Source organism: Modestobacter sp. KNN46-3, from assembly GCF_011039295.1.
Genome location: NZ_JAAKGN010000018.1, coordinates 1 through 47,548, shown reverse-complemented (window position 1 = coordinate 47,548; position 47,548 = coordinate 1). Strand labels below are relative to the sequence as shown.

General features: G+C 74.2%; 46 protein-coding genes and 1 pseudogene. 5 read left to right on the top strand and 42 right to left on the bottom strand.

The window, feature by feature from the left end:
- From G5C62_RS06780 to pyrR, 14 genes and pseudogenes are all read right to left on the bottom strand, one after another.
- A pseudogene (locus tag G5C62_RS06780) lies at nt 1–396 on the bottom strand (primosome assembly protein PriA); the annotation flags it as partial.
- Nucleotides 397–464: 68 nt separating this feature from the next.
- Entirely contained in the window at nt 465–1,691 is a 1,227-nt protein-coding gene (gene metK, locus G5C62_RS06775) for a methionine adenosyltransferase (RefSeq protein WP_164700409.1), read from the bottom strand.
- 127 nt (nt 1,692–1,818) lie between these two features.
- Nucleotides 1,819–3,057 carry a bifunctional phosphopantothenoylcysteine decarboxylase/phosphopantothenate--cysteine ligase CoaBC gene (gene coaBC / locus G5C62_RS06770; RefSeq protein WP_164700408.1) on the bottom strand — a complete coding sequence of 413 codons (1,239 nt, stop codon included), beginning with the start codon at nt 3,055–3,057 and terminating at the stop codon, nt 1,819–1,821.
- Between the two features lie 122 nt (nt 3,058–3,179).
- On the bottom strand, nt 3,180–3,443 hold the full coding sequence (gene rpoZ / locus G5C62_RS06765) for a DNA-directed RNA polymerase subunit omega (protein ID WP_036335031.1): 264 nt from the start codon (nt 3,441–3,443) through the stop codon (nt 3,180–3,182).
- A gap of 83 nt (nt 3,444–3,526) precedes the next feature.
- A complete protein-coding gene (gene gmk, locus G5C62_RS06760) occupies nt 3,527–4,102 on the bottom strand; it encodes a guanylate kinase (RefSeq protein WP_036335032.1) in 576 nt (191 codons plus the stop codon).
- A 50-nt stretch (nt 4,103–4,152) separates the two neighbouring features.
- Nucleotides 4,153–4,482 carry an integration host factor, actinobacterial type gene (gene mihF / locus G5C62_RS06755; RefSeq protein ID WP_036335033.1) on the bottom strand — a complete coding sequence of 110 codons (330 nt, stop codon included), beginning with the start codon at nt 4,480–4,482 and terminating at the stop codon, nt 4,153–4,155.
- 207 nt (nt 4,483–4,689) lie between these two features.
- Entirely contained in the window at nt 4,690–5,010 is a 321-nt protein-coding gene (locus G5C62_RS06750; RefSeq protein ID WP_164700407.1) for a hypothetical protein, read from the bottom strand.
- Nucleotides 5,007–5,885, bottom strand: coding sequence for an orotidine-5'-phosphate decarboxylase (gene pyrF / locus G5C62_RS06745; protein ID WP_164700406.1), 879 nt, complete (start codon nt 5,883–5,885; stop codon nt 5,007–5,009). The genes G5C62_RS06750 and pyrF overlap by 4 nt, the downstream gene beginning before the upstream one ends.
- Nucleotides 5,882–7,246, bottom strand: coding sequence for a dihydroorotate oxidase (locus tag G5C62_RS06740; RefSeq protein WP_241175743.1), 1,365 nt, complete (start codon nt 7,244–7,246; stop codon nt 5,882–5,884). The genes pyrF and G5C62_RS06740 overlap by 4 nt, the downstream gene beginning before the upstream one ends.
- Nucleotides 7,243–10,557, bottom strand: a complete 3,315-nt coding sequence (gene carB / locus G5C62_RS06735; protein ID WP_164700405.1) for a carbamoyl-phosphate synthase large subunit — start codon at nt 10,555–10,557, stop codon at nt 7,243–7,245. The genes G5C62_RS06740 and carB overlap by 4 nt, the downstream gene beginning before the upstream one ends.
- A complete protein-coding gene (gene carA, locus G5C62_RS06730) occupies nt 10,557–11,717 on the bottom strand; it encodes a glutamine-hydrolyzing carbamoyl-phosphate synthase small subunit (RefSeq protein WP_164700404.1) in 1,161 nt (386 codons plus the stop codon). The genes carB and carA overlap by 1 nt, the downstream gene beginning before the upstream one ends.
- Complete coding sequence (locus tag G5C62_RS06725) at nt 11,714–12,997, bottom strand: dihydroorotase (protein WP_164700403.1); 1,284 nt, start codon at nt 12,995–12,997, stop codon at nt 11,714–11,716. The genes carA and G5C62_RS06725 overlap by 4 nt, the downstream gene beginning before the upstream one ends.
- A 71-nt stretch (nt 12,998–13,068) precedes the next feature.
- Nucleotides 13,069–13,989: an aspartate carbamoyltransferase catalytic subunit gene (locus G5C62_RS06720; protein ID WP_164700402.1), complete on the bottom strand. Its 921-nt coding sequence runs from the start codon at nt 13,987–13,989 to the stop codon at nt 13,069–13,071.
- Entirely contained in the window at nt 13,986–14,603 is a 618-nt protein-coding gene (gene pyrR / locus G5C62_RS06715; protein WP_063124216.1) for a bifunctional pyr operon transcriptional regulator/uracil phosphoribosyltransferase PyrR, read from the bottom strand. Before pyrR ends, G5C62_RS06720 begins: the two co-directional genes overlap by 4 nt.
- Before the next feature lie 259 nt (nt 14,604–14,862).
- On the opposite strand from pyrR, the gene G5C62_RS06710 reads away from it, so the two are divergent.
- Entirely contained in the window at nt 14,863–15,405 is a 543-nt protein-coding gene (locus G5C62_RS06710; protein ID WP_052091032.1) for a transcriptional regulator, read from the top strand.
- Between the two features lie 116 nt (nt 15,406–15,521).
- Here the strand turns inward: G5C62_RS06710 and nusB are convergent, their stop codons facing one another.
- The 16 genes from nusB to G5C62_RS06630 form a co-directional block, all read right to left on the bottom strand.
- Nucleotides 15,522–15,926 (bottom strand): transcription antitermination factor NusB, encoded by a 405-nt coding sequence (nusB, locus tag G5C62_RS06705; RefSeq protein WP_036335044.1) that lies wholly within the window; start codon nt 15,924–15,926, stop codon nt 15,522–15,524.
- A gap of 4 nt (nt 15,927–15,930) precedes the next feature.
- Nucleotides 15,931–16,491 (bottom strand): elongation factor P, encoded by a 561-nt coding sequence (gene efp / locus G5C62_RS06700; protein ID WP_036335045.1) that lies wholly within the window; start codon nt 16,489–16,491, stop codon nt 15,931–15,933.
- The gene (locus G5C62_RS06695) at nt 16,492–17,589 is read right to left on the bottom strand and encodes a Xaa-Pro peptidase family protein (RefSeq protein ID WP_164700401.1); all 1,098 of its coding nucleotides are present in this window, start codon (nt 17,587–17,589) and stop codon (nt 16,492–16,494) included.
- A complete protein-coding gene (gene aroQ / locus G5C62_RS06690) occupies nt 17,586–18,020 on the bottom strand; it encodes a type II 3-dehydroquinate dehydratase (protein ID WP_036335050.1) in 435 nt (144 codons plus the stop codon). Before aroQ ends, G5C62_RS06695 begins: the two co-directional genes overlap by 4 nt.
- Complete coding sequence (aroB, locus tag G5C62_RS06685) at nt 18,017–19,081, bottom strand: 3-dehydroquinate synthase (protein ID WP_164700400.1); 1,065 nt, start codon at nt 19,079–19,081, stop codon at nt 18,017–18,019. Before aroB ends, aroQ begins: the two co-directional genes overlap by 4 nt.
- The gene (locus G5C62_RS06680; protein ID WP_164700399.1) at nt 19,078–19,608 is read right to left on the bottom strand and encodes a shikimate kinase; all 531 of its coding nucleotides are present in this window, start codon (nt 19,606–19,608) and stop codon (nt 19,078–19,080) included. The genes aroB and G5C62_RS06680 overlap by 4 nt, the downstream gene beginning before the upstream one ends.
- Nucleotides 19,605–20,783 (bottom strand): chorismate synthase, encoded by a 1,179-nt coding sequence (aroC, locus tag G5C62_RS06675; RefSeq protein ID WP_036335055.1) that lies wholly within the window; start codon nt 20,781–20,783, stop codon nt 19,605–19,607. The genes G5C62_RS06680 and aroC overlap by 4 nt, the downstream gene beginning before the upstream one ends.
- 72 nt (nt 20,784–20,855) lie before the next feature.
- Nucleotides 20,856–21,497: a prepilin peptidase gene (locus G5C62_RS06670; protein ID WP_241175742.1), complete on the bottom strand. Its 642-nt coding sequence runs from the start codon at nt 21,495–21,497 to the stop codon at nt 20,856–20,858.
- 19 nt (nt 21,498–21,516) lie between these two features.
- Complete coding sequence (locus G5C62_RS06665) at nt 21,517–22,308, bottom strand: shikimate dehydrogenase (protein ID WP_164700397.1); 792 nt, start codon at nt 22,306–22,308, stop codon at nt 21,517–21,519.
- 28 nt (nt 22,309–22,336) lie between these two features.
- Nucleotides 22,337–24,373, bottom strand: coding sequence for an endolytic transglycosylase MltG (mltG, locus tag G5C62_RS06660; protein ID WP_164700396.1), 2,037 nt, complete (start codon nt 24,371–24,373; stop codon nt 22,337–22,339).
- Complete coding sequence (ruvX, locus tag G5C62_RS06655) at nt 24,370–24,852, bottom strand: Holliday junction resolvase RuvX (RefSeq protein ID WP_164700395.1); 483 nt, start codon at nt 24,850–24,852, stop codon at nt 24,370–24,372. Before ruvX ends, mltG begins: the two co-directional genes overlap by 4 nt.
- Entirely contained in the window at nt 24,842–25,066 is a 225-nt protein-coding gene (locus G5C62_RS06650) for a hypothetical protein (protein ID WP_164700394.1), read from the bottom strand. Before G5C62_RS06650 ends, ruvX begins: the two co-directional genes overlap by 11 nt.
- Complete coding sequence (gene alaS / locus G5C62_RS06645; RefSeq protein ID WP_164700393.1) at nt 25,063–27,732, bottom strand: alanine--tRNA ligase; 2,670 nt, start codon at nt 27,730–27,732, stop codon at nt 25,063–25,065. Before alaS ends, G5C62_RS06650 begins: the two co-directional genes overlap by 4 nt.
- 63 nt (nt 27,733–27,795) lie before the next feature.
- Complete coding sequence (locus G5C62_RS06640; RefSeq protein WP_036334195.1) at nt 27,796–28,092, bottom strand: hypothetical protein; 297 nt, start codon at nt 28,090–28,092, stop codon at nt 27,796–27,798.
- Nucleotides 28,092–28,517 carry a DUF948 domain-containing protein gene (locus tag G5C62_RS06635; RefSeq protein ID WP_036334197.1) on the bottom strand — a complete coding sequence of 142 codons (426 nt, stop codon included), beginning with the start codon at nt 28,515–28,517 and terminating at the stop codon, nt 28,092–28,094. Before G5C62_RS06635 ends, G5C62_RS06640 begins: the two co-directional genes overlap by 1 nt.
- 97 nt (nt 28,518–28,614) lie before the next feature.
- Nucleotides 28,615–29,949: a replication-associated recombination protein A gene (locus tag G5C62_RS06630; protein ID WP_164700392.1), complete on the bottom strand. Its 1,335-nt coding sequence runs from the start codon at nt 29,947–29,949 to the stop codon at nt 28,615–28,617.
- Between the two features lie 34 nt (nt 29,950–29,983).
- Here G5C62_RS06630 and G5C62_RS06625 point away from each other — a divergent pair, with 34 nt between their 5' ends.
- Nucleotides 29,984–30,841 (top strand): aldo/keto reductase, encoded by an 858-nt coding sequence (locus G5C62_RS06625; RefSeq protein ID WP_164700391.1) that lies wholly within the window; start codon nt 29,984–29,986, stop codon nt 30,839–30,841.
- A 211-nt stretch (nt 30,842–31,052) separates the two neighbouring features.
- Entirely contained in the window at nt 31,053–31,922 is an 870-nt protein-coding gene (locus tag G5C62_RS06620; RefSeq protein WP_241175741.1) for a DUF559 domain-containing protein, read from the top strand.
- A gap of 73 nt (nt 31,923–31,995) precedes the next feature.
- On the opposite strand, the gene aspS is transcribed toward G5C62_RS06620, so the two are convergent.
- The 4 genes from aspS to G5C62_RS06600 form a co-directional block, all read right to left on the bottom strand.
- The gene (gene aspS / locus G5C62_RS06615) at nt 31,996–33,777 is read right to left on the bottom strand and encodes an aspartate--tRNA ligase (protein ID WP_164700390.1); all 1,782 of its coding nucleotides are present in this window, start codon (nt 33,775–33,777) and stop codon (nt 31,996–31,998) included.
- A gap of 69 nt (nt 33,778–33,846) precedes the next feature.
- On the bottom strand, nt 33,847–34,872 hold the full coding sequence (locus G5C62_RS06610) for an aldo/keto reductase (protein WP_241175740.1): 1,026 nt from the start codon (nt 34,870–34,872) through the stop codon (nt 33,847–33,849).
- On the bottom strand, nt 34,869–36,134 hold the full coding sequence (gene hisS, locus G5C62_RS06605) for a histidine--tRNA ligase (protein WP_164700389.1): 1,266 nt from the start codon (nt 36,132–36,134) through the stop codon (nt 34,869–34,871). Before hisS ends, G5C62_RS06610 begins: the two co-directional genes overlap by 4 nt.
- A complete protein-coding gene (locus G5C62_RS06600; RefSeq protein ID WP_036334204.1) occupies nt 36,134–36,817 on the bottom strand; it encodes an MBL fold metallo-hydrolase in 684 nt (227 codons plus the stop codon). The genes hisS and G5C62_RS06600 overlap by 1 nt, the downstream gene beginning before the upstream one ends.
- 159 nt (nt 36,818–36,976) lie before the next feature.
- On the opposite strand from G5C62_RS06600, the gene G5C62_RS06595 reads away from it, so the two are divergent.
- Nucleotides 36,977–37,774: a peptidylprolyl isomerase gene (locus G5C62_RS06595; RefSeq protein WP_164700388.1), complete on the top strand. Its 798-nt coding sequence runs from the start codon at nt 36,977–36,979 to the stop codon at nt 37,772–37,774.
- 73 nt (nt 37,775–37,847) lie between these two features.
- Nucleotides 37,848–38,489 carry a class I SAM-dependent methyltransferase gene (locus G5C62_RS06590; RefSeq protein WP_164700387.1) on the top strand — a complete coding sequence of 214 codons (642 nt, stop codon included), beginning with the start codon at nt 37,848–37,850 and terminating at the stop codon, nt 38,487–38,489.
- Between the two features lie 27 nt (nt 38,490–38,516).
- Here G5C62_RS06590 and G5C62_RS06585 read toward each other — a convergent pair whose 3' ends face one another.
- The 8 genes from G5C62_RS06585 to G5C62_RS06550 all read right to left on the bottom strand — a co-directional run.
- Nucleotides 38,517–40,922, bottom strand: coding sequence for a bifunctional (p)ppGpp synthetase/guanosine-3',5'-bis(diphosphate) 3'-pyrophosphohydrolase (locus G5C62_RS06585; protein ID WP_206330502.1), 2,406 nt, complete (start codon nt 40,920–40,922; stop codon nt 38,517–38,519).
- A 99-nt stretch (nt 40,923–41,021) separates the two neighbouring features.
- On the bottom strand, nt 41,022–41,609 hold the full coding sequence (locus G5C62_RS06580; RefSeq protein WP_036334209.1) for an adenine phosphoribosyltransferase: 588 nt from the start codon (nt 41,607–41,609) through the stop codon (nt 41,022–41,024).
- Nucleotides 41,606–43,129 (bottom strand): protein translocase subunit SecF, encoded by a 1,524-nt coding sequence (gene secF, locus G5C62_RS06575; RefSeq protein ID WP_241175739.1) that lies wholly within the window; start codon nt 43,127–43,129, stop codon nt 41,606–41,608. Before secF ends, G5C62_RS06580 begins: the two co-directional genes overlap by 4 nt.
- A complete protein-coding gene (secD, locus tag G5C62_RS06570) occupies nt 43,126–44,754 on the bottom strand; it encodes a protein translocase subunit SecD (RefSeq protein WP_164700385.1) in 1,629 nt (542 codons plus the stop codon). The genes secF and secD overlap by 4 nt, the downstream gene beginning before the upstream one ends.
- A gap of 13 nt (nt 44,755–44,767) precedes the next feature.
- On the bottom strand, nt 44,768–45,103 hold the full coding sequence (gene yajC / locus G5C62_RS06565; protein ID WP_164700384.1) for a preprotein translocase subunit YajC: 336 nt from the start codon (nt 45,101–45,103) through the stop codon (nt 44,768–44,770).
- Between the two features lie 160 nt (nt 45,104–45,263).
- Nucleotides 45,264–46,391 (bottom strand): Holliday junction branch migration DNA helicase RuvB, encoded by a 1,128-nt coding sequence (gene ruvB / locus G5C62_RS06560; protein ID WP_164700383.1) that lies wholly within the window; start codon nt 46,389–46,391, stop codon nt 45,264–45,266.
- Nucleotides 46,388–47,023, bottom strand: coding sequence for a Holliday junction branch migration protein RuvA (gene ruvA / locus G5C62_RS06555; RefSeq protein WP_164700382.1), 636 nt, complete (start codon nt 47,021–47,023; stop codon nt 46,388–46,390). Before ruvA ends, ruvB begins: the two co-directional genes overlap by 4 nt.
- On the bottom strand, nt 47,020–47,548 hold a 529-nt coding region (locus G5C62_RS06550), incomplete at its 5' end, for a crossover junction endodeoxyribonuclease RuvC (RefSeq protein WP_164700381.1). The genes ruvA and G5C62_RS06550, both read right to left, overlap by 4 nt.

Below are 47,548 nucleotides of genomic sequence, written 5' to 3'. Positions count from 1 at the left end.
TTCCTCGCCGCCTCCCGCGGCACCGCCCAGGTCGTGCTCGGGACCCGCGGTTCGGTCTTCGCGCCGGTGCGCGAGCTGGGCCTGGTGGCGATCTGGGACGACGGCGACGACCTGCACGCCGAGCCGCAGCACGTCGGTGAGCGACCCGGCGTAGCGGTCGGCGACCGAGCGGGCCAGCTCGGCGACCTCGGGGGTGAGCACCGGCTCGGCGGAGACCACCTTGGCCAGCGGGGCCAGCTTCCCGGTGTGGTCGGTGTCGCCGGCCAGCTCCAGGACGACGCCGTCCACCAGCTTGCCGGCGAACCGCACCCGGACCCGGCAGCCGGCCACCACCTGCTCGGCGAGCTCGTCGGGGACGGCGTAGTCGAAGGGCCGGTCCAGGTGCGCCAACGGCACATCGACGACGACCCGGGCGACCCGCTGTGTGCGGGTGCCCGGGTCGTCGTCGATCGGCCGTGCCGTGCTCAGGAGACGCCCACCGCCGACTTCAGCGCGTCGACGCGGTCCAGCCGCTCCCAGGGCAGCTCGACGTCGGTGCGCCCGAAGTGGCCGTAGGCCGCCGTCGGGGCGTAGATCGGCCGCAGCAGGTCCAGGTCCCGCACGATCGCACCGGGCCGCAGGTCGAACACCGAGGTGATCGCCTTCTCCAGCGCCTCCTCCGGCACCGTGTTGGTGCCGAAGGTCTCGACGAAGAGGCCGACCGGGTGCGCGGCACCGATCGCGTAGGCGACCTGCACCTCGCAGCGGCGGGCCAGCCCGGCGGCGACGACGTTCTTGGCCACCCAGCGCATCGCGTAGGCGCCGGACCGGTCGACCTTCGAGGGGTCCTTGCCGGAGAAGGCGCCGCCGCCGTGCCGGGCCATGCCGCCGTAGGTGTCGACGATGATCTTGCGGCCGGTCAGCCCGGCGTCGCCCATCGGGCCACCGATGACGAACTTGCCGGTCGGGTTCACCAGCAGCCGGTAGCCGGTGGTCGGCAGGCCCAGCTCGCGCAGCGCGGGCTCGACCACCAGCTCCTGGACGTCGGGGGCCAGCAGCGTGTCGATGGAGATGTCCTCGGCGTGCTGGGAGGAGACCACCACGGTGTCCACGGCGACCGGGCGGTCGTCCTCGTAGACCACGGTGACCTGGGTCTTGCCGTCGGGACGCAGGTAAGGCACCGACCCGTCCTTGCGGACGGCCGACAGCCGCCGGGACAGCCGGTGCGCCAGCGCGATCGGCAGCGGCATCAGCTCGGGCGTCTCGTCGGTGGCGAACCCGAACATCAGCCCCTGGTCGCCGGCCCCCTGCCGCTCGATCAGGTCGTCGGCCACCGCGGCCCGGTGCTCGGCCGCGCTCAGCTCGGCCTTGCGCGCCTCGTAGCCGGTGTCCACGCCCTGGGCGATGTCCGGGGACTGGGCGCCGATGGAGACGCTGACGCCGCAGGAGGCGCCGTCGAAGCCCTTGCGGGAGGAGTCGTAGCCGATGCCGAGGATCGTCTTGCGCACGATGTCGGCGATGTCGACGTAGCCGGAGGTGGTGACCTCACCGGCGATGTGCACCTGGCCGGTGGTGATGAGGGTCTCGACGGCGACGCGGCTGCGCGGGTCCTGCGCGAGCATCGCGTCCAGGATCGAGTCGCTGATCTGGTCGGCGATCTTGTCGGGGTGGCCCTCGGTCACCGACTCGGACGTGAAGAGACGGCGTGGCACTCGGTTCTCCCTGCAGTCGGCTGCCGAGCGCGTTGTTCGCGGTCGGCGGGGCTGCACCACAACAGTGGTCGGCCCGACGGCTGAGGCTACCGGCGGGAGCCGACGGCCGTTCGGTGAGGCGGTGGCGTCAGGGCTGCCGGGCGACCCGGTCGGCCACCACGTCCCAGATCGCGGCGGCGACCGCGTCCTTGCGACCGGCCGGCACGGCGGTCGTCGTCCCGTCGGCGGCCAGCACCGTCACCTCGTTCTCCGACCGGCCGAAGACCCGCCCGGCGGAGACGTCGTTGACCACCAGCAGGTCGACGCCCTTGCGGGCCAGCTTGGCGCGGGCGTGGGTCAGCACGTCGCCCTCCGCGTCGCCGGTCTCCGCGGCGAAGCCGACGACGAGCTGCCCGGCCGGCCGCGCGCCCACGAGCTCGACCAGGACGTCGGGGTTGCGGACCAGCTCCAGCGAGCTGGGCTCGGTGGTCCCGCCCTTCTTGAGCTTGCTGCCGGCGACCGTGGTGGGCCGGAAGTCGGCGACGGCGGCTGCCATGACGACGACGTCGGCCGGGCGCCCCGTCTCCCCACCGGACGACTCACTGTGCATCCCGAGGCGCAGCTCCTCGGCGCTCTCGACAGCGACCACCCGCACCCCGAACGGGGCCGGCAGCTCGACGTTGGCCGCGACCAGCACCACCTCGGCGCCCCGGGCGGCGGCGACCCGGGCCAGCGCCCAGCCCTGCAGCCCGGACGATCGGTTGCCCAGGAACCGCACCGGGTCCAGCGGTTCCCGGGTGCCACCGGCGCTGATCACGACCCGGCGGCCGCTGAGGTCGTGGGCGAGCGCGCCGGCACCGGCGGACAGCACCAGCTCGGCCAACGCGGCGACGTCGGCCGGCTCGGGCAGCCGTCCGGGGCCGGAGTCCGGGCCGGTGAGCCGTCCCACCGCGGGGGGCAGCACGACGGCTCCACGGCGGCGCAGCGTCGCGACGTTGTCCTGGGTGGCCGGGTGCTGCCACATCTCGGTGTGCATGGCCGGCACGAAGACGACCGGGCAGTGCGCGGTGAGCAACGTCGCGGTGAGCAGGTCGTCGGCCCGGCCGGCCGCTGCCCGGGCCAGCAGGTCCGCGGTGGCCGGGTTGACCAGGACCAGGTCGGCGGTCTGCCCGATCCGGACGTGGGCGACCTCGGGCACGTCGTCCCAGACCTCGGTGGACACCGGGTTGCCGCTGAGCGCCTCGAACGTGGCGGCGCCGACGAAGCGCAGCGCCGACGCGGTCGGCACCACCCGGACGTCGTGGCCGGACTCGGTGAGGGCGCGCAGCAGCAGCGCGGACTTGTAGGCCGCGACGCCACCACCCACGCCCAGGACGATCTGGCTCATGGGGTCCATCCTCCACACACGACGAAGCCCCCGGCACCAGCCGGGGGCTTCGTCATCAGTAAGGCCCCCTCGCAGGGGCCCGCCGCGAGCCTGCGAGCGGTGGGGGGCGAGGGGGTCCTTTTTCAGTTCTCGCCGGCGGTGTGGGCCAGCAGGCCCTCGTTGATCTCGCGGAGCGCGATCGACAGCGGCTTCTCCTGGGGCGCGGTGTCGACCAGCGGGCCGACGTACTCCAGCAGGCCCTCGGAGAGCTGGCTGTAGTAGGCGTTGATCTGACGCGCGCGCTTGGCGGCGTAGATGACCAACCCGTACTTGCTGGTGGTCCGCTCGAGCAGCTCGTCGATCGGCGGGTTGGTGATGCCCTCAGGGGCAGGTGCGACTCCGGACACGGGCGGGCGTGCTCCTCAACTCGGTGTGCGGGCGGGCGGCGGATGGCTCCGCTCGGTCGCCTCGGGTGCGCCCTCGGCCGCGGTCAGGGACCAGCGGGCGGAGACGCAGTCAGCAAGCCTACCAACTCGTCTGCGGCTCTGGCCACGTCGTCGTTCACGACGACCACGTCGAACTCCCCGGAGGCGTCCAGTTCGGCCTGCGCGAGGGCCAGCCGGCGGGACTGCACCTCGGGGTGTTCGGTGCCCCGGCCGGCCAGCCGGCTGACCAGTTCGGCCCAGGACGGCGGGGCCAGGAAGACCAGTTGCGCCTCGGGCGCGCGCTCGCGCACCTGCCGGGCGCCCTGCAGCTCGATCTCCAGCAGCGCCGGGGCCCCGGAGGCCAGCTGCTCCTGCACCGGCGCGACCGGGGTGCCGTACCGGTTGCCCGCGTACTCGGCCCACTCGAGCAGGCCGTCGTGCTCGATCAGCCAGTCGAAGTACTCGGCGTCGACGAACCAGTAGTGCTCGCCGTCCACCTCGCCGGGGCGCGGGGCACGCGTGGTGACCGACACCGACACCCAGACCTCCGGGTGCCGGCGCCGGACCTCGGCGACGACCGTGCCCTTCCCCACCCCGGAGGGACCCGAGAGGACCGTCAGGCGGGCAGGGGTGCGGGCCACGCTCGGCGTCCTCGGGCTGGGGGTGTGCGTCGGTCGGGACAGGGACGTGCTCAGGGCTCGACGACCTCGCCGGCGAACTCGGCCTCCAGCGCCTTGCGCTGGTTGGCACCGAGACCACGGACGCGACGGGTCGGGGAGATCTCGAGGCGCTCCATGATCTTGGCCGCACGCGCCTTGCCGACCCCGGGGAGGGACTCGAGCACCGCGGAGACGCGCATCTTGCCGATGACCTCGTCGGTCTCGCCCTGCTTGAGGACGTCGCCGACCGTCGCGCCCTTGGTCTTCAGCCGCTCACGCAGCTCGGCGCGGGTCTTGCGGGCCGCGGCGGCCTTCTCCAGGGCAGCGGCGCGCTGTTCGGGGGACAACTCGGGAAGGGGCACGGAGCAACCCAATCGTGTTCGTGCCGGCGCTGCGACCGGCGGTGTCGTTCGGTGTGGAGTGTGCCTGGACGGCGGCCCTCGATGTGAGCCTGGGCGCCAACCTAGTCACCTCGAACCCGCTGGTCACCCCGGACCCCGTGTCATCTGCGCCGGGCCGGTGTGCTGCACGGACACCCGATCGGACCGGACGGTGCAGTAACCGCGCCGTCACCGCTGGTCAACAGGTCGTCGGCCGGCCCGCCGCCGGCCCAGCAGCCACCCGGCCAGGGCGGACAGCACCAGCAGCCCGGCCACGACCAGCACGGCACCGACGACGTGGTCGGCGGTCCAGAGCACCGCCCAGCGGTCGTCGTCGAAGGAGAGGGTCAGCCGGCTCTGGTACGCCGTCTCCGCCGGCAGGGGGGTGTAGGCGGCCCAGCCACCGTCGGCCGGTGGCCCCGGCCGGTTGGCCCGCCAGAACAGCGCGACGCCCAGCGCGCACAGCACCGCCCCGAGGGCCAGCACCAGTCGGGGCGCCGCGCGCCTCACGCGGCGAGCTCTGCCGTCCACCGGTCGGCGGCGGCCCGCAGCGCACCCGCGTCCGGCCCGGCCTGCAGCACGTCGCGGGAGACGGTGGGGACGACGGCGCGTCCGGTCCCGAAGAGCCGGCGCAGGTCGGCGGCCGATCCGCCCTGGGCGCCCAGGCCCGGGGCGAGCACCGGCCCGCCGAGCCCGTCGAGGTCGACGTCGAGGTCGGGCAGGGTGGCGCCCACGACGACGCCGAACGAGCCCGTGCTCGGGCCCCACCGGCCCGCCACGTCGCGCACCGCGGCGATGTCGGGCAGCGGGTCGCCGACCACCCACCCCGGGGTGTTCCAGCCGCGCACGGTGTCGATGACGACCTGGGCGGCGGTCCGCTCCCCCACCAGCGCGTGCTGCAGCGTGCCGGCGCCCGGGTTCGAGGTGCGGGCCAGCACGAACAACCCGCCGCCGTGCAGGCGGGCGGTGTCCACGGCCGGCTGCAGGGAACCCGGGCCCAGGAACGGGCTGACGGTCAGGGCGTCGACGGCGAGCGGGTGCTCGGGGCACAGGTAGTCGGCGTAGGCGTCCATCGTGGAGCCGATGTCGCCGCGCTTGGCGTCCAGCAGGACCAGCGCCCCGGCCGCCCGGGCCCGGACGACGGCGTCCTCGAGCACGGCCAGCCCGCGGGAGCCGTGCCGCTCGTAGAAGGCCAGCTGCGGTTTGAGCACCGCGACGTGCCCGGCCAGGGCGTCGACCACGGCGTCGGTGAACCGGGCCAGCCCGTCGGGGCTGTCCGGCAGCCCCCAGCGCTCCAGCAGCGGCACGTGCGGGTCGATGCCGACGCACAGCGGGCCGCGCGCGGCGACGGCGTCGGCCAGCCGCTCCCCGAAGGTGCCGCTCACGCCGCTGCCCCGGCGAGCTCGGTGACGCACGCGCGGGCGAGGAAGGGGTCGGCGAAGGCGCCGGTGGCGGTCTGCACGCCGGCCGCGCCGAGCTCCAGCAGCGCCGCGCAGCTCGCCGGGTCGGTCACCCCGCCCATCGCCAGGACGTCGAAGTCGAAGCCGCCGGCCGCCCGCAGGTCCAGCAGCCGGGCGGTGAAGTCCAGCGCGAGGTCGCGCACCGCCCGGCCGGAGACGCCGGCCAGCGGCCGCCCCGGGAAGGTGGGCCGGCCGTCGGGGCGCTGCACCGTGCACTGCACCGTGTTGATCGCAGCCACCCCGTCCAGGTGCGGCGCGATCCGCGGCAGCAGCCCGGCCAGGGCGGGTGCGTCCAGCCAGGACAGCTTGGCGACCAGCCCGGTGCTGCTGGACAGCGCGCGCCGGGTGGTCTCGACGATCGCGGTGGTCAGCTCGGCGTCCAGGCAGATCGGCGGCTGCACCCCGCCCCGTGCCGCGTCCAGCGCGTTGGGGCAGGACAGGTTGAGCTCGACCACCGGCGCGCCGGCGGACTCGGCCAGCCGCGCCGTCCGGGCGAAGTCCTCGGCGATCGCCTGCAGCTGCGGCGGGCCCTCGCCGTCGTCCTCACCCAGCACGCTGACCAGCAGCAGCTGGTCGTCGGCCAGGCAGCGGACGGCGGCGGCGACGTCCTCGGTCCAGACCGCCGGGTCCGGCGACGGCACTCCGAACGAGTTCGCCGACGTCACCGCCGGGTCGCCGGGCGGCACCCAGTCCGACGGCTCGGCGGTGACCACCGGCGGCGGTCCCTCGAGCGCGAACGGCTCGCGCACCCCGGGGACGAACGCCCAGTTGGGGAACTGGTTGGCCGCGCGCGCGCGGCTGCGGACGGTCTTGTAGGTGAGCAGGTTGAAGCCGTTGCCGGCCAGGTACTGCACCCAGGCGGCGGTGCCGGTCATCGGGCAGGCGGGCACGCCGATCGGGAAACCGGTCCGCCGGCCGAGCACCTGCCAGCTGCCGGCGGCCCGCGGGCGGACCGGCAGCCGTGGCCCCGGCGGCCCGACGCGCGCAGCCGCCACGTCGTCGGTGAGGGCGTACGCCGGGAAGCGCACCCCCGAGCGGGCCAGCAGCCGGTGCTGCCCGGTCGTGCTCAGCAGCCGGACCAGCGCGGGCAGGTCGTCGGCGCCCAGCCCGTCCCGGTCGAGTGCGGTCGTCAGCTCGGTGAGCCAGACCGGTTCGGGGGCGGAGGCGCCGTCCAAGCGGGCGACGGCGGCGGTGTGCAGGGCCCGGAGCACCGGGCCGGTCAGCCCGGCCGCGCGAGCCTCCCGGCCCAGCTCAGCCGCAGCGGTCGCGCCCCCGCCCCCCCTCACGCCGTGGTCCCGGCCGCCGCCTGGGCGGCGGCCAGCGACTCGTGCAGGTCCTGCAGGCTGCGCACCCCGATGTCGCCCCGGCGCAGCGACTCGACGCCCTGCACCGTGGCCGCCATGCCCTGCACGGTGGTGATGCACGGGATGCCGGCGCTCACCGCGGCGGCGCGGATCTCGTACCCGTCCAGCCGGGGGCCGCTGTTGCCCGGCGTGCCGAACGGGGTGTTGACCACCAGGTCGATCTCGCCGGCGAGGATCCGCTCGACCACGTTGCCCGGGCCCTGCGAGAACTTCCCGACCACCTCGCAGGCGACGCCGTTGCGGCGGAGCACCTGGGCGGTGCCCACCGTGGCCAGCACCCGGAAGCCGAGGTCGGCCAGCCGCTTGACCGGGAAGACGGCCGAGCGCTTGTCCCGGTTGGCCAGCGACACGAACACCGTGCCCCCCGTCGGCAGGTCGCCGTAGGCGGCGGCCTGGGACTTGGCGAACGCGGTGCCGAACTCCGCGTCGATGCCCATCACCTCACCGGTCGACTTCATCTCCGGCCCGAGCACGGTGTCCACCCCGTGGCCCTCCATGGTCCGGAACCGGTGGAAGGGCAGCACCGCCTCCTTCACCGCGATCGGGCCGTCGACCGGCAGGTCGGTGCCGTCCCCGGTGGCCGGCAGCACGCCCTCGGTGCGCAGCTGGGCGATCGTCTGGCCGACCGCGATCCGGGCCGCGGCCTTGGCCAGCTGCACCGCGGTCACCTTCGACACGAACGGCACCGTACGGCTGGCGCGCGGGTTGGCCTCCAGCACGTAGAGGACGTCGTCCTTCAGCGCGTACTGCACGTTCATCAGCCCGCGCACGCCGATCCGGGCGGCCAGCGCCTCGGTGGCCCGACGGATGGTGTGCAGGTCCTCGCCACCCAGGGTGATCGGCGGCAGGGCGCACGCCGAGTCGCCGGAGTGGATCCCGGCCTCCTCGATGTGCTCCATGACCCCGCCCAGGTACAGGTCGGTGCCGTCGTAGAGCGCGTCGACGTCGATCTCGACGGCGTCCTCGAGGAACCGGTCGACCAGCACCGGGTGGTCGGCGCTCACGTCGGTGGCCTTGGTGATGTAGGCCTCCAGCATGGCGTCCTCGTAGACGATCTCCATCCCGCGCCCGCCGAGCACGTAGGACGGCCGCACCAGCACCGGGTAGCCGATGGACGCCGCGATCGCCACCGCCTCGGCCGACGTCGTCGCCATGCCGTGCTTGGGCGCGAGCAGGCCGGTGTCGGACAGCACCCGGGAGAACTCCCCGCGGTCCTCGGCGGCGTCGATCGCCTCGGGGGACGTGCCGAGCACCGGGACGCCGGCGTCCTTGAGCCGCTGCGCCAGGCCCAGCGGGGTCTGCCCGCCCAGGGTGCAGATGACCCCGGCGACCGGACCGGCGGCGCGCTCGGCCTCCACGACCTCCAGGACGTCCTCGAAGGTGAGCGGCTCGAAGTACAGCCGGTCGGCGGTGTCGTAGTCGGTGGAGACGGTCTCCGGGTTGCAGTTGACCATCACCGCCTCGTAGCCGGCGTCCTGCAGGGCCATCACCGCGTGCACGCAGGAGTAGTCGAACTCGACGCCCTGCCCGATCCGGTTCGGCCCCGACCCGAGGATCAGCACCGCCGGCCTCTCCCGCGGCTCCACCTCGGTCTCGGAGTCGTAGGAGGAGTAGTGGTACGGCGTCCGGGCGGCGAACTCGGCGGCGCAGGTGTCCACGGTCTTGTAGACCGGCCGGATGCCCAGCCGCCAGCGCAGCGTGCGGACGCCGTCCTCCCCCGCCAGCTCCGGCCGCAGGACGGCGACCTGGCGGTCGGAGAGACCGTGCCGCTTGGCCCGGCGCAGCAGCTCCGGGGTCAGCGACGGCGCCTCCCGGACCTCCTCGCCGATCTCGTTGACCATGGCGATCTGGTCGACGAACCAGGTGTCGAACCCGCTGGCCTCCGCGACCTGCTCGACGGTGGCACCGGCGGCCAGCGCCCGCTGGGCGGTGTAGAGCCGGCCGTCGACCGGGGTGCGCAGCTGTTCCACCAGCGCCGCGGCGTCCGCGGGCTGGGCGGCGTCGGTCCAGAAGCCGGCCGCCGAGGTCTCCGTCGAGCGCATCGCCTTGCCGAGGGCCTCGGTGAAGTTGCGGCCCATCGCCATGACCTCGCCGACGCTCTTCATCGTCGTGGTCAGCCGCGGGTCGGCCCCGGGGAACTTCTCGAAGGCGAAGCGCGGGATCTTCACCACGACGTAGTCCAGCGACGGCTCGAACGACGCCGGGGTGACCCCGGTGATGTCGTTGGTGATCTCGTCGAGGGTGTAGCCGATGGCCAGCTTCGCGGCGATCTTGGCGATCGGGAAGCCGGTGGCCTTCGACGCCAGGGCACTGGACCGCGACACCCGCGGGTTCATCTCGATCACGACCAGGCGACCGGTCTCGGGGTGGACGGCGAACTGGATGTTGCAGCCGCCGGTGTCCACGCCGACCTGGCGCAGCACGGCGATGCCGACGTCGCGCATCTGCTGGTACTCGCGGTCGGTGAGCGTCATCGCCGGGGCGACGGTCACCGAGTCACCGGTGTGCACGCCCATCGCGTCGATGTTCTCGATCGAGCAGATGACCACCACGTTGTCGCTGCGGTCGCGCATCAGCTCGAGCTCGAACTCCTTCCAGCCGAGCACCGACTCCTCGATCAGCACCGTGTGCACCGGCGAGTCGGCCAGGCCGTGGCCGGCCATCCGGCGCAGCATCGGCTCGTCGGTGGCGATCCCCGAGCCGAGCCCGCCCATGGTGAAGCTGGGCCGGATGACCACCGGGTAGCCGACCTCGGCGGCGGTGGCCAGCGCCTCGTCCACAGTCCCGCAGACCGTCGAGCGCGGGGCGTCGGCGCCGATGGAGCGCACGATGTCCTTGAACTTCTGCCGGTCCTCGCCGCGGTTGATCGCGTCGACGTCGGCGCCGATGAGCTGGACGCCGTACTTCTCCAGCACGCCGTTCTCGTACAGCCCGATGGCGAGGTTCAGCGCGGTCTGGCCGCCCAGGGTGGCCAGCAGCGCGTCGGGGCGCTCCTTGGCGATCACCCGCTCGACGAACTCCGGGGTCAGCGGCTCCACGTAGGTGGCGTCGGCGACCTCGGGGTCGGTCATGATCGTGGCCGGGTTGCTGTTGACCAGGCTGACCCGCAGGCCCTCGGCCTTGAGCACCCGGCAGGCCTGGGTCCCCGAGTAGTCGAACTCGCTGGCCTGGCCGATGACGATCGGCCCGGAGCCGATCACGAGCACGTGCTGCAGATCTGTCCGCTTGGGCATCAGGCGTTCTCCACCGTGCTCGACTCGACGACGGGTGGAGGTGTCACCGCGTTGCCCTTCTTCGAAGCCGCCATCAGGTCGACGAACCGGCCGAACAGCGGGTTGGCGTCGTGCGGCCCGGCCGCCGCCTCCGGGTGGAACTGCACGCTGAACGCCGGGGCGTCGATCAGCCGCAGGCCCTCGACCACCTGGTCGTTGAGCCCGACGTGGCTGACCTCGACCGGCCCGAACGGGGTGTCGGTCGGCCGGTCCAGCGGGGCGTCGACGGCGAAGCCGTGGTTGTGGCTGGTGACCCGCACCGTGCCGCTGACCCGGTCCAGCACCGGCTGGTTCAGCCCGCGGTGCCCGAAGCGCAGCTTGTAGGTGCCCAGGCCGAGCGCGCGGCCGAGGATCTGGTTGCCGAAGCAGATGCCGAACAGCGGACGGCGGGCCTCCAGCACCCCGCGCACCGCGGCGACCGCGTAGTCGGCGGCCGCCGGGTCGCCGGGGCCGTTGGAGACGAACACGCCGTCCACCCCGTGCTCGAGCAGCTGCTCGGCGGTGGCGGTCGCGGGCAGCACGTGCGTCTCGACGCCGAGCTCGGCCAGGTACCGCGGGGTGGCGGTCTTGATGCCCAGGTCGAGCGCGGCGATGGTGAACCGCTTCTCCCCCACGGCCGGGACGACGTAGGGCTCGCTCGCGCTGACGCTCGGCGCGAGGTCCGCGCCGGTCATGCTCGGGCTCTCGGTCACCCGGGCCAGCAGCTCGTCCGCGCTCAGCTCCGTGCTGATCCCGGCGCGCATCGCCCCGCGGTCGCGCAGGTGCCGGGTCAGCGCGCGGGTGTCGATGCCGCTGATCCCCACCACGCCCTGGGCGACCAGCTCGTCGTCCAGGCTGCCGGTGGCCCGCCAGTTCGCCGGGCGGCGCGCGGGGTCGCGGACGACGAAACCGGCGACCCACATGCGGCGGCTCTCGTCGTCCTCGCCGTTGACGCCGGTGTTGCCGACGTGCGGCGCCGTCATGGTGATGATCTGGCCGGCGTAGCTGGGGTCGGTCAGCGTCTCCTGGTAGCCGGTCATCCCGGTGGAGAACACCGCCTCACCGACCGTCGTGCCGGTCGCGCCGTAGGCGTCGCCGTGAAAGGTCCTGCCGTCCTCGAGGACGAGGATCGCGTCGCTCACTTCTGTGCCTTCCCGTCCATCACGGTCGCCGCGCCCCGCAGGAACGTGGCGACCACCCGGCCGGGGAGCTCCCGGCCGGCATAGGGGCTGTTGCGGCTGCGGCTGGCCAGCGCGGCCGGGTCGACGGTGGCCCGATGCGTGGGGTCCAGCAGCAGCAGGTTGGCCGGCTCGCCGACGGCGAGCGGGCGGCCGTGCCCGTCCAGACGGCCGATGGCCGCCGGCCGGACCGACATGCGGTCGGCGACGCCGCGCCAGTCGAGCAGCCCGGGCTCGACCATGGTCTGCACGACGATCGAGAGCGCCTGCTCCAGGCCGAGCATCCCCGGGCGGGCCGAGGCCCACTCGCTCTCCTTGTCCTCCACCGCGTGCGGCGCGTGGTCGGTGGCGACGGCGTCGATCGTGCCGTCGGCCAGCCCCGCCCGGAGCGCCTGGACGTCGGCGTCGCTGCGCAGCGGCGGGTTCACCTTGAACACCGGGTCGTAGGTCTCCGCGCACTCGTCGGTGAGCAGCAGGTGGTGCGGGGTGACCTCGGCGGTCACCTGGACCCCCCGCGACTTGGCCCAGCGCAGGATGTCCACCGAGCCCGCCGTCGAGACGTGGCAGACGTGCAGCCGGGCGCCGACGTGCCCGGCCAGCAGCACGTCGCGGGCGATCACCGCCTCCTCGGCCGCGGCCGGCCAGCCGACCAGCCCGAGCCGGGCCGAGCGGTCGCCCTCGTTCATCTGGGCGCCCACGGTGAGCCGGGGCTCCTCGGCGTGCTGGGCGACGACGCCGTCCAGCGCCTTGACGTACTCCAGGGCGCGGCGCATCAGCGCCGGGTCGGCGACACAGTGCCCGTCGTCGGAGAAGACCCGCACGCGGGCGGCGGAGTCGGCCATCGCGCCGAGCTCGGCCAGCCGTTCCCCGCGTAGGCCGACGGTGACCGCCCCGACCGGGACGACGTCGACCAGCCCGGCCTCCTGGCCCAGCCGCCAGACCTGCTCGACGACGCCGGCGGTGTCGGCGACCGGGTCGGTGTTGGCCATCGCGTGCACCGCGGTGAACCCGCCCAGCGCCGCGGCCCGGCTGCCGGTCTCGACCGTCTCGGCGTCCTCCCGGCCCGGCTCGCGCAGGTGGGTGTGCAGGTCGACCAGGCCGGGCAGCACGACCAGCCCGGCCGCGTCGACCAGCTGGGCGCCCTCGGCCGCCAGGCCCGGCCCGATCGCGGCGATCCGGCCGTCCTCGATGCGGATGTCGACGGCGTCCTCGCCGTAGGGGCGTGCGCCCTTGATGAGCGTCATTCTCTGCACGTCTCCTCGCTCCGCTCGGCCGTTCGCTCCGCTCCTCGCTCGTTCCTCGCTGCGATGCTCACTCACTCGGAAGGCCCTCCCAGCAGCAGGTACAGGACGGCCATGCGGACGCTCACGCCGTTGCCGACCTGGTCGACGATCGTGGAGCGGGCCGAGTCGGCCACCTCGGCGGCGATCTCCATGCCGCGGTTCATCGGGCCGGGGTGCATGACGATCGCGTCGTCCGGCAGCACCGCCATCCGGCGGGCGTCCAGGCCGTAGCGGCGGCTGTACTCGCGGGCGCTGGGGAAGAACGAGGCGTTCATCCGCTCGGCCTGCACCCGCAGCATCATCACCACGTCGGCCTTGGACAGGACGGCGTCCAGGTCGTAGCTGACCTGCACCGGCCAGCTGCCCACCCCCACGGGGAGCAGCGTCGGCGGCGCGACCAGCGTGACCTCGGCACCCAGGGTCGACAGCAGCCACACGTTGGAGCGGGCCACCCGGCTGTGCAGCACGTCGCCGACGAGCACCACGCGCACCCCGTCGAGCCGGCCCAGCCGCTGCCGGATCGTGTAGGCGTCCAGCAGTGCCTGGGTCGGGTGCTCGTGGGTGCCGTCGCCGGCGTTCACGACGCTCCCCTTCACCCACTGCGCCAGCCGGTGCGGGGCGCCGGAGGCCTGGTGCCGGATGACGATCGCGTCGCTGCCCATCGCCTCCAGGGTCAGCGCGGTGTCCTTGAGGCTCTCGCCCTTGGAGACGCTGCTGCCCTTGGCGGAGAAGTTGATGACGTCGGCAGAGAGCCGCTTGGCCGCCAGCTCGAAGGAGATCCGGGTGCGGGTGGAGTCCTCGTAGAAGAGGTTGACCACGGTGCGCCCACGCAGGGTGGGGAGCTTCTTGACCTCCCGGCCGGCGAGCGCCGACTCGATCTGGCCGGCGGTGTCCAGGACGAGGGTCGCGTCGACCCGGTCCAGGTCCGCGGCCTCCAGCAGGTGCCGCTTCACGCGTCCGCCCCCTCGGTCAGCAGGACCTCGTCGAGCCCGTCGACCTCGGCCAGGTGCACCTTCACCGACTGCGTGCGGGAGGTCGGCACGTTCTTGCCCACGTAGTCGGCCCGGATCGGCAGCTCCCGGTGGCCGCGGTCGACCAGCACCGCCAGCTGCACCGCGCGCGGGCGGCCCAGGTCACGCAGCGCGTCCAGGGCGGCGCGGACCGACCGGCCGGAGAACAGGACGTCGTCGACGAGCACCACCAGCCGGCCGTCGACCCCGGCCTCCGGCAGCCGGGTGTCCTCCAGCGCACGGACGCCGCGCAGCCGCAGGTCGTCGCGGTAGAGGGTGATGTCGACGGTGCCGACGTCGACCGTCGTGCCGCTGAACGCCTCGATCCGGGCGGCCAGCCGGCGGGCCAGGGGGGCGCCGCGGGTGGGGATGCCGACGAGAACCAGGTCGGCGAGGCCACCGTCGGAGGCACCGGCGGGCGAGGCGCTCGCGGCCCGCTCGATCAGTTGGTGGGCGATCCGGTCGACCACCCGGGCGACGTCGTCCGCGCTCAGCAACGGCGGGGGGCCACCGGCGGCGGGCTCGGTGGGCGGTGGTGCGGGCAGCTCTGATGACATGGTCATCAAGCCTCCTTCCCCGCCTCACGGGACGGGTCGTTAAAGGAGATCTGCGCCGCCGGCCGGAGTGGCCGACGGCGAGTGGGACCGGCGACGACGGTACTGCACCGGTGCAGGTGACCCGCATCGCGCCCGGGAGACGACCACGTGAACGGGATCTGACCCGTTGGGGGCTCCCGGACTGTCGCCGCGCGAGCTGTGCCAGTACTCTGCGTGACCAGAACCGTTCCCTACCGACGACAGTCAGTGAGCAGAGGTCATGAGCACCGACTACTCCAGGGCGCTGGGCGCCCGCCTGCGGGCCATCCGCAACCAGCAAGGGCTGTCGTTGCAGGGCGTGGAGGACAAGTCCCACGGCCGCTGGAAGGCCGTCGTCGTGGGCTCCTACGAGCGCGGCGACCGGGCGGTCACCGTGCAGCGGCTGTCCGAGCTGGCCGTCTTCTACGGCGTCCCCGTCTCCGAGCTGCTGCCCGACCCGCGGCCGAGCTCCGCGGTCACCAAGAGCACCAAGATCGTGCTCAACCTGGAGTCGCTGGGCTCGCTGCCGGCCGACGAGGCCGGCCCGCTGGCCCGGTACGCCTCGACCATCCAGGCGCAGCGGCACGACTACAACGGCAAGGTGCTCTCGATCCGCGCCGAGGACCTGAAGTCGCTGGCGATCATCTACGACATGAGCCCCGACGAGCTGACCACGCGGCTCATCGAGTGGGGTGTGCTCTCCCCGGGCGCCGACGGCGTCGGCTACGCCACCGAGGACGACGACGAGGCGAACTGGGGCGACCGCCGCCGCGCGCCGCGCTAGCAGGACCGAACGCCGATGGCCCACTCCGCGCTGCGGAGTGGGCCATCGGCGTCAGTGGCCCCGTTGCAGGGCCCCGCCGCGAGCCTGCGAGTGGTGGGGGGCAACGGGGTCCTTCATCAGGTGGGGATCTCGGCGCGGACGATGCCGCCGAGGACTCCGTTCACGTAGGCCGGCGAGTCGTCGGTGGACAGCGCCTTGGCCAGCTCCACCGCCTCGTCGATCACCACCGCGTCGGGGACGTCGTCGACCCACAGCAGCTCGTAGACCGCCATCCGCAGGATGGCCCGGTCGACGTCGGGGAGCCGGTCCAGCGACCAGCCGGAGGCGTGCTCCTCGATCAGCTCGTCGATCCGGGCCTGCTGCCCGACGACGCCCTCGACCAGCCGGACGGCGTGCTCGGGCACCGGCGGGTTGCCGTCGGCGACGCGGTCGCGCAGGACCGCGAGCGGGTCGCTGGAGCGCAGGTCGGCCTCGTAGAGGACGTCGACCGCGCGCTTGCGCGCCTTGGAACGGGCTGCCACGAGGTCAGCTGACCCGGCCGAGGTAGCGGCCGTCGCGGGTGTCGACCTTCAGCTTCTCGCCGGTGGTGATGAACAGCGGCACCTGGATCTCCGCGCCCGTCTCCAGGGTCGCCGGCTTGGTGCCGCCGGTGGAGCGGTCGCCCTGCAGGCCCGGGTCGGTGTGCTGCACGACCAGCTCCAGGGTCACCGGCAGCTCGACGTACAGCGGGGTGCCGTCGTGCACCGCCACGATGACCTCGGTGTTCTCGAGCAGGTAGTCGGCCCCGCTGCCCAGCGTCGCGGCCGAGACCGGGATCTGGTCGAAGGTGTCGCCGTCCATGAAGACGTAGTCGGCGCCGTCCTGGTAGAGGTAGGTCATCGACCGCTTGTCGACGTTCGCCGTCTCGACCTTCGTGCCGGCGTTGAACGTCCGGTCGACGACCTTGCCGGAGAGCACGTTCTTCAGGGTCGTGCGCACGAAGGCGCCGCCCTTGCCCGGCTTCACGTGCTGGAAGTCGGTGACGGTCCACAGCTGGCCGTCGAGGTTGAGGACGGTGCCGTTCTTGAGGTCGTTGGTGGTAGCCATCTAGAGGACCAGCAGTTCCTTGCTCGTGAGGGTCAACAACTCGGGCTCGTCGTCCGTGACGATCAAGGTGTCCTCGATCCGGACACCGCCGTGGCCGGGCAGGTACACGCCTGGTTCCACGGTGACGGCCATGCCAGCGGCCAGGGTACCTGCGCCCAGCGCCGAGATGCCCGGAGCCTCGTGGATCTCCAGGCCGACACCGTGTCCGAGGCCGTGGGTGAAGTGCTCACCGTGCCCGGCGGCGACGATCACGTCGCGGGCCGCGGCGTCCACCGCGGTCACCTCGGTGCCCACCGCGAGCGCCGCGCGACCGGCCGCCTGCGACGCCGCCACCAGCTCGTACACCTCGCGCTGCCAGTCCGCGGCGTGCCCGAGCACCAGGGTGCGGGTCATGTCGGAGTGGTAGCCGTCGACGGTGGCCCCGAAGTCGAGCTTGAGGAAGTCGCCCTCGGCCAGCTCGGTGGAGTCGGGCCGGTGGTGCGGGATGGCGGAGTTCGCCCCGGTCGCCACGATCGTCTCGAAGCTCGGCGCCTCGGCGCCCAGGGCGAGCATCCGCGCGTCCAGCTCCCGGCCCACCTGCAGCTCGGTGCGCCCCGGCCGCAGCGCGCCCTCGGCGGCCAGCTCGGCGAGTGCGGCGTCGGCGACCGCGCAGGCCCGGCGGAGCGCCTCCACCTCGCCCTCGTCCTTGATCGCCCGCAGCGCCTCGACCGCCCGCCGGACGCTCACCAGCTCCACGGCCGCGCCGTCCTCGCCCAGCAGCCGCTCGAGGCCGCGCAGCTCGTCGACGGTGACCACGTGGGACTCGAAGCCCAGCCGGGTCGCCCCGCCGGTGCGTGCGGCACGGGCCAGGGCGGGCATCGTGGCGCGGTCGACCAGCAGCTCCACGTCGGGCACCTGGGTGCCGGCCTGGGTGGTGTACCGGCCGTCGGTGCCGAAGACGTCGGCCCCGTCCACGCGCAGCAGCAGCGCGCCGTTGGAGCCGGTGAAGCCGGTCAGGTACCGGACGTTGAGCAGGTCGGTGACCAGGACGGCGTCCAGCCCGGCCGATGCCGCGGTGGCGCGCAGCCGGTCCCGGCGGCCGGCCTCGGGCCGGGTCATCGTGCGCCCCGCGCGGCCAGGTGGCGCAGCGCCAGCTCGTAGCCCTGCACGCCGAGCCCGACGATCACCCCGTCGGCGACGGCGGAGACGTAGGAGTGGTGCCGGAACGGCTCGCGGGTGTGCACGTTGCTGATGTGCACCTCCACCACCGGGGCGGGCACAGCGGCCAGCGCGTCACGCAGGACGACGGAGGTGTGCGACCACCCACCGGGGTTGATCACCACCGGGTCCCCGGCGTCGGTGGCGTCGTGCACCCAGCCGAGCAGCTCGCCCTCGGAGTCGGTCTGCCGGACGACGACGTCGAGCCCCAGCTCGGCGGCGGCGGCCTCGATGAGCTGCACCAGCTCGGCGTGCGTGGTCGTGCCGTAGACCTCGGGCTCGCGGGTGCCGAGCCGGCCGAGGTTGGCGCCGTTGAGCACCTGGATCGTCATGCACGGTCTCCGTTCACGGCTGCCCAGGCGGCGTCCAGCCAGGCCTGGTCGGGGTCGGTCAGGATCGCCGGCGCGCCCAGCCCGTCGAGGACGACGAAGCGCAGCGAGGCACCGCGGGCCTTCTTGTCCACCCGCATCACCGACTGCAGCTGCGCCCAGTCGCCCCGGTAGGTGGTCGGCAGCCCCAGGGCGGCGACCAGCTCACGGTGCCGGTCGGCGTCGGCGCGGGACAGCCGCCCGGCCTGGCAGGCCAGCTCGGCGGCGAACACCAGCCCGACCGCCACGGCCTCGCCGTGCCGCCAGCCGAAGTCCTCGACCCGCTCGATCGCGTGCCCCAGGGTGTGCCCGTAGTTGAGGAACTCCCGGCGTCCGGTGTCGTAGAGGTCGTCGGCCACGGCGTCGGCCTTGACCTGCACGGCGCGGGCGATCAGCTCGGCGGTGTCGGCCCGGCCGGTGGGATCGGCCGCCAGCAGCTCGAGGATGCGCCCGTCGGCGATGAACCCGCACTTGACCACCTCGGCGAGCCCGGACCGGAACTCCGCCTCGGGCAGGTCGGCCAGCGCATCGCTGTCGGCCAGCACCGCGGCCGGCGGGTGGAAGGCGCCGACCAGGTTCTTGCCGGCGGCGGTGTTGATGCCGGTCTTGCCGCCGACCGCGGCGTCCACCATGGCCAGCAGGCTGGTCGGCACCTGCACCACCCGGATCCCGCGGGTCCAGGTGGCGGCCAGGAAGCCGGCCAGGTCGGTGACCGCTCCCCCACCGATGCCCACCACGGCGTCGGACCGGGTGAGCCCCAGCCGGCCGAACTCCTCCCAGGCGCCGGCGGCGACCTCGGCGGTCTTCGCAGCCTCGCCGTCGGGGACGACGACCGCCTCGGCGGCGATCCCCGCCTGCTGCAGCGTCTCGACCGCGGCACCGGCCGCGGCGGCCAGCGCCCGGCTGTGCACCACGGCGGCGCGGGCGGTGCCGTCGAGCACCAGGCCGAGTTGCGCCTGCACGCCCGGGCCGATGAGGACGTCGTAGGGCCGGTCACCGCCGACGGTGATCCGCTGGGCGGTCACGGGGTGCCCGCCCCGACGGCGGCGAGCACGTCGGCCACCACGTCCTCGACCGGACGGGCGGAGGTGTGGACGGTCGCGGTGGCGACCTCGGCGTAGAGCGGGGCGCGGGTCTCGAGCATGGTCCGCAGCATGGCGCGTGGGTTGACCGCCAGCAGCGGGCGGTCCCGGGACAGGCCCACCCGCCGGGCCGCCGACGCGACGTCGACGTCCAGCCAGACGACCGCCCGGCCGGCTCGCCCGTGGGCGACCAGCCGCTGGCGGGTCGCCGCGCTGGTGACCGCGCCGCCGCCGAGGGCCAGCACCCCGTCGTGCTCGGCCAGCGCCCGGGCCACGGCCTGCTCCTCCAGCGCCCGGAAGTGCGGCTCGCCCTGCTGCACGAAGAGGTCGGCCACCGTCGTCCCGGTCTGGGCCTCGACGTCGGCGTCGGTGTCCCGGAACGGCAGGCCCAGCGCCTGGGCGACCGCCGCGCCCACCGTCGTCTTGCCCGACGCCGGCGGGCCGACCACGACCAGCGCGGGGCCGGTCACCGGTAGGTCAGGGCGTCGAGGTAGCCCTGCACGTTGCGGCGGGTCTCGGGCACGGAGTCACCGCCGAACTTCTCCAGCACCGCGTCGGCGAGCACGAGGGCGACCATCGCCTCCATCACCACGCTGCCGCGCGGCACGGCACAGGCGTCGCTGCGCTGGTTGATCGCGACGGCGGCCTCGCCGGTGGCGGTGTCGATCGTGGCCAGCGCGCGCGGCACGGTGCTGATCGGCTTCATCGCGGCGCGCACCCGCAGCACCTCGCCGTTGGTCATGCCACCCTCGATGCCACCGGCCCGGTCGGTGCGCCGGGACAACCGGTCGCCGTCCACGTCGATCTCGTCGTGGGCGACCGAGCCGCGCCGGCGGGCGGTCTCCAGCCCGTCACCGACCTCGACCGCCTTGACCGACTGCACGCCCATCAGCGCCCCGGCCAGCCGGGAGTCCAGCCGGCGGTCCCAGTGGACGTGGCTGCCCAGGCCCGGCGGCAGGCCGTGGACGACGACCTCGATCACCCCGCCCAGGGTGTCGCCGGACCGGCGGGCGTCGTCGATCTCCGCGGTCATCCGCGCGCTGGTGGCCGGGTCGGCGCAGCGCACCGGGTCCTCGTCCAGCCGCGGGTTGTCCTCCGGGCCGGGCAGCACCCCGTCGGGGACGGTGACCGGCCCGATCCCCACCACGTGGCTGACCACCCGCACCCCGAGCACCTGGTGCAGGAAGGCCTGCGCCACGGTGCCCAGCGCGACGCGGGCCGCGGTCTCGCGCGCGCTCGCCCGCTCCAGCACCGGGCGGACGTCGTCGAAGCCGTACTTCTGCATGCCGGCGAGGTCGGCGTGGCCGGGCCGGGGACGGGTGAGCGGGGCGTTGCGCGCCTGCCCCTCCAGCACCTCCGGGTCGACCGGGTCGGCGGCCATGACGCTCTGCCACTTCGGCCACTCGGTGTTGCCGACCTGGACGGCGATCGGCCCGCCCTGGGTCACCCCGTGCCGGACGCCGCCGGTGAGGGTGACGACGTCCTCCTCGAAGCTCATCCGTGCGCTGCGGCCGTGGCCGAGCCGGCGGCGGGAAAGCTGGACGTCGAGGTCGGTGGTCTGCACCCGCACCCCGGCGGGCAGCCCCTCCAGGATGGCGGTGAGCTGTTGACCGTGCGACTCACCTGCGGTCAACCAGCGCAACATGCCGGAGATTCTAGAAGGAGCCCCTCTCCCACCGTCCGCCGCGGGCTGTGGACGGGCCCCGGGGCGGCGGCCTCACGGCAGCGGCGCGGCCAGCGCCAGGGCGACGTAGGCGCCGGCCAGCAGGGGCGGGCCGAACGCCACGGCGGTGCGCCAGCCGGCCCGCCCCAGGGCGATGAGCAGCAGCGCGCCCAACGCACCGAGCACGAAGCCGGCCAGCACCCCGGCCAGGAGCACGCTCCAGCCCACCCAACCCAGCAGCAGACCGAGCAGGCCGAGCAGCTTCACGTCGCCGCCGCCGAACCCGCCGGGCTGCACCAGCCGGGCGACGGTGCCCAGCCCCCAGGCGACAGCGCCGGCTGCCGCGGCCCGGCCCAGCGCGGGCCAGGTGCCCAGCACGGCGGCGTCCACGGCCAGGGCGAGGACGCCGACCGCGGCCGCGGGGAGGACGACCCGGTCGGGCAGCCGGTGCCGGGCGAGGTCCACCCCGGCCAGCACCACGGCGGCCGCGCCGAACCAGGCGAGGGCGACGGCGGCCGGCCGCGGTCCGGCGAGGGCGGGCGCGGCGGCGAGCGCAGCCGCCGCGAGGACCGCCGTGCCCAGCACCCGCCGGGACGACGGACGCGCCGCACGGTCACGCTCGGCCAGCCGCACCGTGGTGGTGGCCAGCCACGGGCCGAGCAGCAGGCCGAGGACGGCGGCGGCAACGGTGAGCACCCCGGTCACCGGGGTGCGGTCAGGCGTCCAGCGCGGCGCGCATGGCCTCGATCGGGGCCGGCCGGCCGGTCATCAGCTCGACCTGGGCGGTGGCCTGCCAGAACAGCACCTCCAGGCCGCTGATGGTCCGGCCGCCCGCTGCCTGCACGCGCTGGGCCAGCGGCGTCGGCCAGCCGGCGTAGAGCACGTCCAGCACCGTCTGTCCGCGCCACCAGGTGAGGTCGGCGACGGCCGCCTGACCGGAGGCGGGGACCGTGCTGACCACCACCGGCGCGGTGAGCGAGCTGGCGCGGTCCAGCCGCTGGACGTCGGCGCTCACCCCGAGGGCGCCCAGCACCCGCAGCAGGTCACCGGCCCGCGCGGGCTCCCGGACGACGACGTCCACCTGCTGGGCGCCGAGGGAGGCGAGCGCGGTCGCCGCTGCGGCCGCCGTCCCCCCGGCACCGAGGACGGCGGCGTGCTCGACCCGCTCGACACCGCCCAGCTGGAGGGCCATGCCCACACCGGTGACGTCGGTGTTCTCGGCGCGCCAGCCGGCGTCGGTGCGCAGCAGGGTGTTCGCCGCGCCCAGCAGGCGCGGCAGCTGGTCGACCTCGTCGGCCACCGCCACCGCCGCCTGCTTGCACGGCATGGTCACCGAGAAGCCCCGCCACTCCGGGCCGAGCCCGGCCAGCAGCACCGGCAGGTCCTCGGCCCCGACGTCCAGGGCGTCGTAGCTCCAGTCGTCCAGGCCGAGCGCGGCGTAGGCCGCCCGGTGGAGCAGGGGCGACAGCGAGTGCCCGACCGGCCGGCCGAGGACAGCTGCCCTCATGCCGGCCGGACCGGGGTGCGACGGTGCGTCAATTGCCCGGGTTGTCCCGCAGCCACTGCTGGAACAGCAGCACGTTCTGCTGGTGCTCGGCACCGGTCGCGGCGAACCGGGTCTCCCCGGTGTCGGGGTCGACGACCACGAAGAAGCGCCAGTCGCCCGGGGTCGGGTCCAGCACCGCGCGCAGCGCCTCCTCCCCCGGGTTGTTGATGGCGCCGGGCGGCAGGCCCGGGTGGACGTAGGTGTTGTAGAGGGAGGGGTTGGCGCGGTCCTCGGCGCTGGTGGTGATCCCGGCCTTGTCGTTGGCGTAGTTCACCGTGGTGTCCAGCTGCAGCGGCATGCCGTCGGCCAGCCGGTTCTCCAGCACCCGGGCGACCTTGCCCATGTCCTCGATCGAGCCGGCCTCGGCCTGGACCAGACTCGCCTTGGTCAGTGCCGTGAGCCGTTGCTCCACCGGGATCTGCAGCTCGGTGAGCACCTGGTCGGTGCGCGCCACCATCTCGCTGAGCACCTCGACCGCGGTCTCGCCGGGCTCGATGTCGTAGGTGGCCGGGAAGAGGAAGCCCTCCAGCAGGCCGTTGGCGTAGGCGGGCAGCCCCAGCTGGGCCGGGTCGGCGGCGGCGGCCTCGAGCTCCGCGAGCGGCAGACCGCTCTCGTCGGCCAGTCGCTGCAGCACCTGGGTGACCCGCAGGCCCTCGGGCAGGGTGACCCGGGTGACCTGGCGGGACGCCGGGTCCAGCAGCAGGTCCAGCGCGGCCTGCCCGGACATCTGCTGGCGCAGGCGGTAGACGCCGGGCTGGATGCCGGTCGCGGCCGGGTTGGCCTCGGCCGCCTCGGTGAACGGCGCCACCGAGGCGATGACGTCGGCCTCGACGAGCGTGTTCCCGATGGCGCGCAGGGAGTCGCCCGGCTCGACCCGGACGTCCACCTCGCCGGTGCCGGCGCCCGGGTAGTCCTCCGCCACCGGGTTCACCCGGTTCCACAGGACCTTGCCACCGATGAAGATCCCGGCCACCAGCGCGGCCAGGACGACCAGGGACAGGACGACGACCACCGGGCCCCGGCGACCGCCGCGTCCACCCCGACCGCGACGACCGCCGCCGCCGACACCCCCGTCGTCGTGTCCGTCGTAGTACTCGTCGTGGTGCTCGTCGTGGTCACCGCCACCGATGACGTCGAGGCCGCCGGTCTGCGGGGACGCCGATGCGAAGGCACCGTCGTCGTGCGGGTCGTGATGCGCGGGGTCGAGGTCGCCCTCGTCGCTCCCGTGCCGTTCGGAGACCATCCGCCAGCGCTCCTCGTCCGGGTCGGCTCCGTCGACGGTCAGTGCAGCGTGCACCACCGTCGCCGGCTCGTCGACAGGCGTGTCCCGAGGTGCGGTGCGCACCTCGGTGCCGCCCTGCCCGGTGACGAGCCCGGCCAGCGCTCCGGAGGGCCCGCTCGTCGGGACCGACGACGGTCCAACCGGCCCGGGGACGGGACGGTTGGCTGCCGACAGCCAACCAGGGTCGGTCCCGGCGTCGGCGAACCGGTCCGCACGGACGTGGTCGGCGGTGGTGGGCTCGGTGGACGGCCGAGGGGCCGGGAGGCGCCGGGCGGCGGCCGGACCGGCGCCGTGCGCGGCTCCCCCGATGGTCGGGACGGCCGGCGGTACGGCGGGCATCTCGGCGGTCTGCGGCACGGTGACCTCGCGGGCCCGCGCACCGGGGGCGATCCCTCCCGGGCCCCTGGGGGCCACCGGGGTCGCGCTGCGCCGACCGAGGTCGAAGGCGCTCACGTCGAGGCCGGCGGCCGCGAGACCGGCGTCGGCGATGCCGGAGGCGGCCAGCCCGGTGATCTCCACGTCGGCCACGTCGACGCCACCGCCTGCCGCGCCGATCCGGGCACCGGTGTCCGGGGCGTGCCGGCGGCGTCGGCGGGGTCGCAGGGTGGCGTCGGCCGGGTCGTCGGGGAGCTGCAGGGTCGCGGCGCCTGCCCAGGCGGCCAGGAACTCGGCTGCTGGGCGTCCGGCGCCGGCATCGGCGTCGGAGTGGCGGCCGCTCGCGTGCGGCTGGGTCGGGTCCGTCACGAGTGGCGCCCCCTGAGGTCGGGGCCAGTGCGTCGTCGCTCGTCGAGATGGCTCTGCAGGATCACCACGGCAGCCGCCTGGTCGATCACCGAGCGCTGGCGGCGGGCATCGATGCCGCCGGCGCGCAGGTGGCTCGCTGCGGTCACTGTGGAGAGCCTCTCGTCGACGAGGTGCACCGGGACGTTCCCGATGCGACTGGCCAGGGCTTCAGCGTATGCACTGGCATCTCTTGCCGAGGCGCCCGACGCTCCGGACAAATGCTTTGGCAATCCCACAACCACCTCGACCACCTCGTGTGTCACAACCAGCTCAGCGAGGTGGTCCAGGTCGCGCTGGTCCTTGGCCCGCCGGACCGTCTCCAGCGGGCTGGCCAGCATGCCGGTGGCGTCGGAGAGCGCGACCCCGACGCGGACGGTGCCGACGTCGACGCCGAGCCTGCGGCCGGGCACCCAGGCCGGCCCGCTCTCCTCAGTCGTCATCGCGGGCACCGTCGTCCGGCGGCGCCGCCTCGCGGCGGGCGGCCCCGGGCACCCGGGGCGGGTAGCCACCGAGGTGGAGCCGGCCGGTCTCCGGCGGCGCGGCGGGCTGTTCGACGGTGGCCGGCGGCGCGGCGGGCGGCACCGGCGGGCGACCGGACCGTCTGGTCCGCTCCTCCACGGGCCCGGTGCCGGGCCCGTCGGACGCCTCGCTCACGTCGTGGCCGCTCCGATCGTCTGCTCGACGGCCGCGAGGGCCGCAGGGATGCCCGAGGGATCGGTACCGCCACCCTGCGCCACGTCGGCCTTGCCACCACCGCGACCACCCACGGCCGGCGCCGCAGCCCGCAGCAGGTCGTTCGCCGACAGGCCCCGCTGCTGCGCCGCCGGGTTGACGGTGGCCACCAGGGCCACCTTGCCGTCCGCGGCGGAGGCGAGCAACACGGCCGCCGCCCGCTCACCGAGCCGGCCGCGCACGTCCAGGGCGAGGCTGCGCAGGTCGCCACCGGACAGCCCGGCCGGTGCGCCGGTCACGACGGCCACCCCACCGAGGTCGCGGGCACCGGCCGCCAGGTCCCCGGCGGCGGCCAGGGTCTGCCGGGCGCGCAGGTCGGCCAGCTCCTTGTCGGCCTCCCGCAGCCGCTCGAGCATGCCGCCCACCCGGTCGGCGATCCCGTCCTGGGGGGTCTTCAGCAGGTCGGCGAGCTGGCGGACCAGGTCACGCTCCCGTGCCAGGTACCGGAAGCCCTCCAGGCCCACGGCGGCCTCCACCCGGCGGGCCCCGGAGCCGACCGAGCTCTCCCCGGTCAGTGCGAGGGTGCCGATCTGGGCGCTGCCGTGGACGTGGGTGCCACCGCAGAGCTCGCGGGACCACTCACCGCCGATCTCCACGACGCGGACCTGCTCGCCGTAGGTCTCCCCGAACAGCGCGAGCGCACCGAACTCCCGCGCCTCCGGGAGCGTCATGTAGAGCGCGCGGACCCCGTGGTCGGCCCGGACGGCGGCGTTGGCGACGTCCTCGACGTCGATCCGCTGCTGCGCGGACAGGGCGCCCTGCCAGGCGAAGTCCAGTCGCAGGTAGCCCGGCCGGTTGTACGACCCGGACTGCAGTGCCTGCGGGCCCAGCACCTGGCGCAGCGCCGCGTGCACCACGTGCGTGCCGGAGTGCGCCTGGCAGGCCGAGAGCCGCCACTCGCGGTCGACCTGGGCGGTGAGCTCGGTGCCGGCCCGCAGCTCTCCCTCGAGCACCCGCACCTGGTGGGCGACCAGGCCCTTGACCGGGCGCTGGACGTCGATGACCTCGGCCCGGCCGCCGTCCCAGGTCAGCTCGCCGGCGTCGGCGACCTGACCACCGGACTCGGCGTAGAAGGGCGTCCGGTCCAGCACGACCCGGGTGACCGAGCCCGCGCCGACGACCGTCTCGCCGTCGGTGTCGGACTCGTCGACCACGCCGAGCACCCGGGAGTCGGTGCGCAGGGTGTCGTAGGCCCGCCAGTCGGTGGGCCCGTGCTCACCCAGCAGCCGCCGGTAGGCCAGCACGTCGACGGCGCCGGTGCGCTTGGCGCGGGCGTCGGCGCGAGCCCGGTCCCGCTGCTCCTTCATCAGGGCGCGGAAGCCCTCCTCGTCGACCCGGACGCCCTGCTCGGCGGCCATCTCCAGGGTCACGTCGATCGGGAAGCCGTAGGTGTCGTGCAGCGAGAAGGCCTGCTCCCCCGACAGGGCCGGGGTGCCGGACTTCCTGGCCTGGCCGACGGCGGTGTCGAACAGCGCCGTGCCGGCGGTCAGGGTGCGCCGGAACGCCTCCTCCTCGGCGTAGGCGATCCCGGAGATGCGGGCGAAGTCGGTGGCCAGCTCGGGGTAGCTGGGGCTCATCGCGTCGCGGGAGACCGGCAGCAGCTCCGGCAGCGTGGCCTCCTCGACCCCGAGCAGCTTCATCGAGCGGACCGCCCGGCGCAGCAGCCGGCGCAGGATGTAGCCGCGCCCCTCGTTGCCCGGGGTCACCCCGTCGCCGATGAGCATCAGGCCGCTGCGCACGTGGTCGGCGACCACGCGCAGCCGGACGTCGGCCTCGTGGTCGGCGCCGTAGCGCACGCCGGCGAGCTCCGCGGCCCGGTGCAGCACCGGGGCGACCTGGTCGATCTCGTACATGTTGTCGACGCCCTGGAGCAGGAAGGCCACCCGCTCCAGGCCCATGCCGGTGTCGATGTTCTTCTTCGGCAGCTCGCCGAGGATCGGGAACTCCTTGCCCTCCCCCGGGCCCCGCTCGTACTGCATGAAGACCAGGTTCCAGATCTCCAGGAACCGATCGCCGGTGGGATCGGCCTCCGGCCCGCCGTCGGGGCCGTACTCCGGCCCGCGGTCGTAGTGGATCTCCGAGCAGGGCCCGGCCGGGCCGGCCGCACCGGTGGACCAGTAGTTGTCGTCCTTGCCGCGACGCTGGATGCGCTCGGCCGGGACGTAGGCCCGCCAGGCGTCGAACGCCTCGTCGTCGTCCAGGTAGACCGTCGGCCAGATCCGCTCGGCGTCCAGCCCCAGCCCGCCGTCCTCGACCCGGCCCGTCACCAGCTCCCAGGCGAACTGGATCGCCTCGGCCTTGAAGTAGTCGCCGAAGGAGAAGTTGCCGTTCATCTGGAAGAACGTGCCGTGCCGGGTGGTCTTGCCCACCTCCTCGATGTCGAGGGTGCGCACGCACTTCTGCACGCTGGTCGCGCGCGGGTACGGCGCCGGCTCACGCCCGGTCAGGTACGGGATGAAGGGCACCATCCCGGCCACCGTGAACAGCAGCGAGGGGTCGGGCGACACCAGCGAGGCGCTCGGGACGACGGTGTGCCCCCGCCTCTCGAAGTGCTCCAGGAAGCGGCGGCGGATCTCGGCGGTCTGCATGCGGGTGGTCTCGGTCCTTCAGCGCGGGACGGGCGCAGGGGCGGCGCCCGGAGGGGAGGTGGTTCAGCTGTCCGCGGCGTGGGCGCCGCGGCGGGGCAGCGCGTCGGGCAGGGAGACCTGACCGCTGTCGGGCAGCGGGGCGTCGAGCCCCGTGCCGGCACGCAGCTCGTCCTCCCGGAGCGCGGCGGCGGCGCGGACGTCGGCGCCGAAGTCGCCGATCGCGTCGGCCAGCTCGCGCAGGCCCTCGGCGAGCTGGCCGGCGATCCCCTGCGGGGTGAGCTTCTCCGCGGTCTTCGTCAGCTTGCGGACGACGAGGGCACCGATGGTGATCCCCATGGCCAGCCAGAACAGCCGGCGCATCAGGCGGCCCGCCGGGCTGCGCGCCGGTTGCGACGGTCCTCACGGGCGGTGCGCTGGGCGTCGGCGACGGCCTGGCCCTCCCGCTTCTTACGGGCGGCGCTGCGGACCCCGTAGCTGAAGGCGGCGACCTTGATCAGCGGGCTGCCGAGGGTGGCGGCGAAGACGCTGGTGAGGGCGGCGACGTTGCTGGAGACGTTCGCGGCGTTGCCGGTGATGTCGTCGACCCGCTCGAGGTTGGCGTTGACGTGGGTGACCGTCGTCGACGCCTGGCTCAGGATCGGCTGGCTCTGCTCGCGGACCTGACGGATGGTCAGCGTCGTCTCGTCCAGCGTCCGCCCCAGCTTGAGCAGCGGCACCGCCACCAGGATGACGAGCAGCACCAACGCGCCGGCGGCGATGAGCCCGGCGATCTCTCCTGCGGACACTCGAGGGTCCCCTTCGTCGTCTCGTGCACGTTCCCGGTGGAGGTCCACCGGTCGGGTCACCCTAGCCGCCGCCACCGACGACGCCCGCTCGTGCGGCTCAGCTGCGACGGCGGACGATCGCCCGCAACTTGGCCAGCCGGGCCCCGATCTGCGCCTCCACCCCGCGCCCGGTCGGCCGGTAGTAGTCGCGGCCGACCAGCGCGTCGGGCGGGTACTGCTGCGGGACGACGCCGTCGGGGTGGGCGTGCGGGTAGACGTAGGTCCCGCCGTGCCCGAGCTTCTTCGCCCCCGCGTAGTGCGCGTCGCGCAGCCCGGGCGGCACCGGCCCGGCCAGCCCGGCGCGCACGTCGGCGACCGACTCCCCCATCGCCGTGGTGATCGCGTTGGACTTCGGTGCGGTGGCCAGGTGGACGACGGCGTGCGCCAGCGGGAAGTGCCCCTCCGGCATGCCGATGAAGGCGACCGCGTCGGCGGCGGCGACCGCGGTGAGCAGCGCGGTCGGGTCGGCCATGCCGATGTCCTCGCTGGCCGAGATGACCAGCCGGCGGGCGATGAAGCGGGGGTCCTCCCCCGCCTCCACCATCCGCGCCAGGTAGTGCAGCGCCGCGTCGACGTCGCTGCCCCGGATGCTCTTGATCAGCGCGCTGGCGATGTCGTAGTGCTGGTCGCCGGAGCGGTCGTAGCGCACCGCGGCCTGGGCGACCGCCGTCTCCAGGGTGGCCAGGTCCAGGACGTCGGAGCCGGCCGCCCGGGCCGCTCCGGCCCCGCTCTCCAGCGCGGTCAGCGCCTTGCGGGCGTCACCGCCGGCCACCCGCAGCAGGTGCTCCTCGGCCTCGGCGGTCAGCGTCACCGCGCCGTCCAGCCCACGCTCGCTGGTCAGCGCCCGGCGCAGCACCGTGCGCACGTCCTCGTCGTCCAGTGACTGCAGCGCCAGCACCAGGCTGCGCGACAGCAGCGGGCTGACCACGGAGAAGAACGGGTTCTCGGTGGTCGCGGCGATCAGGCTCACGATCCGGTCCTCGACCGCGGACAGCAGGGAGTCCTGCTGGGTCTTGGAGAAGCGGTGCACCTCGTCGATGAACAGCACGGTGCGCCGGCCGGCGTGGGTGAGCTCGCGCTTGGCGTCCGCGATGACCGCGCGCACCTCCTTGACCCCGGAGTCCAGCGCCGACAGCTGGACGAAGGAGCGCTGGGTGGCCAGCGAGATGACGTGCGCCAGCGTCGTCTTCCCGGTGCCCGGTGGGCCGTAGAGCACCAGGGACATCGGTTCGTCGGCCTCGACCAGCCGGCGCAACGGGGCGCGCGGGCCGAGCAGGTGCTGCTGGCCGACCACCTCGTCCAGCGACTGCGGCCGCATCCGGACCGCCAGCGGGGCGCCCGGGTCGACCGGCGGCGGGCCGTCGGCGGGCTCGGGGTCGAACAGGGAGGTCACGGTTGCGAAGCTACCTGGGGGGCACGACCGTCCCATGGAGCAGCGACGCATCGGGAACCGGACCGTCAGCGCGGTGGGGCTGGGGGCGATGCCCCTGTCCACGAAGGACCCTCGCCCGTCACCGGACGAGGCCGCGGCCGTGGTGCACGCCGCGCTGGACGCCGGCGTCACGCTGATCGACACCGCCGACGCCTACGCCCACGACGAGGCAGAGTTCGGCCACAACGAGGAGCTGGTCGCCCGGGCGCTGGCGTCCTACGGCTCCCCGGGCGACGTGCTCGTGGCGACCAAGGGCGGGCACACCCGCCGCGGCGCCGAGTGGGAGCTGGACGGTTCGCCGGCCTACCTGCGCCGGGCCTGCGAGGCCTCGCTGCGCCGGCTGGGCGTCGAGGCGATCGGGCTCTACCAGTTCCACCGGCCCGACCCGACGACGCCGTGGGAGGAGTCGATGGGTGCGCTCCGCGAGCTCGTGGACGACGGGCTGGTGCAGCTGGCCGGGATATCCAACGCCGACGTCGACCAGATCGACGCGGCCCGGGCGATCGTCGGCGACGCGCTGGTCAGCGTGCAGAACCAGTTCTCCCCGGGCTGGCGGTCCTCGGCCGGGGAGCTCGCGCACTGCGCGCAGCACGGGCTGGCGTTCCTGCCGTGGAGCCCGTTCGGCGGGGTGTCGGCCGCCAAGTCGCTGGGCTCGACGGCCGCGGAGTTCGCCGCCGTCGCCGACGAGCTGGGCACCTCGGTGTACCGGGTGACGCTGGCCTGGCACCTGGCCCAGGCCGACGTCGTCGTCCCCATCCCCGGCGCATCCCGGGCGGAGTCCATCACCGACTCCGCGGCCGCCGCCGTCCTGCACCTGGCCCCTGAACACCTGGCCCGCCTGAACGCCGCCTGACCCTCCACCTCAGGTTGAGGCGCTCCACCTCAGGTTGAGGCGCGGTTGATCATCGGCGTCTGGCTGCCGCACTCGGCGTGTCGACCAGCCAGATGCCGATGACCAACCCCACGTCGGGTGTCGGCACGACGTCGTCCACAGCGCCCCCGCGCGTCCACAGATCGGCTCCGGCCGCTCCCGCGGCGGCCTGGCACGCCGGACGGTGTGCGCCATGGTGCCGCAGCTCTTCACTACAGCCACTGCACGATCCGCCGGTCTGACCCGGGCGGCGCTGCGTGGGTCGTCCTACGTCCGGTTGGCGCACGGGGTGGTGGTCCGCCTCGACGACGCCGTCGACGAGCGCGAGCGTCTCGCGCTGCTGGCCACCGTGCTGCCGCCGGATGCCGCGTTCAGCCACCAGACGGCCGCTGCCCTCCTGGGGGCACAGCTCGCGCCGCCGCCCCACCCGCACGTCGCGTTGACCCCGCGCCGGGTGCTCCCCCAGCACGCCGGCCTCGTGGTCCACGGTCGACGTCTGGCGGCCGAGGACGTGGTCCTGGACCGGGGCCTCCGGGTCACCTCGGGCGCGCAGACGTTCCTCGACGTGGCTGCCGTGCTCCCACCGCAGGAGCTGGTCGCCGTGGGAGACGCCCTGCTCCGCGCCGGCCACCTGGACGCAGCCCGCCTCGGGGCGCGTCTCCACCGCGCCGACCGGGTGCGGGGCGTGGTGCGGGCACGAGCCTGTGCACCGCTGTTGAGCCCGCTGGCCCAGTCCCGGCCGGAGAGCGTGATGCGCTACTGGCTGCTCGCCAGCGAGCTGCCCGATCCAGAACCCCAGGTGCCGGTGACCGATCGATGGGGCCGAGAGGTGGCCCACGGCGACCTGGGCTACCGCGGGTGGAAGCTGCTGTTGGAGTACGAGGGACGGCAGCACGCCGACACCGAGCAGTTCGGGCGAGACGTCGACCGATACTCGCTGATGGCCGCGGACGGCTGGCTGGTGCTCCGGTTCGCGCGGTCGCACCTGCTCCGGCCGCAGGTCGTCGTCGACCGGACCCGCCGCGCCCTGCTCAGCCGCGGCTGGCGCCCCCAGCCACGTTGATCATCGGCGAGTGGCTGCCCGACACGCCGGCACGGGCAGCCATTCGCCGATGATCAACACCAGGGCGGGGAGCTCAGGCCTGCTTCGTCGGGTCGGTCGGGCCAGGGGCGCCGGGCTCGCCCGGCGCGGGCTCGGCGTCGGGGTCGACGTCGATGCCGGCCTCCTTGCGCTGGGCCGGGGTGATCGGCGTGGGCGCGCCGGTCAGCGGGTCGAAGCCGGCGCCGGTCTTCGGGAAGGCGATGACCTCACGGATCGAGTCGACGCCGGCCAGCAGCGCCACGGTGCGGTCCCAGCCGATGGCCGCGCCGGCGTGCGGCGGCGGCCCGTAGTCGAAGGCCTCCAGGAACCAGCCGAACTGCGCCCGGGCCTCCTCCTGGGTCATGCCCAGGGTCTGGAACACCCGCTCCTGCAGCGCGGCGTCGGCGATGCGGACCGAACCGCTCATCAGCTCGTTGCCGTTGCACACCAGGTCGTAGGCGTCGGACAGCGCCGCGCCCTTGTCCTCGGCGAACCGCTCCCGCCACTCCGGGGTGGGCGAGGTGAACGGGTGGTGCATGAACGTCCAGTCGCCGTCCTCGGTCTCCTCGAACATCGGGAAGTCGACGACGAACAGGAACGACCACGACCCGGGGGCGATGAGCTCGAGCCGCTTGGCGATCTCGTTGCGCGCGGCCCCGAGCAGCTCCTGGGCCCCGCGGCGGGGGCCGGCGGCGAAGAAGACGCAGTCCCCCGGCTTCGCGCCGACGGCCTCGACCAGGCCGGCCCGCTCGGACTCGGAGATGTTCTTCGACACCGGGCCACCGAGGGTGCCGTCCTCGGCGATGGTCACGTAGGCCAGGCCCTTGTGCCCGCGCGAGCGCGCCCAGTCCTGCCAGGCGTCGAACGCGCGTCGCGGCTGCGACCCACCACCGGGCATCACGATCGCGCCGACGTAGGGCGCCTGGAACACCCGGAACGGGGTCTCGGCGAAGTAGCTGGTCAGCTCGGTCAGCTCGATGCCGAAACGGAGGTCCGGCTTGTCGGAGCCGAACCGGTCCATCGCCTCGCGGTAGGTCATCCGCGGGATCTCCGGCACGGTGTAGGAGGCCAGCTCCTGCCACAGCGCCCGGATGACGTCCTCGGCGATGGCGAGCACGTCGTCCCGGTCGACGAAGCTCATCTCGAAGTCCAGCTGGGTGAACTCCGGCTGCCGGTCGGCGCGGAAGTCCTCGTCCCGGAAGCAGCGGGCGATCTGGTAGTACCGCTCCAGGCCACCGATCATCAGCAGCTGCTTGAACAGCTGCGGCGACTGGGGCAGGGCGTACCAGTGGCCCGGCTGCAGCCGCACCGGGACGACGAAGTCCCGGGCGCCCTCGGGGGTGGAGCGGGTCAGCGACGGCGTCTCCACCTCGGTGAACCCGTGACCGGCCATCACGCCGCGGGCGATCCGGTTGACCTCGCTGCGCAGCCGCAGCACCGAGGCCGGCCCCTGGCGGCGCAGGTCCAGGTACCGGTGGGCGTACCGGACGTCGTCACCGGCGGCCTGCGCCGTCTCGATGGGGAACGGCAGCGGCGCGGACGCCGAGAGCACCTGCAGCGTGCTGGCGACGACCTCGATCTCCCCGGTGGGCAGGTCGGCGTTCTCGTTGCCGGCCGGGCGCCGCTGGACGTCGCCGGTCACGAGCACGCAGTACTCGTTGCGCAGCGCGTGCGCCTCCTCCTCGCGGACGACGACCTGGGCGTACCCCGAGGCGTCGCGCAGGTCGAGGAAGACGACCCCGCCGTGGTCGCGCCGGCGGGCGACCCAGCCGGCGAGGGTGACCGTGGAACCGGCGTCGGTCGCGCGGAGCGTGCCGGCGTCGTGGGTGCGGAGCAAGGTAGTGCCTCTCTCAGGGGGTGCGGAGTCTCAACAGAGGGTCTCAGCAGGTGCGGGACGGGGTGGCGGTCACCAGCGGTCGTGCACGTGCGCGCGGATGCGCTCGTCGTACACGCGCTCGAGGTCGGCGAGCTGGCCGGCGCTGAGCGACGGCAGCGAGGCGGCGGCGACGTTGCCGAGCGCCTGCTGCACGTTGCGCGCGCCCGGGATGACGGTGGTGACGCCGGGCTGGTCGATGACCCAGCGCAGCGCGAAGGCGGCGGTGGTGACGTCCGGGCCGGCGATCTCGGCGACCTCGCGGGCGGCGGCGACACCGACCTCGAAGGGCACCCCGGCGAAGGTCTCGCCGACGTCGAAGGCCTCACCGTTGCGGTTGAAGTTCCGGTGGTCGTCGGCGGCGAAGGTGGTGTCGGTGGAGTACTTGCCCGACAGCAGACCGCTGGCCAGCGGCACCCGGGCGAGGATGCCGACCTCGGCGCGCTGGGCGGCGGGCAGCAGCTGCTCCAGCGGCTTGCGCCGGAAGACGTTGAGGATGACCTGGATCGACTGCACGCCCGGGTGCTGCAGTGCGGTCAGGCCCTCGGCGACGGTCTCGACCGAGACGCCGTAGGCCGCGATCGCCTGCTCCGCGACCAGCGCGTCGAGGGTCTCGTAGACCCGCTCGTCGGAGTAGACGGCCGGGGGCGGGCAGTGCAGCTGCACCAGGTCCAGGGTGTCGACGCCGAGGTTGCGCCGGCTCCGGTCGATCCAGGCCCGCAGGTTCTCCGGGGTGTAGGTCTCGGCGGCGAACGGGGCGGCGCGACGGCCGGCCTTGGTGGCCACGAAGGGGCGCTCGCCGCGGGCGGCCAGCGCCTTGCGGATGCGCTCCTCGGAGCGGCCGTCGCCGTAGACGTCGGCGGTGTCCAGCAGGGTGACGCCGGCGTCCAGCGCGGCGTCGAGGACCGCGGCGGCGTCGTCCTCGGACACGTTCCCCCAGTCACCGCCCAGCTGCCAGGTGCCGAGGCCGACGACGGAGACGTCGGCGCCGGTCCGGCCCAGGGGGCGGGTCTCGAGCGGGGTGTTGGCGGACTCGGCGATGCCGTCGGTGACTGTCACGCACCCACCGTCGCACGCACCCGCTCGAACAGCTCGCCCAGGGGGACGGCGACCTGCTCGTGCGATCGCAGGTCGCGCAGCTGCGCGACGCCCTCGGCGAGGTCCCGGTCGCCGAGCACCACCGCGTGCGAGGCACCCGACCGGTCGGCGGCCTTCATCGCGCCCTTGAGCCCGCGGTCCCCGTAGACGGTGTCGGCGGAGACCCCGGCCTCCCGCAGCTGACCGACCAGCTTCACGGCGAGCCGCTTGGCCTCCGCGCCCAGCGGGACGACGAACGCCTGCACGCCGGCCGACGTGGCGATGTCCAGCCCCTCGGCCTGCACCGCCAGCAGCGTGCGGTCCACCCCGACGGCGTAGCCGATGCCGGAGAGGTCCGGCCCGCCGAGGGACGCCGACAGCCCGTCGTAGCGGCCGCCACCGCCGATCGCCGACTGCGAGCCGAGACCGGAGTGGACCAGCTCGAACGTCGTCTTCGTGTAGTAGTCCAGCCCGCGCACCAGCCGCGGGGCCTCGGTCCAAGCCACACCGAGGTCGGTGAGGTGCTCGCGGACGGCGTCGTAGTGCGCCTTGGTGGAGTCGGAGAGGTGGTCGACCATCAGCGGGGCGTCGTCCAGCTGGGCCTGCACCTCAGGGCGCTTGTCGTCGAGCACCCGCAGCGGGTTGATCTCCGCCCGGCGCCGGGTGTCGGAGTCCAGGTCCAGCTTCGCGAGGAAGTCGACCAGCAGCTCGCGGTACTGCGGGCGGCAGGTGGCGTCACCCAGTGAGGTCAGCTGCAGCTCGAAGTCGCGCAGGCCCAGGTCCCGGAACCCCTGCACGGCCAGCGCCACGACCTCGGCGTCCAGCGCCGGGTCGTCGACCCCGAGGGCCTCGCAGTCGACCTGGGTGAAGTGCCGGTAGCGGCCGGCCTGGGGGCGCTCGTAGCGGAACGCCGACCCGACCGCCCACAGTTTCACCGGCAGGGCGCCGGCGTAGAGCCGGTGCTCGATGAACGACCGCATCAGCCCGGCGGTGAGCTCGGGCCGCAGCGTCAGCGACCGGCCACCGCGGTCGGTGAACGTGTACATCTCCTTGGAGACGACGTCGGTGGACTCCCCCACCCCGCGGGAGAAGACGGCGGTGTCCTCGAACGTCGGCGTCTCGATGTAGCCGTAGCCCGCCCGGCGCAGCGGCGCGGTCAGGGTGTCGCGGACGGCGAGGAACTGCGCCGAGTCGGGGGGCAACGTGTCGAACGTGCCCTTGGGAGCCCGCATGGGCTCGCTCATCAGAGACCTCGTCCCTTCGGTGCACTCGCGGCTTCCGCGAGGTACGGGTTGGTGGCGCGCTCGCGCCCGATCGTGGTGGCCGGCCCGTGCCCGGGGAGGACGACGGTCTCGTCGTCCAGCGGCAGGACGACGTCGCGCAGCGAGCCGAGCATGTCCTCCCAGGACCCGCCGGGGAGGTCGACCCGGCCCACCGAACCGGCGAACAGCACGTCACCGGCGAGGAGGCCGGGGGCCTCTCCCAGGTCGAGGGAGAAGACCACCGAGCCGCGGGTGTGGCCCGGCGCGTGCCGCACGGTCAGGTCGACCCCGGCCAGCGAGATCGTCGCCCCGTCGGCCAGCGGCAGGACGTCGGCGGGGTCCGGGAGCTGCACGCCGGTGATCAACGGGGCGAGCTGCGGACCGTGCCAGCGCGCCGGGTCCGACAGCATGCCGGTGTCCTCGGGGTGCAGGTAGGCGGGGATGTCGTAGCCGGAGCAGACCGGCAGCACGGAGAAGGTGTGGTCGAGGTGGCCGTGGGTGAGCACGACCGCGACCGGCTTGAGCCCGTCGTCGGCCAGCATCCGGGCCAGCGGTTCGACCGCGTCCATCCCCGGGTCGACGACGATGCACTCCTGCCCGGCCCCGGGGGCGACGGCGTAGCAGTTGGTGCCGAACGCGCCGGCGGGGAAGGAGCGGATGAGCACCCGTGCAGGTTACGCGGGCGACATCCGCCCAGCTGGCGCTGCCAGGGTCCGGACAGGGAACCCCCCTACACTCCGCACTCGACACACGCCGTGGTGTGGGCGCGCGGCCCCGGTCGCGGCCGCCCCCGGCGCAGCACAGAGCCCGAGGAGCCGAGAAGAGTGCCGACCAACAAGCAGCGTCGTGAAGCTGCGCAGCGACGGCTGCAGCGCCAGCTCGAGCGGCGCGAGGAGCTCGCCCAGAAGCGCCGGCGCAACACGCTGATCGGGGTGACCGTCCTCGCCGTCGTCGCCGTGGTCGCCGCGCTCTTCCTCATCACCGGCCTGCGCGACGACGAGGAGCCCGAGACCGCCGCCGCCCCCGAGACCACCGCTGCCCCGGTGGTCGACGGCAGCGACGGGACCTGCGACTTCATCCCGGACACCTCCGGCAGCGACACCCTCACCGACGTCGGCGTCCCGCCGGCCGAGGTGCCGACGACCGGCACCACGGGCCTGACGCTGGCCACCTCCGCCGGCGACATCGGGCTGACCTTGGACCAGGAGAACGCGCCCTGTGCCGCGGCGAGCATGGTCTACCTGGCGCAGGAGGGCTTCTTCGAGGGGACGCCCTGCCACCGGTTGACCAGCGGCGGGCTGAGCGTGCTGCAGTGCGGTGACCCCAGCGGCACCGGCACCGGCGGCCCGACCTACGACTTCCCGACCCAGGTGACCGGCGCGGAGACCTACCCGCGCGGCACGCTCGCGATGGCCAACGCCGGGCAGGGCACCGACGCCAGCCAGTTCTTCCTGGTCTACGCCGACAGCCAGCTGCAGCCGGACTACACCGTCGTCGGCACCATCGACGAGGCCGGGCTGGCGACGCTGGACGCGATCGCGGCCGCCGGCATCGAGGGCGGCGCCACCGACGGTGCACCGGCGCAGCCGGTGACGATCGAGTCGGCCACCGTCCAGCAGTAGCGCACGCGGCAGGAGTGCCCGGTCTCCACCTGGAGGCCGGGCCCTCCTGCGTCCGCGGCCACACACTGGGGCGATGGACGCCGACCCGTACGCGGGCTTCCCCCCGGGCTTCTTCGACCGGAACGACGAGGGCCCGGACGCGCGCTTCTACGACCGGCCCAGGCTGGTCACCCACATCGACGAGGCGGCGATCGCCGCGGTCGGGGACCTCTACGCCGAGCTGGGCATCGACGGGTCGGCGCCCCGGCCGTCCCGCGTGCTGGACCTGATGTCCTCCTGGGTGTCGCACTTCCGCACCCCGCCGGCCGACCTGGTCGTGCTGGGCATGAACGCCGACGAGCTCGCGGCGAACCCCGCGGCCTCCACGCGCCTGGTGCACGACCTGAACGCCGACCCGACCGTCCCGCTGCCCGACGACGACGTCGACGCGGCGGTGTGCTGCGTGTCGATCGACTACCTCACCCGGCCGGTCGAGGTGCTGGCCGAGATGGGCCGGGTGCTGCGTCCGGGCGGGGTGCTGGCGGTGACCTTCTCCAACCGGTGCTTCCCCACCAAGGCCGTCCGCGGGTGGCTGGCCAGCGACGACGAGCAGCACGGCGCCGTCATCTCCGAACTGGTGCGCCGCAGCGGAGCCTTCACCGAGCCCACCGTCGAGCTGCGGACCGCACCAGGCGTCGGCGACCCGCTGTACGCGGTCGTCGCCACCCGCTGCTGACGGAGGCGTGAGGCAGCGGGTCCTTCGTCAGGCGGTGACGCGCTCCACGTCGAAGACGCCGTCGACGTTGCGCACCGTCTGCAGCACCGCACCCAGGTGCGCCGGGTCGGCCAGCTCGAAGGTGAACCGGCTGATCGCCACCCGGTCCCGGCTGGTCTGCACCGACGCGGACAGGATGTTGACCCGCTCGTCGGCCAGCGCCCGGGTGACGTCGGAGAGCAGCCGGTGCCGGTCCAGCGCCTCGACCTGGATCGCGACCAGGAACACCGCCCCGGGCTGGGAGGCCCAGTCGACCTCGACCAGCCGCTCGGGCTTGGCCTGCAGGTCCGCGGCGTTGGTGCAGTCGGTGCGGTGCACGCTCACCCCGCCACCGCGGGTCACGAAGCCCAGGATGTCGTCGCCGGGCACCGGGGTGCAGCACTTGGCGAGCTTGGCCCACACGTCGGTCATGCCGTGCACGACGATCCCCGGGTCACCGCTGGCGGTGCGGGCGACGGTGCGCTTGGTCGGGATCGCGGTCTCGGCGATGTCCTCGGCCGCGCCCTCGGAGCCGCCGAGCGCGGTGAGCAGCTTCTCGACGAGCGAGTGCGCGGAGACCTGGTTCTCCCCCACCGCCGCGTACAGCGCGCTGACGTCGGGGTAGTGCAGGTCGGCGGCGAGGGTGGCCAGCGACTCCCCACCCAGCAGGCGCTGCAGCGGCAGGCCAGCCTTGCGCATCGCCTTGGTCAGCGCGTCCTTGCCGGCCTCGACGGCGTCCTCGCGACGCTCCTTGGTGAACCACTGGCGGATCTTGGTGCGGGCCCGGGAGCTGCCGACGAAGGAGAGCCAGTCCTGGGAGGGGGCGGCGCTCGGCGAGCGGGAGGTGAAGACCTCCACGACGTCGCCGTTGGACAGCCGGCTGTCCAGGGAGACCAGGTTGCCGTTGACCCGGGCGCCGATGCACCGGTGACCGACCTCGGTGTGCACCGCGTAGGCGAAGTCGACCGGCGTCGACTCCCCCGGCAGGCTGATCACGTCGCCCTTGGGCGTGAAGACGAAGACCTCCTGCGGACCGAGGTCGTAGCGCAGTGTCTCCAGGAACTCGCCGGGCTCCTGCGCCTCGCGCTGCCAGTCGAGCAGCTGGCGGAGCCACAGCATGTCGTCGCCCGGCGCGCCCGGGGCCGGGGTGAGGTCGGCCTTGCCGCCGGCGGCCTTGGCCTTCTCCTTGTACTTCCAGTGCGCTGCGATCCCGTACTCCGCGGTGCGGTGCATGTCGTGCGTGCGGATCTGCAGCTCGACCGGCTTGCCCTGCGGACCGATCACCGTCGTGTGCAGCGACTGGTACATGTTGAACTTCGGCATCGCCACGAAGTCCTTGAACCGGCCGGGTACCGGTTGCCAGTGCGCGTGCATGATGCCCAGCGCCGCGTACACGTCGCGGACGGACTCGACCAGGATCCGGATGCCGACCAGGTCCCAGATGTCGGTGAAGTCCCGGCCGCGGACGATCATCTTCTGGTAGATCGAGTAGTAGTGCTTGGGCCGGCCGGTGACGGCGGCCTCGATCTTGGCCGCCTTCAGCTGCTCGGTGACCGCCGAGGTGACCTCGGCCAGGTAGGTGTCCCGGGACGGCGCACGCTCGGCCACCAGCCGCACGATCTCGTCGTACCGCTTGGGGTACAGCGTGGCGAACGCGAGGTCCTCGAGCTCCCACTTGATGGTGTTCATGCCCAGCCGGTGGGCCAGCGGGGCGAGGATCTCCAGCGTCTCGCGCGCCTTCTTCTCCTGCTTCTCCGGCGGGAGGAAGCGCAGCGTGCGCATGTTGTGCAGCCGGTCGGCGAGCTTGATGACCAGCACCCGCGGGTCGCGGGACATCGCGACGATCATCTTGCGGATCGTCTCGGCCTGGGCACCGTCGCCGAACTTGACCTTGTCGATCTTGGTGACGCCGTCGACCAGGTGCGCCACCTGGGGACCGAAGTCGGCGGTGATCGACTCCAGCGTGGTGCCGGTGTCCTCGACCGTGTCGTGCAGCAGCGCGGCGACCAGCGTCGTCGTGTCCATCCCCAGCCCGGCCAGCACGGTGGCGACGGCGAGCGGATGGGTGATGTAGGGGTCACCGCTCTTGCGCTTCTGCTCGGCGTGCGCCTCCTCGGCGACGTCGTAGGCCCGCTGCAGCAGGGCGAGGTCGGCCTTCGGGTGGCTCTGCCGGTGCAGCACCGACAGCGGCTCGAGCACCGGGCGGATGCCGGTGGAGCGCTGTCCGGCGACGATCCGCCGGGCCAGCCGGTCGCGGACCCGGCGACGGGGCGCGGTATCGGCCTCCCCGCCCGGCTCGGGGGCCACGTCGTCGGGACGACGGACCGCGGGCCGCTCGGGCAGCGCCACCCGTGGCGGCGCCTCCTCGACGGCGGGCGCGCCGGACGTCTGCGGTGCGACGACGTCAGAGGCCACGGGTGCTCCTGCACTGTTGAGGAGGTGGACCCTTCCCATGCTAGCCGCGCGCCGCCGGGTCTCGCGCCCTGCGCTCACCCGGGGTGGGGGCCGTCGGGCTCAGACCCGCCAGAGCGCGTGCACCGGGTGCGGCGCGATGCGCTCCCGCCCGCCGAGCGCCAAGAGCTCGACGACCACGGCGACCGCGGTCACCACTCCGCCGAGCTGTTCCACCAGGGCGATCGCGGCCTGCAGCGTGCCCCCGGTGGCCAGCACGTCGTCGACGAGCAGCACCCGCTGACCGGGCCTGATCGAGTCGGTGTGCAGCTCCAGGGTCGCCGACCCGTACTCCAGCGCGTAGTCCGCGGTGACGACCTCGCGGGGCAGCTTGCCGGCCTTGCGCACCGGGAGGACGCCGGTCCCGGCGTCCAGGGCGACGGCGGCCGCGAGCAGGAACCCGCGCGCCTCGATGCCGGCGACGACGTCGAAGCCCGGCCCGCCGTCGGCCCCGCCCAGCGCAGCCGCCCGTGGGTCGACGTCGGCGGGCTCGGTGAGCGCGTCGACGACCCGCCGGAACGCCCCGGCATCGGCGAAGACCGGTGTCAGGTCGCGGAACAGCACCCCGGGCTCGGGGAAGTCGGGCACGTCCACCGAGAAGGTGGCGATCAGCTCGTCGATCGGCAGCTCGCCGTCCCGGAGGGTGCTCATCGCCGCTTCCGACCGGCCGGACGCTGTCCCGGCCGGGTCGGCCGCTGACCGGGCCGGGGCGTGGTCGTCCCGCCCCGGACGCCGGGCCGCACCGAGGCCGGCGACTCGATCGGCACGTCCGCCGTCGGCTGTTCGGGCAGGGCCTCGTCCCGCTCGGCGAGCGCCACCGCGGACCGACGGGTGGCCCCGCTCCCCCGCCGGGCCGTCGCCACGGGGGCATCGACCCGGGCGCCGCCCTGACGGGCCTCGGCCGACCGGCGGGCCAGCACCCGCCGGCGCAGCGCCTGCTGCTCGGGCCGCCGCTCCTCGAGCTCGGCGAGCACCGGGGTGGCCAGGAAGATCGAGCTGTAGGTGCCGGCCGCCAGGCCGACGAAGAGCACCAGGGCGAGGTCCTTCAGCGTGCCCGCCCCGAGCAGCCCGGCACCGACGAACAGCAGCCCGGCCACCGGCAGCAACGCGATGACCGAGGTGTTGATCGAGCGCATCAGCGTCTGGTTGACCGCCAGGTTCGCGGCCTCTCCGTAGGTCGACCGGGCGTTCTTCTCCAGGTCCTTGGTGTTCTCGTCGACCTTGTCGAACACCACGACGGTGTCGTACAGCGAGAAGCCCAGGATGGTGAGCAACCCGATGACCGTCGACGGCGAGACCTCGAACCCGACCAGCGCGTAGATGCCGGCGGTCACGACGATGTCGTGCAGCAGCGCGACGATCGCAGCGATCGCCATCGTCGGCCGGAACCGCACGGCGAGGAAGGCGACCACCGCGACCAGGAAGACGGCGAGGGCGATGAGCGCCTGGTTGGTGACGTCGCCGCCCCAGTCCGCGCTCACCGACTGCTGGCTGACCTGGGACTGGTCGACGCCGGCGGCGTCGGCGACCGCGGCCACGACGGCGGTCTCGGTCTCGTCGTCCAGAGCGCTGGTGCGCAGCAGCACGGAGTCACCGCCGACCACCTGGGCGCTGGCGACCTGGGCCCCGGCGTCCTCGGCGGCCTGCCGCACCTCGCTGAGCTCGGCACTGGTGGCCGCGACCCGCACGCTGTTGCCGCCGGCGAACTCGATGCCGAAGTTGAACCCGCGGAAGACCATCGCCGCGACGCACAGCAGCATCACGACGGCGGTGACCCGGAACCAGAAGCGCCGCCGGCCGACGACGTCCAGGCCGGCCTCGCCGTTGTAGAGGCGGTGGGCCAGCGACGCCCGCGGCCGTCCCGGGGCAGCGACCGGGGTCGTCCCCTCGGCCGGGAGCCCGGCGTCGGCGAGCGCCTGGTCACCGGTGCTGTCCCCGGCCGCCTCGTCGCGCACCTCGGCGTCGTCGACCTCCTCGTCCGCCGTCGCGTCCACCCGCTCGTCGGCCGGGACGGCCACCCGCTCGTCGGCCGGGACGGCCGGCGCCTCGTCGGCGCTCTGCGCCGGGACGCCGGCGGCGGTCGCGCCCGTGTGCGCCGGCATCGGCGCCTCCTCGGGGGTGAGACCGTCGGGGACGGCGCCGTCGGCACCGGCCCGGTCGCGGGGGGTCATCGGTTGCTCCCGTTCGTGCTGCTGCCGGTGGCGGCGCCGACCAGCTCGCGGTCGCCCAGCGGCGGCCCGGCGGGGCGCCGGCTGTGGTCGACCTGGCCGAGCCCGGAGAAGCGGTTGCTCCCGAAGCCCTTGACCCGGCTGAGCACCGCCATGAGCGGATGGGTGAAGAGGAAGACGACGATCAGGTCGAGCACCGTGGACAGGCCGAGGGTGAACGCGAAGCCCTTCACGTCGCCGATGGCCAGCCAGTAGAGGATGGCGGCGGCGAGGAAGCTCACCGCGTCGGCGGACAGGATCGTCCGGCGGGCCCGCACCCAGGCACGTGGCGTGGCACTGCGCAGGCTGCGCCCCTCGCGCACCTCGTCCTTGAGCCGTTCGAAGTAGACGACGAACGAGTCGGCGGTGATGCCGATGGACACGATGAACCCGGCGATCCCGGCGAGGCTCAGCGCCAAGCCGATCTCCCGGCTGAGCAGCACCAGACAGGCGTAGATCACGACGGCCGACAGCACCAGGCTGGCGATCATGACCAGGCCGAGCAGTCGGTAGTAGAGCAGCGCGTAGACGAACACCAGCGCGACGCCGATCGCACCGGCGATGAGCCCGGCCCGCAGTTGCTCGCTGCCCAGCTCGGTGGTGATGGACTGCGCCGTCGCCTCGCTGAACGTCAGCGGCAGGGCGCCGTACCGCAGCTGGTTGGCCAGCTCGGTGGCGGCCGCCTGGTCGAAGCTGCCGGTGATCTGGGTGGTGCCCCCTGCGATGGCCGAGTTGATCGTCGGCGCCGAGACGACCCGTCCGTCCAGCGTGATCGCCACGTTGTTGCCGACGTTGGCGGTCGTGTACTCCGCCCACGCGGCGGAGCCCGCCGACGTGAAGTCCAGGTTGACGACCCACTCGCCGGTGGCGACGTCGGTGCCGGACGTGGCGTCGGCGACGTCGGTGCCCTCGATGACGGCCGGCCCGAGCAGGAACTTCGCGGCCCCGTCGTCGGAACAGGCAGCGATGAAGGAGTCGGGCTGGTCGACCTCGGTGGTCGTGGTGTCGCAGGTGAGCGTCGCGTACTCGGCGATCGCCTCCTCCTGGGTGACGGCCGGTGCGTCCGGGTCGGCGACGGCCGGCTCTGTGGCGGCGGGGTCCGTGGCGGCCGGGTCGGCCGCCGGGTCCGTCGCCGCCGGGTCGGTCGCCTCGGGGTCAGTCGCCGCCGGGTCGGTGGCCGCCGGGTCGGTCGCCTCCGGGTCGGCCGCGGCTGCCGGCTCCGGACCGCCGAGGACCGGCCGGAAGCGCAGCTGCGCGGTGGCGCCCAGCTCGCGGGCCCGCTCGCCGTCGTCGCCCGGCACCGAGATGACGATGTTGCTCTCGCCCTCGGTGACGACCTCGGCCTCGGCCACGCCCAGGCCGTTGACCCGCTGCTCGATGATCTGGCGGGCGAGCTCGAGGTCCTCCTGGTCCGGGGCCTGGCCGTCCGGCGTGCGGGCGGCGAGGGTCACCGTCGTCCCGCCCTGCAGGTCGAGTCCGAGCTGGGGGGTGCGCTGGTCGCCGGTCAGGAAGACCAGGGCGTACAGCCCCGCGACGATCGCGAGGAACGCCGCGAAGTAGCGGCGGGCGGGGAGCTGGCGGGCGGCCATGCGTCGACCCGGCTCAGCGGGTGCGGTCGGTGGGGTCGCCGTCGCCGTCGATGGTGCCGGTCGCCCCCTCGGGCGGGGCGGCGCCGGACGCCGGCTGGCGGACCTCCATGACCGCCGGGCGGGCCACGGTGATGACGACCCCCGGGGCGATCTCCAGGCCGACGGTGCCCTCGCCGAGCGAGGCGACCGTGCCGTGGATGCCGCTGGTCAGCATGACCGGGGTGCCCACGGTCAGCGAGGCCTGCAGCGCCTGCGCGTTCGCCTGCATCTTCTTGCGCTGCCGGGCGGGCAGCACGATCAGCAGGCCGAAGGCCAGGACGAGCAGGATCAACGGGAAGAACTGTTCCACGACGGGTGAGCCTCTCTACCGCAGCGAGTCGCGCGGTGGGTGCGGCCCGGGATCGGGCCGCTCGGGTACATCGGCGCCGGCGCACGCCCACCTGCGCAGGGAGTGGCTCCGGGGCGGGGCGCCCCGGCCGCAGCCGGGTTGCGCGCCAGCGCGGAGGAGTCTAGGCGTCGAACAGGGTCTGTGACGACGCCCCGTCCGACGGCGGGTCGGCTGCGCCCCCCCCGAGCGAGACGCCACCGCGGGGCACCGGGTGGCCCAGGTGCCGGAAGGCCGCCTCCGTGGCGACCCGGCCGCGGGGCGTGCGCGCGAGCAGCCCGGCGCGCACCAGGAAGGGCTCGCAGACCTCCTCGACGGTGTGCGGCTCCTCCCCCACGGCGACCGCGAGGGTGGCCACCCCGACCGGGCCGCCGCCGAACTTGGTCACCAGCGCGTCGAGCACCGAGCGGTCCAGCCGGTCCAGGCCCAGGTCGTCGACGTCGTAGAGCGCCAGCGCGGCCCGGGCCACCTCCAGCGTGACCCGCCCGTCGGCACGCACCTCGGCGTAGTCGCGCACCCGGCGCAGCAACCGGTTGGCGATCCGCGGGGTGCCGCGGGACCGCCCGGCGATCTCCAGCGACCCCTCCGCGGACAGCTCCACCCCGAGCAGGTCGGCGCTGCGGGCCAGCACCCGCTGCAGGTCGGCGACCTCGTAGAACTCCATCTGCCCGACGAAGCCGAACCGGTCGCGCAGCGGTCCGGTGAGCAGCCCGGCCCGGGTGGTGGCGCCGACCAGGGTGAACGGGTGGATCTCCAGCGGGATGGCCGTGGCGCCCGGCCCCTTGCCGACGACGACGTCGACCCGGAAGTCCTCCATCGCCATGTAGAGCAGTTCCTCGGCCGGCCGGGCGATGCGGTGGATCTCGTCGATGAACAGCACGTCACCGGGGCCGAGGTTGGAGAGCATCGCGGCCAGGTCGCCGGAGCGTTCGATCGCCGGCCCGCTGGTGATCTTCACCGCGGTGCCGAGCTCGGAGCCGATGATCAGAGCCAGGCTGGTCTTGCCCAGCCCGGGCGGGCCGGAGAGCAGCACGTGGTCCGGTGGCCGGCCACGGCGCTTCGCGCCCTCGAGCACGAGGTCCAGCTGGCGGGCGACCTTCGGCTGGCCGATGAAGTCGGCCAGCGAGTGCGGGCGCAGCGCGGTCTCGACGACCCGCTCCTCGTCGCCGGCCCGGGGGTCGACGGGGTCGTCGGGGAACCGCCCCGGCCCGGCGTCGGCGGCGGACAGCCCCCGGTCGAACGGGCTGCTCACGACCGCCCCAGGATTTGCAGCGCCTGGCGGAGGAGGACCGCGACCTGGACGCCGCCGGCCAGCTGCTGCTCCTCGGCCACCGGTTCGAGGGCGGTGAGCGCGGTCTCCGCCTCCCGGCTCGTCCAGCCCAGTCCGACCAGGGCGGCGGTGAGCTGGTCGCGCCACGGGGCCACCGGGGTGACCGCGCCGAGACCGGCCGCCGGCGGGCCGTCCAGCGAGGTGTCCGAGGCCGTCGTGCCCAGCCGGTCGCGGAGCTCCAGCACCAGCCGCTCGGCGCCCTTCTTGCCGATCCCGGGCACCTGCATCAGCGCCTTGAGGTCGCCCATGGACACCGCGCGGCGCACCTCGCGGGGCGGGTGGATCGCCAGCACCGCCTGGGCGAGCCGTGGGCCCACGCCGTTGGCGGTCTGGAGCAGTTCGAACAGCTGCCGCTCGTCGTCGTCGGCGAAGCCGTAGAGGGTCAACGAGTCCTCGCGGACCACCAGGCTGGTCGACAGCCGGGCCTGCTCCCCCACCGCCAGCCGGGCGATCGTGCCGGGGGTGCACTGCACCGACAGGCCCACGCCGCCGACCTCGACGACGGCGCCGTCGGGCGAGACCGCGGCGACCCGGCCGTTCACCGAGGCGATCATCGCGCGGACACCCCCGTCCAGCGGGGCAGGGTCGCCGGGCGGGCCGGCGCACCGATGCCGCCGGCCAGGGCCGCGACCCGCAGTCGCTGCTGCGCCGGCCCGCGCCACACGTGGCAGACGGCCAAGGCAAGGGCATCGGCGGCGTCGGCGGGCTTGGGCGCGGTGGCGAGCCCCAGGACGCGGGTGACCATCAGGGTGACCTGGTCCTTGTCCGCCCGGCCGTTGCCGGAGATGGCGGCCTTGACCTCGCTGGGGGTGTGCCAGGCGACCGGCACGTCGGCCTGCGCCGCGGCCAGCGCGGCGACACCCGCCGCCTGCGCGGTGCCGGTCGCCGTCCCCTTGTTGTTCTGGGTGAACACCCGCTCGATCGCGACCGCGGTCGGCCGGTGCTCACGGAGCAGCGCGGTCACGGCGGTGTGCACCTCCAGCAGACGCAGTTCCAGGTCGAGGTCGGGCGAGGTGCGGACGACGCCGACCCCCAGGGCCACCGGCCGGGCACCGGGGCGCCCCTCGACCACGCCCCAG

Coding starts and splice junctions, on each gene's coding strand:
- coaBC (WP_164700408.1), bottom strand. CDS start 3,057: ATGAGCCAGATCGTCCTGGGCGTGGGTGGTGGCGTCGCGGCCTACAAG.
- carB (WP_164700405.1), bottom strand. CDS start 10,557: ATGCCCAAGCGGACAGATCTGCAGCACGTGCTCGTGATCGGCTCCGGG.
- G5C62_RS06725 (WP_164700403.1), bottom strand. CDS start 12,997: ATGACGCTCATCAAGGGCGCACGCCCCTACGGCGAGGACGCCGTCGAC.
- pyrR (WP_063124216.1), bottom strand. CDS start 14,603: ATGTCATCAGAGCTGCCCGCACCACCGCCCACCGAGCCCGCCGCCGGT.
- G5C62_RS06710 (WP_052091032.1), top strand. CDS start 14,863: ATGAGCACCGACTACTCCAGGGCGCTGGGCGCCCGCCTGCGGGCCATC.
- efp (WP_036335045.1), bottom strand. CDS start 16,491: ATGGCTACCACCAACGACCTCAAGAACGGCACCGTCCTCAACCTCGAC.
- G5C62_RS06695 (WP_164700401.1), bottom strand. CDS start 17,589: ATGACCCGGCCCGAGGCCGGCCGCCGGGACCGGCTGCGCGCCACCGCG.
- aroQ (WP_036335050.1), bottom strand. CDS start 18,020: ATGACGATCCAGGTGCTCAACGGCGCCAACCTCGGCCGGCTCGGCACC.
- aroC (WP_036335055.1), bottom strand. CDS start 20,783: ATGTTGCGCTGGTTGACCGCAGGTGAGTCGCACGGTCAACAGCTCACC.
- G5C62_RS06665 (WP_164700397.1), bottom strand. CDS start 22,308: ATGAGGGCAGCTGTCCTCGGCCGGCCGGTCGGGCACTCGCTGTCGCCC.
- ruvX (WP_164700395.1), bottom strand. CDS start 24,852: ATGACGACTGAGGAGAGCGGGCCGGCCTGGGTGCCCGGCCGCAGGCTC.
- alaS (WP_164700393.1), bottom strand. CDS start 27,732: ATGCAGACCGCCGAGATCCGCCGCCGCTTCCTGGAGCACTTCGAGAGG.
- G5C62_RS06640 (WP_036334195.1), bottom strand. CDS start 28,092: ATGCGCCGGCTGTTCTGGCTGGCCATGGGGATCACCATCGGTGCCCTC.
- G5C62_RS06625 (WP_164700391.1), top strand. CDS start 29,984: ATGGAGCAGCGACGCATCGGGAACCGGACCGTCAGCGCGGTGGGGCTG.
- G5C62_RS06620 (WP_241175741.1), top strand. CDS start 31,053: ATGGTGCCGCAGCTCTTCACTACAGCCACTGCACGATCCGCCGGTCTG.
- hisS (WP_164700389.1), bottom strand. CDS start 36,134: ATGAGCGAGCCCATGCGGGCTCCCAAGGGCACGTTCGACACGTTGCCC.
- G5C62_RS06590 (WP_164700387.1), top strand. CDS start 37,848: ATGGACGCCGACCCGTACGCGGGCTTCCCCCCGGGCTTCTTCGACCGG.
- G5C62_RS06580 (WP_036334209.1), bottom strand. CDS start 41,609: ATGAGCACCCTCCGGGACGGCGAGCTGCCGATCGACGAGCTGATCGCC.
- secF (WP_241175739.1), bottom strand. CDS start 43,129: ATGACCCCCCGCGACCGGGCCGGTGCCGACGGCGCCGTCCCCGACGGT.
- secD (WP_164700385.1), bottom strand. CDS start 44,754: ATGGCCGCCCGCCAGCTCCCCGCCCGCCGCTACTTCGCGGCGTTCCTC.
- ruvA (WP_164700382.1), bottom strand. CDS start 47,023: ATGATCGCCTCGGTGAACGGCCGGGTCGCCGCGGTCTCGCCCGACGGC.